At 60.9% G+C, this 57671-nt stretch carries 54 protein-coding genes (2 of these 54 only partly in view); 37 read left to right on the forward strand and 17 right to left on the reverse strand.

The genetic code is table 11. The features are described from left to right. On the reverse strand, positions 1–1235 hold the 5' portion of the coding sequence (locus LQ788_RS07800; RefSeq protein WP_231446433.1) for a sensor histidine kinase. Its footprint begins 208 nt before the window's first position; the window shows 1235 of its 1443 coding nt (coding positions 1–1235); its start codon is at positions 1233–1235; the stop codon falls past the left edge of the window. 160 nt (positions 1236–1395) lie between these two features. Here LQ788_RS07800 and LQ788_RS07805 point away from each other — a divergent pair, with 160 nt between their 5' ends. The 10 genes from LQ788_RS07805 (at position 1396) to LQ788_RS07850 (ending at position 11693) form a co-directional block, all read left to right on the forward strand. Continuing rightward, complete coding sequence (locus LQ788_RS07805) at positions 1396–2286, forward strand: DUF4352 domain-containing protein (protein WP_231446435.1); 891 nt, start codon at positions 1396–1398, stop codon at positions 2284–2286. A 261-nt stretch (positions 2287–2547) separates the two neighbouring features. Then, positions 2548–3327 carry a CoA transferase subunit A gene (locus LQ788_RS07810; protein WP_231446436.1) on the forward strand — a complete coding sequence of 260 codons (780 nt, stop codon included), beginning with the start codon at positions 2548–2550 and terminating at the stop codon, positions 3325–3327. Positions 3328–3363: 36 nt separating this feature from the next. After that, entirely contained in the window at positions 3364–4077 is a 714-nt protein-coding gene (locus LQ788_RS07815; RefSeq protein ID WP_231446438.1) for a 3-oxoacid CoA-transferase subunit B, read from the forward strand. Beyond that, positions 4074–5228, forward strand: a complete 1155-nt coding sequence (locus LQ788_RS07820; protein WP_231446440.1) for a thiolase family protein — start codon at positions 4074–4076, stop codon at positions 5226–5228. Before LQ788_RS07815 ends, LQ788_RS07820 begins: the two co-directional genes overlap by 4 nt. A 23-nt stretch (positions 5229–5251) precedes the next feature. Beyond that, positions 5252–5722 (forward strand): Zn-ribbon domain-containing OB-fold protein, encoded by a 471-nt coding sequence (locus LQ788_RS07825; RefSeq protein ID WP_231446442.1) that lies wholly within the window; start codon positions 5252–5254, stop codon positions 5720–5722. Positions 5723–5773: 51 nt separating this feature from the next. Then, positions 5774–7267 (forward strand): MFS transporter, encoded by a 1494-nt coding sequence (locus LQ788_RS07830; RefSeq protein ID WP_231446445.1) that lies wholly within the window; start codon positions 5774–5776, stop codon positions 7265–7267. After that, on the forward strand, positions 7264–8514 hold the full coding sequence (locus LQ788_RS07835) for an MFS transporter (protein WP_231446447.1): 1251 nt from the start codon (positions 7264–7266) through the stop codon (positions 8512–8514). The genes LQ788_RS07830 and LQ788_RS07835 overlap by 4 nt, the downstream gene beginning before the upstream one ends. 111 nt (positions 8515–8625) lie before the next feature. Further along, the gene (locus tag LQ788_RS07840) at positions 8626–9048 is read left to right on the forward strand and encodes a MaoC family dehydratase (RefSeq protein WP_231446454.1); all 423 of its coding nucleotides are present in this window, start codon (positions 8626–8628) and stop codon (positions 9046–9048) included. Between the two features lie 122 nt (positions 9049–9170). Next, the gene (locus LQ788_RS07845; RefSeq protein ID WP_231446456.1) at positions 9171–10328 is read left to right on the forward strand and encodes an acetyl-CoA C-acyltransferase; all 1158 of its coding nucleotides are present in this window, start codon (positions 9171–9173) and stop codon (positions 10326–10328) included. Between the two features lie 81 nt (positions 10329–10409). After that, positions 10410–11693: a PucR family transcriptional regulator gene (locus tag LQ788_RS07850; RefSeq protein ID WP_231446458.1), complete on the forward strand. Its 1284-nt coding sequence runs from the start codon at positions 10410–10412 to the stop codon at positions 11691–11693. A gap of 69 nt (positions 11694–11762) precedes the next feature. Here the strand turns inward: LQ788_RS07850 and LQ788_RS07855 are convergent, their stop codons facing one another. Beyond that, a complete protein-coding gene (locus LQ788_RS07855) occupies positions 11763–12551 on the reverse strand; it encodes a fructosamine kinase family protein (RefSeq protein WP_231446460.1) in 789 nt (262 codons plus the stop codon). Between the two features lie 54 nt (positions 12552–12605). Beyond that, on the reverse strand, positions 12606–14048 hold the full coding sequence (locus tag LQ788_RS07860; protein ID WP_231446462.1) for a YfcC family protein: 1443 nt from the start codon (positions 14046–14048) through the stop codon (positions 12606–12608). Between the two features lie 165 nt (positions 14049–14213). Between LQ788_RS07860 and LQ788_RS07865 the strand changes: the two genes are divergently transcribed. The 7 genes from LQ788_RS07865 to LQ788_RS07895 all read left to right on the forward strand — a co-directional run bounded on the left by LQ788_RS07865 (position 14214) and on the right by LQ788_RS07895 (position 20415). After that, positions 14214–15215, forward strand: a complete 1002-nt coding sequence (locus LQ788_RS07865) for a LysR family transcriptional regulator (RefSeq protein WP_231446464.1) — start codon at positions 14214–14216, stop codon at positions 15213–15215. Between the two features lie 117 nt (positions 15216–15332). Then, positions 15333–15596: a (2Fe-2S)-binding protein gene (locus LQ788_RS07870; RefSeq protein WP_231446466.1), complete on the forward strand. Its 264-nt coding sequence runs from the start codon at positions 15333–15335 to the stop codon at positions 15594–15596. Continuing rightward, the gene (locus LQ788_RS07875) at positions 15593–15898 is read left to right on the forward strand and encodes a (2Fe-2S)-binding protein (protein WP_231446467.1); all 306 of its coding nucleotides are present in this window, start codon (positions 15593–15595) and stop codon (positions 15896–15898) included. Before LQ788_RS07870 ends, LQ788_RS07875 begins: the two co-directional genes overlap by 4 nt. Further along, the gene (locus LQ788_RS07880) at positions 15895–17106 is read left to right on the forward strand and encodes an NAD(P)/FAD-dependent oxidoreductase (RefSeq protein ID WP_231446469.1); all 1212 of its coding nucleotides are present in this window, start codon (positions 15895–15897) and stop codon (positions 17104–17106) included. The genes LQ788_RS07875 and LQ788_RS07880 overlap by 4 nt, the downstream gene beginning before the upstream one ends. Further along, positions 17103–18293 carry an NAD(P)/FAD-dependent oxidoreductase gene (locus tag LQ788_RS07885; protein WP_231446471.1) on the forward strand — a complete coding sequence of 397 codons (1191 nt, stop codon included), beginning with the start codon at positions 17103–17105 and terminating at the stop codon, positions 18291–18293. Before LQ788_RS07880 ends, LQ788_RS07885 begins: the two co-directional genes overlap by 4 nt. Beyond that, positions 18290–19711 (forward strand): TRAP transporter large permease subunit, encoded by a 1422-nt coding sequence (locus tag LQ788_RS07890; protein ID WP_231446478.1) that lies wholly within the window; start codon positions 18290–18292, stop codon positions 19709–19711. Before LQ788_RS07885 ends, LQ788_RS07890 begins: the two co-directional genes overlap by 4 nt. An 8-nt stretch (positions 19712–19719) precedes the next feature. Further along, entirely contained in the window at positions 19720–20415 is a 696-nt protein-coding gene (locus LQ788_RS07895) for an aspartate/glutamate racemase family protein (protein ID WP_231446480.1), read from the forward strand. 59 nt (positions 20416–20474) lie between these two features. Here the strand turns inward: LQ788_RS07895 and LQ788_RS07900 are convergent, their stop codons facing one another. The 5 genes from LQ788_RS07900 to LQ788_RS07920 form a co-directional block, all read right to left on the reverse strand. Further along, complete coding sequence (locus LQ788_RS07900) at positions 20475–21923, reverse strand: dihydrolipoyl dehydrogenase family protein (protein ID WP_231446489.1); 1449 nt, start codon at positions 21921–21923, stop codon at positions 20475–20477. 17 nt (positions 21924–21940) lie between these two features. Then, complete coding sequence (locus LQ788_RS07905) at positions 21941–22840, reverse strand: macrolide 2'-phosphotransferase (protein WP_231446491.1); 900 nt, start codon at positions 22838–22840, stop codon at positions 21941–21943. A gap of 46 nt (positions 22841–22886) precedes the next feature. After that, positions 22887–23618 carry a 3-keto-5-aminohexanoate cleavage protein gene (locus tag LQ788_RS07910; protein WP_231446500.1) on the reverse strand — a complete coding sequence of 244 codons (732 nt, stop codon included), beginning with the start codon at positions 23616–23618 and terminating at the stop codon, positions 22887–22889. A gap of 35 nt (positions 23619–23653) precedes the next feature. Continuing rightward, on the reverse strand, positions 23654–24424 hold the full coding sequence (locus tag LQ788_RS07915) for a DUF998 domain-containing protein (RefSeq protein WP_231446502.1): 771 nt from the start codon (positions 24422–24424) through the stop codon (positions 23654–23656). Between the two features lie 151 nt (positions 24425–24575). After that, on the reverse strand, positions 24576–26066 hold the full coding sequence (locus LQ788_RS07920; RefSeq protein ID WP_231446504.1) for a hypothetical protein: 1491 nt from the start codon (positions 26064–26066) through the stop codon (positions 24576–24578). 86 nt (positions 26067–26152) lie between these two features. Between LQ788_RS07920 and LQ788_RS07925 the strand changes: the two genes are divergently transcribed. Then, positions 26153–26296 (forward strand): GPGG-motif small membrane protein, encoded by a 144-nt coding sequence (locus LQ788_RS07925; RefSeq protein ID WP_164743327.1) that lies wholly within the window; start codon positions 26153–26155, stop codon positions 26294–26296. Positions 26297–26389: 93 nt separating this feature from the next. Here the strand turns inward: LQ788_RS07925 and LQ788_RS07930 are convergent, their stop codons facing one another. Continuing rightward, entirely contained in the window at positions 26390–27304 is a 915-nt protein-coding gene (locus tag LQ788_RS07930) for an Ltp family lipoprotein (RefSeq protein WP_231446506.1), read from the reverse strand. Between the two features lie 205 nt (positions 27305–27509). Between LQ788_RS07930 and LQ788_RS07935 the strand changes: the two genes are divergently transcribed. Both LQ788_RS07935 and LQ788_RS07940 read left to right on the forward strand, forming a co-directional pair. Continuing rightward, positions 27510–27971, forward strand: a complete 462-nt coding sequence (locus LQ788_RS07935; protein WP_231446508.1) for a nuclear transport factor 2 family protein — start codon at positions 27510–27512, stop codon at positions 27969–27971. A gap of 82 nt (positions 27972–28053) precedes the next feature. Continuing rightward, the gene (locus LQ788_RS07940; RefSeq protein ID WP_231446510.1) at positions 28054–29313 is read left to right on the forward strand and encodes a phospholipase D-like domain-containing protein; all 1260 of its coding nucleotides are present in this window, start codon (positions 28054–28056) and stop codon (positions 29311–29313) included. 28 nt (positions 29314–29341) lie between these two features. On the opposite strand, the gene LQ788_RS07945 is transcribed toward LQ788_RS07940, so the two are convergent. Continuing rightward, positions 29342–29563 carry a hypothetical protein gene (locus LQ788_RS07945; RefSeq protein ID WP_096160876.1) on the reverse strand — a complete coding sequence of 74 codons (222 nt, stop codon included), beginning with the start codon at positions 29561–29563 and terminating at the stop codon, positions 29342–29344. Continuing rightward, positions 29560–30261: an RNA polymerase sigma factor gene (locus LQ788_RS07950; protein ID WP_231446512.1), complete on the reverse strand. Its 702-nt coding sequence runs from the start codon at positions 30259–30261 to the stop codon at positions 29560–29562. Before LQ788_RS07950 ends, LQ788_RS07945 begins: the two co-directional genes overlap by 4 nt. Positions 30262–30458: 197 nt before the next feature. Here LQ788_RS07950 and LQ788_RS07955 point away from each other — a divergent pair, with 197 nt between their 5' ends. Both LQ788_RS07955 and LQ788_RS07960 read left to right on the forward strand, forming a co-directional pair. Continuing rightward, entirely contained in the window at positions 30459–30932 is a 474-nt protein-coding gene (locus tag LQ788_RS07955; RefSeq protein WP_231446514.1) for a hypothetical protein, read from the forward strand. A 23-nt stretch (positions 30933–30955) separates the two neighbouring features. Beyond that, positions 30956–32317 (forward strand): amidohydrolase, encoded by a 1362-nt coding sequence (locus tag LQ788_RS07960; protein ID WP_231446516.1) that lies wholly within the window; start codon positions 30956–30958, stop codon positions 32315–32317. Positions 32318–32376: 59 nt separating this feature from the next. Here LQ788_RS07960 and LQ788_RS07965 read toward each other — a convergent pair whose 3' ends face one another. Further along, positions 32377–33483 carry an alcohol dehydrogenase catalytic domain-containing protein gene (locus tag LQ788_RS07965; RefSeq protein WP_231446518.1) on the reverse strand — a complete coding sequence of 369 codons (1107 nt, stop codon included), beginning with the start codon at positions 33481–33483 and terminating at the stop codon, positions 32377–32379. A 338-nt stretch (positions 33484–33821) separates the two neighbouring features. Here LQ788_RS07965 and LQ788_RS07970 point away from each other — a divergent pair, with 338 nt between their 5' ends. From LQ788_RS07970 to LQ788_RS07995, 6 genes are all read left to right on the forward strand, one after another. Then, positions 33822–34628 (forward strand): N-acyl homoserine lactonase family protein, encoded by an 807-nt coding sequence (locus tag LQ788_RS07970; RefSeq protein WP_231446520.1) that lies wholly within the window; start codon positions 33822–33824, stop codon positions 34626–34628. Between the two features lie 230 nt (positions 34629–34858). Then, positions 34859–35095, forward strand: coding sequence for a hypothetical protein (locus LQ788_RS07975; RefSeq protein ID WP_231446522.1), 237 nt, complete (start codon positions 34859–34861; stop codon positions 35093–35095). A gap of 1 nt (position 35096) precedes the next feature. Continuing rightward, the gene (locus tag LQ788_RS07980) at positions 35097–36185 is read left to right on the forward strand and encodes a zinc-binding dehydrogenase (protein ID WP_231446524.1); all 1089 of its coding nucleotides are present in this window, start codon (positions 35097–35099) and stop codon (positions 36183–36185) included. 125 nt (positions 36186–36310) lie between these two features. Then, the gene (locus LQ788_RS07985; protein WP_231446525.1) at positions 36311–37726 is read left to right on the forward strand and encodes an aldehyde dehydrogenase family protein; all 1416 of its coding nucleotides are present in this window, start codon (positions 36311–36313) and stop codon (positions 37724–37726) included. Between the two features lie 109 nt (positions 37727–37835). Further along, positions 37836–38600 (forward strand): GntR family transcriptional regulator, encoded by a 765-nt coding sequence (locus LQ788_RS07990; RefSeq protein WP_231446527.1) that lies wholly within the window; start codon positions 37836–37838, stop codon positions 38598–38600. Positions 38601–38610: 10 nt separating this feature from the next. After that, on the forward strand, positions 38611–40116 hold the full coding sequence (locus LQ788_RS07995) for an acetyl-CoA hydrolase/transferase family protein (RefSeq protein WP_231446529.1): 1506 nt from the start codon (positions 38611–38613) through the stop codon (positions 40114–40116). A gap of 59 nt (positions 40117–40175) precedes the next feature. Here the strand turns inward: LQ788_RS07995 and LQ788_RS08000 are convergent, their stop codons facing one another. The 3 genes from LQ788_RS08000 to LQ788_RS08010 all read right to left on the reverse strand — a co-directional run bounded on the left by LQ788_RS08000 (position 40176) and on the right by LQ788_RS08010 (position 44112). Next, entirely contained in the window at positions 40176–41447 is a 1272-nt protein-coding gene (locus tag LQ788_RS08000; RefSeq protein ID WP_231446531.1) for an ArgE/DapE family deacylase, read from the reverse strand. Between the two features lie 150 nt (positions 41448–41597). Further along, entirely contained in the window at positions 41598–42716 is a 1119-nt protein-coding gene (locus LQ788_RS08005; protein ID WP_231446532.1) for a helix-turn-helix domain-containing protein, read from the reverse strand. 112 nt (positions 42717–42828) lie between these two features. Next, a complete protein-coding gene (locus LQ788_RS08010) occupies positions 42829–44112 on the reverse strand; it encodes an SLC13 family permease (RefSeq protein WP_231446534.1) in 1284 nt (427 codons plus the stop codon). 471 nt (positions 44113–44583) lie between these two features. Here LQ788_RS08010 and LQ788_RS08015 point away from each other — a divergent pair, with 471 nt between their 5' ends. The 6 genes from LQ788_RS08015 (at position 44584) to LQ788_RS08040 (ending at position 52841) form a co-directional block, all read left to right on the forward strand. Then, positions 44584–45066: a YybH family protein gene (locus tag LQ788_RS08015; RefSeq protein WP_231446536.1), complete on the forward strand. Its 483-nt coding sequence runs from the start codon at positions 44584–44586 to the stop codon at positions 45064–45066. Continuing rightward, entirely contained in the window at positions 45063–46433 is a 1371-nt protein-coding gene (locus LQ788_RS08020) for a purine-cytosine permease family protein (protein WP_231446538.1), read from the forward strand. The genes LQ788_RS08015 and LQ788_RS08020 overlap by 4 nt, the downstream gene beginning before the upstream one ends. A gap of 242 nt (positions 46434–46675) precedes the next feature. Further along, positions 46676–49051: an HNH endonuclease signature motif containing protein gene (locus LQ788_RS08025; protein WP_231446540.1), complete on the forward strand. Its 2376-nt coding sequence runs from the start codon at positions 46676–46678 to the stop codon at positions 49049–49051. A 274-nt stretch (positions 49052–49325) separates the two neighbouring features. Then, positions 49326–50807 carry a sensor histidine kinase gene (locus tag LQ788_RS08030; protein ID WP_231446542.1) on the forward strand — a complete coding sequence of 494 codons (1482 nt, stop codon included), beginning with the start codon at positions 49326–49328 and terminating at the stop codon, positions 50805–50807. Further along, positions 50804–51604: a response regulator transcription factor gene (locus tag LQ788_RS08035; protein ID WP_231446544.1), complete on the forward strand. Its 801-nt coding sequence runs from the start codon at positions 50804–50806 to the stop codon at positions 51602–51604. Before LQ788_RS08030 ends, LQ788_RS08035 begins: the two co-directional genes overlap by 4 nt. An 85-nt stretch (positions 51605–51689) precedes the next feature. Beyond that, positions 51690–52841 (forward strand): fatty acid desaturase family protein, encoded by a 1152-nt coding sequence (locus LQ788_RS08040; protein ID WP_231446546.1) that lies wholly within the window; start codon positions 51690–51692, stop codon positions 52839–52841. Between the two features lie 155 nt (positions 52842–52996). Here the strand turns inward: LQ788_RS08040 and LQ788_RS08045 are convergent, their stop codons facing one another. Together LQ788_RS08045 and LQ788_RS08050 are read right to left on the reverse strand one after the other, a co-directional pair. After that, positions 52997–53824: a hydrolase gene (locus LQ788_RS08045; RefSeq protein WP_231446548.1), complete on the reverse strand. Its 828-nt coding sequence runs from the start codon at positions 53822–53824 to the stop codon at positions 52997–52999. Between the two features lie 157 nt (positions 53825–53981). Further along, entirely contained in the window at positions 53982–55175 is a 1194-nt protein-coding gene (locus LQ788_RS08050; RefSeq protein ID WP_231446550.1) for an ABC transporter permease, read from the reverse strand. 122 nt (positions 55176–55297) lie between these two features. On the opposite strand from LQ788_RS08050, the gene LQ788_RS08055 reads away from it, so the two are divergent. From LQ788_RS08055 to LQ788_RS08065, 3 genes are all read left to right on the forward strand, one after another. Beyond that, a complete protein-coding gene (locus tag LQ788_RS08055) occupies positions 55298–55867 on the forward strand; it encodes a TetR/AcrR family transcriptional regulator (protein WP_231446552.1) in 570 nt (189 codons plus the stop codon). A gap of 173 nt (positions 55868–56040) precedes the next feature. Further along, entirely contained in the window at positions 56041–57363 is a 1323-nt protein-coding gene (locus tag LQ788_RS08060) for a metal-dependent hydrolase family protein (RefSeq protein WP_231446554.1), read from the forward strand. Positions 57364–57432: 69 nt separating this feature from the next. Next, positions 57433–57671, forward strand: partial view of a M20 metallopeptidase family protein gene (locus LQ788_RS08065; RefSeq protein ID WP_231446560.1) — the 5' end (the start) only. The gene runs 952 nt beyond the window's last position; only the first 239 of its 1191 coding nucleotides appear in the window; the start codon lies at positions 57433–57435; its stop codon lies off the right edge, out of view.

Genomic DNA, 57671 nt, shown 5'->3' on the forward strand with positions numbered 1-57671 from the left:
GGAGCCGCCTCGGCGACGGAATTGGCTGGTGGTTGGAAGCGATTGGTCGACGGCGGCATGGGATTCGCGACGACGACATGTGCGCCCAAGTCTGCCGAGACCGTGACCTCGAGGGTGACCGGGGTACCCGGCGCGTGCTTCATCGCATTCGTCAGCGACTCCTGGACGATGCGATACACCGCACGATCGAGGACCGTGGAGGCAGACTCGACATCCTGGATGACGATCGAGGGGCGAATGATCGTGCCGGTGGACTGCACCGAGGCGACCAGCTGGGGGATCGAACGCATGGACGCTTGGCTCGGGGGAGTCGAGGCCTCCTTCTGCGGGCCGGGATTGGCCAACGTTCCCTCGCGGACTCCGCCGACCAGATGGCGCAGATCTTCCATGGACGCGTGCGCCTCATGACGCAGCGCAGATGCGGTTGAGGCGACATCGGCATCATCCTTGCTCCCGACCTCGAGGGCACCGCTGTGCAGGGAGATGACCGAGAGCCGGTGGGAGAGCGTGTCATGGAGCTCGCGGGCGAGGAGTTCACGTTCGGACTGGCGGGCAAGCTCGGCGGAGAGGGAATCATTGCGTTGGGTCTCACGCGCAGCGATCGTCTCGACGGCTTTCATCCGTTTGGTCCGGCGCAGCAGGGCACCGACGCCGAGGCTGATGCCGAGTCCGATGACCGCCGAGGCGATGGTCACGAGGGTGATGGCCAGTAGCGCATCGGCCGGGGGAGCGGGAGCGTCGAGGTTCGTCATCTGCTCGGCGTCGGGCAGGAACAGGATGGCGAAGGGATTGAGCTGGACCGGTGACAGGCACATGCGCACTGTAGATGCGATGACCAGGACCGATGCCACCGCCGAGGCGACGATTGCCTGCCGCTTGGATGCGCGGATGACGAGGTGGAAGAGCCCGATAAGCAGCAGGAGCGCATCACCCCACCCGGCCGTGAGCAGTGCGCCGGCGATGAAGGGAACCCACGGCCACTTGTGCCGGAGGAAGACTGTTCCCCACACGGGCACGAGGAGGAGTACGGCCAGCATCCCCGTGTTGCTGATGATGCCGTCGGCGAAGGCCCAGGTGTTCGACGTCAGCGCCATCACCGAGGTGAAGAGTCCGAAGAGGAAGAGGACCACACCGATGGCGATGCTCACGGCGATGCGCACCCACTGGGGAACCCGGCGCCGCCGTGGGCGGGGGAGGTTCTCAGGGCGCTGCTGAGGAAATGGTTGACCTGACACACATGAATAGTAGCCGCGGGCTCTGACATGCGTAGTCCACCGATCGGGTGGACCGACTCAACCGATCGGCTAGACAGTTAGAGCCTATGGGTGGACGTGGAAATCGTGGCTACCCGCGAGGCTTGATGAGTCAGCACGTCACAGCCTTTCAAGGAGCATCATGTCCAACCCACACGCACCCCAGAACCCCGGTCAGCCCCAGCAGCCCGGTCCTCAGCAATCCGGCCCCCAGCCGACGGGCCCACAGCAGTGGGCACCGCAGTACGCACAGTCCGGCCCCAACCAGCCCGGGGCGTACGGTGCGGGCACCGGCTCCCTCACTTCGGGGTCATTCCCGCAGGACGGCTCGGCACAGGGGTACCCCGGGGCACAGCCCGGTTACCCGGGTGAGCACCCACGGCAGCAGGGCTACGTCGGCGGTCCCTATGGGCAGAAGCCGGCGAAGCAGAAGAAGCCCCTGCTCAAGCGCTGGTGGTTCTGGCTCCTCGTCATCGTCGTCATTGCGATGATCAGCGCGTTGAGTGGCGGCGGAGAGGACACAGCCGATGAAGCCGGTGCCTCTTCTGCACAGGAAGAGAAGGCCGCGGGCAGCGAGCAGAAGGATGAGAAGGCACCTGCCGACGAAGGCGGGGACGATCCGGCGGCTGCGGCCGAGCACGGCATTGGTGATGCGGTGGCGGCTGACGGCTGGGAGATCACCGTCGGCAAGGTCGAAGACGGTGTAGCATCGGTCGGCGACGAGTACATGGGCGTCGAGGCTCAGGGACAGTTCGTCACGGTGGCGCTGTCGGTGAAGAACACCGAGTCTGCACCGGACTACTTCTTCGAAGACAACATCAAGCTCGGCGATGACGCGGGCAACACCTACTCAGCCGATTCCGAAGCCGGGATCTACGTCGATGAGAGCTCGATCCTCTTCCTCGAAGAGATCAATCCCGGCAACACCGCCGAGGGTGTGCTGTTCTTCGATGTGCCAGAGGACATCAACCCCGATCGGCTCACCTTCGAAGGCGGCATCTTCTCCGACCCGATCGAGATCTCGCTGAAGTAGAGACGTAGGTAGCCATTGTTCTGAGATGGTGTTGTGGAGGGGAAGCGGTTCGGTCCAATACCGAATCGCTTCTCTCGTTTTGTGTTCCTCACCCGGCTGAACTATTAACAATGGGTACCTTCTCGGCGCTGTCACCAGTGAGTTTGCGTTTCGTGCAATGAAAGCATGCGAAGTCCGCGTTTCTGTTCAGTGACCCAGATCACTGGAGTTCCTAGTGTCGTCAGTAGCTAGATCAATGACGATTCAAGGAGCGCATGTCACATGGATAAAGTGTATTCATCCCCGGTCGACGTCGTGAAGGACATTCCTTCCGGCGCATCCCTCGCTGTCGGAGGCTTTGGCCTCGTCGGAGTCCCCATCACCCTCATTCGCGCACTACGCGACCTCGGTGTTGGCGACCTTGAAGTGATCTCCAACAATTGCGGCGTCGACGACTGGGGCCTGGGCGAGATTCTAAGTACCGGGCAGATCACCCGTATGGTCGCCTCCTACGTCGGTGAGAATAAGGAATTCGCTCGCCGGTACTTGGGCGGAGAGCTTGAACTCGAATTCTCGCCACAGGGAACCCTTGCCGAACGGATGCGCTGCGGCGGAGCCGGAATCCCTGGCTTCTACACCGCTTCCGGCGTCGGTACTGTGGTTGCCGACGGCGGCCTGCCCTGGCGTTATGACGACAGTGGCAACGTTCTCGTCGAATCTCCTGCCAAGGAGACCAAGCAGTTCGACCACTTCGGTTCCGGACTCACCTACGTCCTCGAAGAAGCGATCGTCCCTGACTTCTCCCTCGTCAAAGCCGCTAGAGGTGACCGCCACGGCAACCTCGTTTTCGAGAAAGCCGAACGCGCCTTCAGTCCTGTCGTCGCCACATGTGGACGCATCACCATCGCAGAAGTCGAAGAGCTCGTCGAACCCGGAGAGATTGATCCGGACGATGTCGATATCCCCGGAATCTACGTTCACCGCGTAATTGCACAGACCGCCGAGGTGGCCCGCGAGCTTCCCATCGAGAAGCTCAAGACCCGCCCCCGCGCAGCAGCCTGATTTTCACAGTTCACCAGAAAGGACATCAAGAACATCATGAGTTGGACTCGCAACGACATGGCCGCCCGCGCGGCAAAGGAACTTCCAGCTGGCGGATACGTCAACCTGGGGATCGGTCTTCCCACGCTCATCCCGAACTATCTGCCCGACGGCATCGAGATCGTCATGCACTCAGAGAATGGGATCGTCGGCGTCGGCCCGTATCCCTTTGAGGGCGATGAAGATCCCAAACTCATCAACGCTGGCAAAGAGACCGTGACCGTACTTCCAGGTGCTTCCTACTTCGACTCCTCAATGAGTTTCGGTATGGTCCGCGGCGGCAAACTCGACGTCACCGTTCTGGGCGGAATGCAGGTCTCGACCACCGGCGACCTGGCGAACTGGACCGTACCCGGAAAGATGATCAAGGGCCCCGGTGGAGCGATGGACCTGGTCCACGGAGCCAAACGCGTCATCGTCCTTATGGAGCACCTGACCAAGGACGGTGACCACCGAATCCTCGAGGAGTGCACTCTGCCGCTGACCGGAATGGGTGTCGTCTCCATGGTCATAACGAACTTCGGAGTCATGGACGTTACTGACGACGGACTCGTCCTCCGTGAGGTCGCCGAAGGTCTGAGTGTCGACGACGTCATCGCCGGTACTAGAGCCCCACTCATCATCGATCCGGCACTGACAAGAATGGCACAAGCACCCGCCAGCGCTGCTGCTGCAGAAGCCAAGCGAATTCGTGAAGGAGAGTTCGTATGAAAGGCGCGACGATCGTCGGAGCACACGAACTTCCCCCGCAGCGAACTACCCCAGGGGTGACAAGCCTCGAGATGATCGCTCGGGCCGGCCGAGCCGCCGTGCTCGATGCCGGGCTCACTCCCAAGGACATCGACGGACTGATGATCGGCCCGCAAGTGGGCGAGACACCTCAGCATGCACCGGCAGCACTCTCCGAATACCTGGGCCTGCAGCCCCGCTTTGCCGACATTGTCGATCTGGGTGGTGCTTCGGGGCCGGGGATGGTCTGGCGTGCCGCAGCTGCCATTGCGGCAGGAATGGCCGACACTGTCCTCTGCGTCCTCGGGAATGCCCGCGATACCGAACGGGTCCCGCGCTCGCCTAATCGGAACCCGATCCGCGAATTCGACGTTCCTTACGGAGCCAGCGGAGCCAATCAGGCCTACGCAATGGTTGCTCAAGCGCACATGGCCGAATTTGGCACAACCGCCGAACAGCTGGCACAGGTTCCGGTCAAGCAGCGCCAGAATGCGATGCTCAACCCGAATGCGGTCTTCCACGGCAAGGAGATCACCGTCGACGACGTTCTGTCCTCGCCCGTGGTGATGTCCCCACTGCATCTGCTCGAAGTCGTCATGCCCTGCGGCGGTGGAGCCGCTGTAGTCGTGACCTCAGCCGATCGCGCCACGGATCTGCGCCACGATCCGGTGCACCTCCTCGGCGCCGGGGAAATGGTGACCCACCGTGCGCTGAGCCAGGCACCGCGACTGACCACGTCGCCCCTGGCCCCAGCGATCGATCAAGCGTACCGGATGGCTAACGTGCGAGCTGGGGATCTCGACTTCCTCTCAATCTATGACTGCTATTCCATCGTCGTCGCCGAAACCGTTGAGGACGCTGGATTCTGCCCCAAGGGCGAAGCGGGAGCCTGGCTCGACGAAGCTGACTTCTCAATCACATCCCAGCTGCCGATCAACCCGCATGGAGGTCAACTGTCCACAGGACAATCAGACTTGGCTGGTGGCATGGGTCACCTCGTCGAAGCCGTCCTGCAGCTGCGAGGCGATGCCGACGGCAGACAGATTGACGACCCCGAGCTTGCCCTGGTCACCGGTAACGGCGCGACACTCAGTGAGGAAGTCGCACTCGTCCTCGGGAGCTCACGCGCATGACAACAGGAACTGGAGCACGAGACATGAAAGACGAGCCACAGGCAATGACGGCGAACGCGAGCGGTGCTGGCACCACCCCGGCGATTCGTCGTCCGGGGCTGGTCACGACACCGCTGTCCCAACCATTTTGGGACCTCGCGAACGACGGAAAATTCGCCATCCAGAACTGCGTCGACTGCGGACACCGACAGCACTACCCGCGCAACATCTGCATCAATTGCTGGTCCGAGAAACTTACATGGATGGCGGCGGGCGGCACCGGCACTGTTTGGACGTTCACCGTCGTCGAGAAGCCTGGGCACCCTGCCTGGGCTCCCGAGACCCCGTACGTGATCGCCCTTGTCGAACTGGACGAGGGACCCCGGGCGATGACCCGGATCGTCGACTGCTCACCCGCCGAGGTAGCTGTCGGAATGGCGGTCACGCTACAACCGACGTGGGATGAGCAATTGGAACAGACGCTACTGAATTTCGCACCAGCCGCTTCCGAATAAGCGAACAATTAACCGGGACAAAACGGGCCCGGCTGACAAGGAGGTCAGGAAATGGAAACTGCGAATACCAACACCACGCTCCCTGAGAAAACGCCGGAGAACGCCCGACGTGCGAAATGGGCGAGCTTCGTCGGCACCGCAATCGAATGGTACGACTTCTATCTCTACGGCACGGCTGCCGCCCTAGTCTTCAACCAAGTGTTCTTCACGGACTTCGACGGACCTACGGGCACCCTGCTGTCACTCATGACATTCTCCGCTGGGTTCATCGCCCGTCCGATCGGCGGAATCGTCATGGGGCATTTCGGTGACCGGATCGGACGCAAGTCAATGCTCATCCTCTCGCTCATGACGATGGGCATAGCGACTACCCTCATCGGGTTCCTGCCGACCTTCGCCACAATCGGGGTGTGGGCTCCCATCTTGCTCGTGACGCTGCGCGTAGTCCAAGGCTTCGGCGTCGGAGGGGAATGGGGTGGTGCAGTTCTCGTCGCCGTTGAGAACGCACCTAAGACCCACAAGGGCCTCGCCGGTTCCTGGCCGCAGGTCGGAGTACCGGTCGGTTTGTTCTTGGCCAATGCCGTGTTTATGGTTACCAACCTCATAATCGGACCGGAGGCATTCGTTGCATGGGGCTGGCGCATCGGATTTCTCGGATCAGCACTTCTCATCGCAGTCGGTCTCATCATTCGCCTGAAAATGGAGGAGACTCCCGACTTCGCAGAGGTCAAGGAGACCGAGGTTATCGCGAAATTCCCTGTCGCTGACCTACTCCGGACCCAATGGCGCCGGCTCATCGTCGCCTCTGGCGTAAAGATTTCGCAAAACGCGATCTTTTACATCATCACTGTTTTCACACTGACCTACGTGGGTGAGACCTTGGGCATGTCGGATGATGTCGCGTTGGGCGGAGTGATGGTCGCCTGTGTCGTCAGCGTATTTACCCTCATGCTATTCGGGTGGGTCTCCGATCAATACGGACGTCGGCGCACATACCTCTTCGGAGCTATCGCCTCAGCACTCTTCGCCTTCCCGATGTTTGCACTTCTCGACACCCGCAACATTGTGCTCATTGCCTTGGCGATCATCATCGGATTCGTCTTTCACGATGCGATGTATGGTCCGCAAGCAGCATTCATGTCTGAGATGTTCGATACGAAGATCCGGTACACCGGCACCTCGTTGAGTTACCAACTGGCTTCGACAGTTGCAGGGGCCGTATCTCCGGTGCTCGCCGTGTACCTTCTGCAGGTGGCCAACGGACGTCCGTGGCTGGTCGCCCTCTACATGATCGGTGCGAGCATCATCAGCATTGTCGCGACACTCGCTGCGCCTGAGACGCACGTCGGCAATCGACGCATCGCGAAGCTGTCGGAGAAAGCGAAGATTTCGGCAGGTGAGAGCGCGAACGATGCATCGAATGCGAGCGGTATCACGAATACGGTCGACGCCGGAGCTGCTTCGGTAACTCCGGTTTCCCCGCCGAGCTCGGCGTCACCTGCACCTGTGGTTTCACCTTCACCTAAGGTGACTGAGCTGAAGTGACGAACAGGGCACGGAAGTGGCGGCAGATGCTGCTGTTGGCAGCCGTTGAAGTCCTGGGCCTCACGGTCTGGTTCTCAGCCACAGCAGTGTCGCCGGCGCTACAAGCCGAATGGCAGATTGGTTCGCTGTCGGCAGTCTGGCTCACAGCCTCGGTACAGGTCGGATTCGTCGCTGGCGGGATCACCTCGGCGCTGCTGACGCTTGGCGACAGGTTCAGGCCGCAGCTCGTCATGGGAATCTCGGCCTTCGGAGCTGGACTCGCGACAGCGATTCTGGCACTTGCTGCAAATGGCCTGTGGCAGGCCATCGTGCTCCGTTTCCTCACCGGGGTGTTCCTTGCCGGGCTCTATCCGATCGGCATGAAGGTGATGTCTAGCTGGGCATCACCACGGCAGCGGGGGACAGCATTCGGAATTCTGCTCGGAGCGCTGACTTTGGGCTCGGGAATGCCACACCTGATATCCGGGCTCGCGGAAGGTCTGCCATGGAGGCTGATCCTGCTGATCGCGGCCTGCATCACCCTGGTCGCCGGATTCATCGCCCTCGCATGGGTTCGGCCTGGACCGCTGGCAGCCGCAAAGACTGCGAGGCCCAAGATCAGCCATGCTTGGGCGGGATTCAGCTCGCGCAGTCCGCTGCTGGCCAATCTCGGCTATTTCGGACACATGTGGGAACTCTACGCACTCTGGACCTGGTTGCCGACCTTCCTGCTCATGAGCCACCGCGCTCACGGAGGCGGCACGAGCGCGATCCAAATCGGAACAGAGTCCTTCATCGCCATCGGCGTGGCTGGGCTTGCCGGATGCCTGCTTGGCGGATGGCTTTCCGACAAGGTCGGTCGCAGCGCGGCTGCGGTCGCCGCACTGGTAGTCAGCGGACTGTGCTGTCTGTTTTCTCCGCTTATGTACACGGTCACCGGTCCAATCATGCTCGTCTTCCTCATCATCTGGGGCAGCTCGGCCATCGCAGACTCCGGTGTCTTCTCGACCTCGCTGAGTGAAAGCGTTGACGCGAGGTACGTCGGCACCGCGCTGACAGCGCAAACGACCGTCGGCTATCTCATCACTGTCACCACCATCCAAATCGTTCCGTTGGCGGCGAACCTCACGGGATGGCAGTTTGCCTTCCTGATTCTGGCGCCCGGACCGGTTGTAGGAGCGATCGCCATGTACTTACGCCGAGGCATAAATAGTTCGCACGATGTTTCTGTTACGCCAGATTCGCCTGAACAGTCACTGAATCGATGAGGAGCGAACTGAAAAGCTTGAGGAATACGGAACTCGACGACTCATTAACATTCCAATCCGCAAACCTGATGTGCACCACTCCGGCTCGCACCAATCGAAGGAGATATAAACATGGCCACTGAGACCCGCACCCCGCTGACCGTTGGACAGGTCGCTGAGCTCTCGCGCGAAGTCACCAGCGACGACATTGTCAAGTTCACAGACATCAGCGGCGACCGAAACCCAGTCCACTACGACGAGGCCGCAGCTAAGTCCACGAAGTTCGGTGAGATCGTTGTCCAAGGCGGAATCACGAGCGCAATCCTTAATGCTGTTGTTGCCGAGGAGCTGCCCGGACCGGGCACTGTATTCCTCAACGTCAATTGGGACTTCAAAGCCCCAGTACGTCCAGGTGACACGATCACCGGACGTGTTGAGGTACTCGAAGCCAGAGAAGACAAGCCCGTCACTAAGATCAAAACGCAGGTGCTACGCGACGACGGCACTGTCGTCCTCGACGGAACCGCTGTCTGTTTCACGATGTCCTTCGACTGACATCGACGCGCTGTCCCAACTTCAATCATCATTTCATTCGCTGCTTCATAGAATCCTACTTCGACTGAATGCAATTCGGCAGTCTGTTATCCGTCTGACCCAAATCTTTCTGAGGAGAGCAAATGTCCAATGATCCGCGTACTCCCGTGCTCGTCAGTGCCGCTCGAACCCCGGTCGGCAAGTTCAACGGTGCACTCAAAAATATCGATCCCCTTGATCTCGGCGGAGTGGCCGTCGCCGCAGCGATGGACAGAGCAGGGGATGTCATCCCTGACCATGTGATTATGGCCAACATCATCCAGGCCGGGAACGGCCAGAACCCTGCGCGGTCGGCTGGGCTGCGAGGTGGGGTGCCGACAACCGTCCCGGCGATCACACTGAACAATGTGTGCCTAGCCAGTATGTTTGCCGCCGGTATGGCTGCCACGATGATCCGTGCCGGAGAAATGGACTCCGCTATCGTCGGTGGGTTTGACTCTATGAGTCGAGCACCCCACGCACTGCAGATCCGCCAGGCGTCTCCGGTCGGCACTGAACCCGCCGTCGACCTGCTCACGAAAGACGGACTGTGGTGCGCCGTCGCGGACTCAGGTATGGGACCGATATCTGACCAGGCCAATGCCGACCTCAGAATTTCCCGTGCGGACCAAGACGAATTCTCGGTCGAGACCCATCGTCGAGCACACGCCGCCACCGAAGCTGGTCGCCTCGCCGAGGAGATTGCGCCGATGCCGGAACTGTCCGCTGACGAGGGGATTCGTCCCGACTCTTCGATGGAGCGGCTCCAACGGCTCAAACCGGCCTTCACCACCAACGGGACGGTCACCGCGGGCAACGCTTCACAAATGTCCGACGCAGGTTCCGCAGGGCTGATGATGACCGAGGAGCTTGCAAATTCCCACGGTCTGGTACCCATGGTGGAGATCGTAGCGACAAGCACTGTGGCCGGCCCAGACGCCTCTCTGCATCTGAAACCGGCTGCAGCCGCGAGCAAGCTGCTGGAGAAAGTGGGGATGAGCACTAGCGATATCGGATTGTGGGAGATCAATGAGGCATTCGCGGGTGTTGCGCTCGCCGCCGCGCGTGACCTAAACCTTGACCTCGACATTGTCAACGTTAATGGCGGAGCAATCGCAATCGGACACCCCCTCGGCGCTTCGGGGTTCCGAATCACGATGAGTCTGGCTCGCGAGATGCGACGACGAGGAATCGATCATGGCATCGCCACTATGTGCGGCGGTGGCGGTCAGGGCCAGGCGATTCTTCTACGCCTGCGCTGAGGTAAGGGAGGAGCAAGCATCCTGGCAGAAGGGGTGTGAGATTATACGACCTGCACGGACGCAACGTGCGAAGATTGCCGGATGAGCGACGAAGTTGAGTCACAGATGCGGGGGATAAGCGACAGTCTGATGGCAGAACTGGCCGAACGTCTCTCCTCGCAGTCTGCGGAGATCAGCGAACGATTGGTTGCGGCGTACAGATCCGAGATCGTCGACTACCGCTCGCTGCCTGAAGGGTTCATCGACAAAGACGTGGCAGAGATGGCGAGAAAGAACCTGCTCACCCTCATTGCTTGGCTGTCCAGAAGCGTCGACGAGAAGCGCAGTCTGGAAGAGTTCCGCAATAGTGCGGTCCGTAGATTTCGGCAGGGTGTCTCTGTCCAGGCTCTGTTGCACGCGTATCGCGTGTGGGGGCAAGTTGTCTGGAATGAGATCTCCCAGCAGCCGGAATGCCAGGCATCCCCGTCGACTGGGTTCGCGGTCGCGGGAGAAGTTATGCGCTACGTCAACAATGTGTCACTGGCCGTAGCGAACTCGTACCTCGAAGAGTCGCAGGATGTCATCCAAGACCGTCAACTGGCTGAACGCGATGCCTTGGAAGAGCTCATTTCCGGGCTTCCGATCTCTGCACGGGTGACCAGCTACCTCTCAAGGTTGGGATTAAGTCTGAGCCAGAAGCACTGTGTTGTGCTCGTGCGCAGGCGACATCCGACCCTCGTCGAGCCTTACTCGACGAGGGACAGCCTTGCTACCGTCCGCAGGCTGTTGCCCGGTTCTTCGCAGAACAGGCCGCTTGTGGGCCTGCGAGAAGAGGAGATTGTCGTCATTTTGCCAGTCGATGGTGTCATCGGCCCTGCGATCCGCGAGGTGGCCAATGATCTGGCAGTCGAGCTTGACAGGTTTGTCGTCGGGGTCAGCCGTGTTCACCAAGGAGAAGAAGGTGTATCCATCGCTTACCGCGAGGCAGCGGACGCCACGCGGGTTGCTGATTCTGACAGTGGAAACCGTGCCTACTTCTACACCGATGTTCTCTTGCGTACGGTCATCGAGAAGTCCGGGCTCAGCGAGACCGTGCTCAGCGAGACGATCACGCCGCTAATCGATTATGACGAGAAGCATCGTTCCGATTTGGCACAGACCTTGAAGACCTACATTGCTCATAGATTCAACCTCACACGTACAGCCGAAGAGCTCAACGTCCGTCCGAATACCGTCAAATACCGTCTCGAACGTATACGTGAGGTCTCCGGCCGGGACCCAAACCAGCCAGACGATCTCATTCTTCTGGCATTGGGGGCGACCATCGAAGGTGCTTCGTTTGAGGCGTTTGACAGCAAAATCAATGCGGCGACGATTGCGACTTAGACGCGCTGAAACTACGAGAAAGGCATTGCCGATCTGTCGATGTCGGACCCCGGCCCAGGTTTGTGGTGGTCAGAACTCCAGCGCCGCGGCCCGGTCAGCTATCGCCCGCGCCGCATCAAGAGTCTGTCCCAGGAACCCCACCCCGAACAGCTTCACGTGTGCGAGCAGCGCGAAGAAGTTGTGCACGGGAAGGTCGCCGCGCCAGCCTTCGGGCATCGGGTGGACCGCCTCGTAGCCAGCAAAGATCTCCTCGAGATGGGGTGTGCCGAAGAGCGCCAGCATCGCGAGGTCCTCGAGCCGATGCCCACCGTGGGCGGCTGGATCGATGAGGGTGCAACCATCGGGTGTCCACATGAGGTTCCCGGACCACAGGTCGCCATGGACTCGGGCTGGCTTTTCACGCCCGGTCCCGGAGATCCCGTCGAAGATGCCAGTGGAGATCGCATCGATCGCCGAGGTGATTGTTGCCTGGTGATCCTTCGACAGACTCCCGCTGATGTCTGCGGCGATTGAGTTCAGGCGGCACTCCACCCAGAACTCGGTGAACGTGGCGCACGATGCGACTTCCACTTCGAATGGGGAGTCGAGCGGGCCGAACCACGCAGGCTCTGCCGGTGCCCACCCGAAGGAGGGTGCACCGGAGTCGTGCAGCAGCGCGAGCTGGCGACCGAAGCTGAACGCTGAGCGGGCATCGGGTGTGGTCGTTTCGAGACGTTCCAGGCGCAGACCGTTCTTATCCTGATCGACAACACCCACCACGGGAACGACGTCAGGTTCGGCTAGCCACGTCAGGCCGGCAGCCTCGGCGGCGAAGTAACCCCGCGGGGCACCGGCACGTTCCTTGACGAAAGTATCCATGGCACCAGGCTAGTAGTGCATCCGGTCAGCTGCCGAAGTCGGGACCTCCGTCGATCAGCTGTACCCAATGAGATGAGCGAACACGACGGCGGCGATCGCGATGGTGATCTGAACAGCGATCAGCGGAAGCATCCAGCGAACCCACTTGATCCAGGGAACCTTGGCCAGCGCCAACGCCGCCATGAAGAAGCCGCTGGTGGGGAAGCAGAGATTGCCGATACCGTCGGCGAGCTGGAATGCCAGGACTGCGGTCTGCTGAGTCACACCGACCATCTCTGCCAGCGGCGAGAGAATAGGCATTGTCAGCGCCGCTTGGCCGCTGCCGGAGGGCACGATGAAGCTGACCAAGCCTTGGAAGAAGAACATTCCCACGGCCGAGAGCCACGGCGGCAGATGGCTGATGCCTGCGGCGAGGTTGACCAGAATGGTGTCGAGGATCTGACCGTCCTGGAAGATCACGAGGATTCCGTAGGCGACGCCGATGACGAGTGCGCCGGTGACGAGGTCTCTGGCACCGTCGATGAAGGCCTCGGCGGTTCCGTTCATCCCGAGCCCGCCGACGACGCCCATGACGATCCCCATGAGCAGGAAGAGTCCCGCGATCTCTGTGAGGTACCAGCCTAGGGTGGACACACAGATGGCGAGTGTCACCAGCGTGGCGATGAGGACGACGAAGACCAGCTTGTGGCGCAGAGTGAACGTCAGGGTCTCCGTGTCACCCTTCCGCCGGATCTCGTCGGCGAGTGAGTCCTGACCGTAGAGCATGCCCTTCGTCGGATCCTTCTTCATCCGCTGCGCGTAACGCATCACGAAGACGATGGCGGCACCGAGGAGGAGCACCCAGAGGATGAGTCGCAGCCACATGCCGGAGAACAGTGGGAGCCCTGCGATTCCCTGGGCCACACCGACGGTGAAGGGGTTCATGAACGCGGCCATGAAACCTGACCCAGTTCCAAGGAGGACGACCGCTGCGCCGACCATCGAGTCGTAGCCGAGGGCGACTGCGATGGGCACGAGGATCGTGATGTAGGGGATCGTCTCCTCGGCCAGTCCGAGCATGGCGCCTGTCAGCGAGAAGAACGTCATGAGGACAGGGATGAAGAGGATTTCCTTGCCCCGCAGCTTGCTCGTCATCGCAGCCACTGCAGAGTCAATGGCGCCTGTTGCTCGCAGCACCCCGAAGGATGCGCCGACGATGAAGACGTAGAAGATGATGTCAGCGGCGCCGATCATCCCGTTGAACACCGCTGTCAGGACATCCCAGAACGATGCCGGCGTCGGATCGACCGCATGGAACGTGCCATCGATGATGACGTCGCGACCGTCGACCGTTTTGCGATCGAAGACACCGGCCGGCACGAAATGAGTGAGAATCGCGGCGATCGCAGTGACAGCCATGAGGATGACGAACACATGCGGCATCTCGCGTTTTCGCCGAGGTGGCGCGGCGGCTTCACGAACAGAGGTGTCCTGTGATGACATTTCGGAATCAGCCATGATTCTCCAGCTTCATTGCATAGGCACGACAAGAATATTTCCGTTGAATCACCCTACCCTGAGCCCATCACGGCAAGACGGCTTTCAGTATCTGACCGGTACATCTGGTGCGGACTAGACCAGATGTACTCTGATGGGGTATCTCGTACGGCAAAGGAGCAATGAGTGGACACACGGTTCCAGTCCGCGCTTTCAACCGTGAGCTTCACACATGTGCGCGCACTCAGAGCAGTCGTCGAACACGGGTCACTGAGCTCAGCGGCGAAAGAGCTCGGATACACCACCTCGGCGATCTCACAGCAGATTTCTGCGCTTGAGCGCAGCCTTGGTGTCCCTCTCTTCGAACGTGGACCCCGAAGCGTCCGAGTCACAGCCGCCGGAAAACGGATGTACGAGCTGAGCGCGGATCTTCTGGAGAGCATCGCGGGGATTGCAGACATCATGCGCGGATATGCAAGCGCAGAGAAGGGCACGCTCCGTCTCACTGCGGCGGGAAGCGGTGCCGCGCAGCTGCTTCCCCGCGCAGTCGCCGGTATTACCTCGAACCACCCGGCAGCTGAGATCTCCTTGGTTACCCCGGGAACCCCCGACAGCGTTGTCGAGTCGGTCAAGGCAGGATTTGCCGATATCGGTGTCATCTATGAGTACTCGCCGACGCCTCAACCGATCCTTGAAGGATTGACCAGTACTCCTCTTCTCCATGAAGAGATGGTGGTCATCGGTCGCGATCAAGGTCCCTCAGGCGAACGCGACTCAATCAGAGACTTTGCGGACGAGGACTGGGCATGTGGAAGCAAAGGGAGCACACAGAATCAGATCCTGGAACACCTCGGCGAACGTGAAGGTTTTGTCCCGCGGGTCGCTCACCGCAGCGACGACCCGGACGTCATTCGAGGACTGGTCAACCAAGGGTTGGGAATCGCTTTGGTTCCTGTCCTGTCGCTGGGCATTGACCGCAGCATCCATCTCTATCGGCTCATGGACGGCCCGGTCTACCGACGCGTCCAGCTCATTCATCGCACAACGGACCACAACCCGCTCATTGCTTCGGCCATCGACGCTTTTGCCAAGGCAGCCGACGACTATCTCACCTGGACCCTGACCGCATTCGGAGTGACTTTCGACGCTCCCATGCTCACTCTGGACGCTGAGCTACAGAGATTCTGAACCTGCCCTTCAGCAAGCGTCAACCTGAAGATCTACCCGATGTGCGGCAGCATGCGCTTGAATGAGTATCCGTACACACTTGCGACACAGCAGTCGCGAACGGGGAGAGGGCCGAGTATGGACGACTACATTGTCTGCCGGTGCGAAGATGTCTCTCTCGACGACATCCGGAAATGTGCCGATGAGACGGGAACTATCGATATCCACGAGGCGAAGCTCCGGATGCGAGTCGGAATGGGAACCTGCCAGGGACGTGTGTGCGGGCCACTGCTCGAAAGGTGTTTCAGCGATCACACGATCGGCACACTCGAACGCAACTCAGTTCTCAGACCCGTGCTCCTCTCCGACATTGCCTCCGAGACGGTTGCAGGCAAACCATGAGGCGTATCGAGAACCACCCTGTCCTCGGTCCTGACAGTTCCGCAGAGGTCGGCATCACCGTCGACGGTCGAGAGGTGATAGCCAGAGAGGGAGACTCCGTCGCCGTCGCGCTGTGGGCCGATGGACAGAAGTTGCTGCGACGCAGCAAGACGGGCCAGCCGCGCGGAATGTACTGCGGGATCGGCCACTGCTTCGAATGCCGCCTCCTCGTGACCGGCGACGATGGTTCGAATGTCAGCGTTCGTTCGTGCCTGACACCCGTGCGGCAAGATATGTGCATCACCACCGAGGCCGGAGAATGAGAAACGTCGACGTGGTCGTGATCGGTGGGGGACCCGCTGGCCTGTCGGCAGCCTCCCGCATCGCCGAAGCTGGTCCCACCCAGGTTCTCGTCGTCGATGAAGGGTCGACCCCGGGCGGACGATTGCGGTCCCAGCTCTACCGTCGCGGAAGCGACTGGTACATCGGTGCCGAACGAGCCGCATCCTTGACAGAGCGAGCCCGACGAGCCGGCGTCATCATAGAATCTGGAAGGTACGCCTGGTCACTCGACCCGGGGTTCGTCCTCGGACTCAGCGGTGGTGAGTCGATCAGCGCCGACTACATCGTCATCGCCACGGGCGCAGCGGAGAAGGCACTCGGGCTGCCGGGGTGGACGACTCCGGGAGTCCTTGCCGTCGGTGCAGTTCAGACGATGCTCAATGTCAATCGTGTTCTGCCTGGGGAGCGCCTCGCCATCATCGGAATCGACCCGCTCTCCCTGTCAATCGTCGATGAGCTGGCCGCCGCTGACATAGAGGTCGCAGGCGTCTACCTCCCGCCCCCACCAGTCAATTTCAGTGCGCCGGAGCCGCCGAGTGCCTTGTTCACACTGCTCGGCGGTCTGCATCGTCTGGCTCCAAACCGGGCTCTCGGCCTGGCTATGAAGGCATTGACGTTCCCCGGTATGGCCGAGGTGGTTGCACGAATGTGGCCCAGCACTGGTGTCCGCATGGCCGGAATGCCTCTGCATCTGCGTGAATGTGTCGTGGGCATCGACGGTGACGACGAAGTGCAGTCCATTCGTACTAGGCGAGTGAACACGAAAGGCGAGCCTATCGGTAGGGAACGCCTGATTCCCGTGGACGCTGTCTGCCTCAGCGGCGGTCTGTATCCTCTGCAGGACCTCACACGTGATTGTCTGCTCGTCAACGTTGCGGAGCTGGGTGGGCGAGTTCCCCTGCACGGGCCCGACCTGGAAACAACGACCGCGGGCATGTACGTGGCCGGCAACATCACGGGAATCGAATCCGCCGAGGTAGCCCGCGCCCAGGGTGAACTCGTCGGGACCGTCATCGCCGAGAAGATCGCGGGCAACGACGACCAGTCGGAAGCTGTTATGACTGCACGTGCTGACGTCGAAGAGGCCCGTGCATCGGCACCCCTGACATTCATGCCCGAGATCTCCGCAGGGCGGCGTCGAATGCACGAACTATGGTGTGACCACCTCGGCCAGGATATGCGCGCATGAACGATCCCACTGCCGACATCGTCGTCATCGGCGCAGGAGTCATCGGCACATCGGCGGCCTGGCGCCTAGCCCAGTCGGGTCTGCGGGTTGTCGTCATCGATTCCATGGCACCGGGAGCAGGCGCCTCCGGGTCCTGCGACAAGGCAATCTACCTCCAGTCGAAACGGCCCGGGCTTCCCATGCGCATGGCTGTGGAATCCCGCGCGATGTATTCGACCCTGTCCGATGAACTCGACGCGGACATCGAGTTCGCCCCTGATGGGGGAATGGTGGCGATCGAAACCGAGTCCCAACTTGACTTCATGAAACGGTTCATCGTCGAACAGAAGAAGGCAGGGATACGGGTCGAACTTCTCGACCGTGACCAAGCCAGAGACCATCAGCCAGCGCTGGCAGAGCATGTTCTGGGAGCCAGTTACAGTCCCGACGACGCCGAGGTGAATCCGCTGGCTCTCAACGCTGCGCTCGCCGACGCAGCTGTTCGCGCTGGTGCGCGCATCCATCGGCATCGAGAGTTCCTCGAGGTCATAGCCAAGCGCGGACGAATCGAAGGTGTGAGTACTTCGACCGGTGTGATTCCGACTCGGATGGTCATCAACGCTGCGGGGCCGTTCGCCGGCCAGGTCGGGGAGCGTGCGGGCATCAGCACGCCGATCACACCTCGGCGAGGGACCATCCTCATCTCCGACGTACAGCCGCGGATAGTCCGAGGCAATCTCCTGTGCGCGCAGTACGTAGCGGCCAAGCACTTAGCGGATATGCCCGGTGCCGATGAGCCCCCGCCATACGGCATCGGGCTCTCTCTGGGCCAGACCGCATCGGGGACCCTCCTGGTGGGCGGAAGCCGCGAATTCGCCGGCTTCGACAAGCGTCCGCCTCGCGATGTGATGACCGCGATAGCCACCCATGCAGGGCGGATCGTTCCGGCGCTTAAGAATGTGCGCATTATCCGCGCGATGACAGGTTTCCGCCCCTACACCGGTGACGGGCTTCCGATCATCGAACGCCATGACGAACTCGACGGGTGGATCACCGCCGCTGGCCATGAAGGCGACGGAATCGCATTGACACCGATCACCGGTGTCCTCGTGAGAGATCTTGTGACTGGAGAACGCACAGCAGGGGACTACCTTCCACACTTGAGCAGAGCACGGTCGACACTGAATCCACGAAAGCAGGCATCATGATCGTTGTTATCGGATCCTTGGTGGTGCTCTTCGCCATCGCGCTGATCAAGAAGATTCCCTATATCGGCGGCAATATTCAGGTCGCGCTGCTTGGTGGCGGCCTCGCTGCTGCACTGCTGTCCGGAATGGCGCCGCTGAGCTACATTCAAGCGACGATCGACGGGATCGATACACTCGCCTGGGTCATCGCGTTGAGCATCTTCGGCAGCATCTACGCCGAGACACAGGTGCGAATCGGTGCGATGGACACGACGATGTCGTTTCTGCGCATCCTCTTCGGCAAATCACCCCGAGGACTCATCGCTGCGACGTTCGTGACACTCACGCTTGCCGGCTCCCTCCTTGGCGATGCGATTGCCGCAGCCACAGTCATCGGCTTCCTTGTGATCCATTCTCTGGCGGAGATGAAGATCAAACCGGTGCAGATCGGCATGATCATCCTTCTTGGCGCCTCTCTCGGCTCGATCATGCCTCCGATCAGCCAGGCCGTGTATCTGGCGGCTTCGCTGGTCGATACCGACCCTGACCCGGTAACCCTCTGGTCGTATCTCACAGTCACGATCGGAGTGATCCTAGCGATTCTCGAATCCTTCCGATTCGTGCGTCGGCCCCGGATCCCCCGAACTGATTCTTCCGCCGATTTCACCTCGGGCGGAGGCTTCACAGCGACTGCTGCAGTCGACGAAGCTCAAGAGACTCGACTCAGTCAACTGCGCACGTTGGTACGGGAACGATGGGCCAGCATGATCCCGCTAGCCGTCCTAGTCGTCATCGTTCTGCTCAAGACCGGATTCGGATACGACATCTTCGCGGAGATCCCCGGGATCAAACAGATGACCGCGTGGATGAACACCGTCCCGATTCTCGCCGGTCTGGCATTCCCAGTCGTCATGGCTATCATCGTGGCCACAGTCGTCGCCTTCTTCTTCAAGAAGGTGCGACGGGAACCCGTGGCAACGATAGGTAAAGGGCTGAAGAATGTCAGACAGACTGTGGCTATTCAGCTGTGCGCGGCCTTTCTCATCGGATGCTTCTACGAAAGCGGAGCGGTCGACACGGTCTCTGCCATGGCCGAGCACGTCGCCGGCTCCGGAGTCGCCGTCATCAGCACCATTGCCCTGATGATCCTGGGTATGCTTATCGGTTCGCAGACCGCTGCGCAGACGGTCGTCGTGCCGTTCGCCTCACCGATACTGGAGACCGCCGGCGTCGACCCGACGAACATCGCCGTGGGAATGAGCCACATTGCCGCTTCAGCTCAGAACCTGCCGCCAGTCGGCCTCACCGCATTCGTCGTGTGCGGTCTGGTGGGCGCGACTTTGAAGACCAAAGTCGATCCAGTGAAGGTCATGGTCCTCGCCCTTCCGAACTCGATGTACTTCATCATCCTCGGTCTGTTGTTCCTCCTCCTCGGATGATGACACGAATGACACAGAAAAACCGACCACTTGGCGTGCTCATGCTGGAGACCGGATTCGACCGTATCCCCGGCGATATTGGCAACCCCGATACCTTCGACTTTCCTGTCATCTACCGAACCGTGACAGGGGCGACGTCGAAGCGAGTTGTTCACCAACAGGATTCCGGCCTCATCGATCTTTTCGCCGAAGCGGCAGCCGACCTTGTCCGAGAAGGTGCTGTTGCAATCACGACAAGTTGCGGGTTCCTCGCGAGGTTCCAATTCGAACTGTCTGCACGGATCTCTGTTCCGTTTACTGCCTCGGCCATCGACTATCTCAACCGGCTCTCGGACACCCATTCTTCAGTCGCGGTGATCACGGCTGATGCCGGAGCGCTCAATGCGAACGTCCTGGGTCCGACCGCCCTGGCCCCAACAGCGATCGTCGGGATGGAAAATAGCAGGGCCTTCCGATCGGCAATTATCGAAGAGACGATGAAGCTCGACCCGGCGGCAGTCGAACGAGAAGTCGTCGAGGTTGCACGCCAGCTTGCTCGACAGCATCCGGAGCTGGACGCCGTCGTACTCGAATGCACCAACCTTCCACCGTACCGGGCTGCGATCACGGAAGTGCTCCAGATTCCGATCTACGACTCGGTGGCTCTCGCCCGTGGGCTGATGGCGGACACCGTCAAGGACCACGGAAATGCGGCAGATACGTGAGTACCGCCTCCATGCGGCGGATCTGCCCCGGTCGGTTGTGGCCCCATACGCATATGCACTCAACTTCTGAGGCGCATTCGCCGAGGCAGTCCCTCCAACAATGGCAGCCACAGTTCCGAAGCCGCCGGGAAACTCGGAACCGCGTGGCGCAGGACATGGATCGGCACGTCGCCGACTATCGCCACCGTCGCCGGGTGGATCAGTTCGGCGGCCTCAGGGCCGACGAAGGTGGCACCGAGGAGCAGGCCGGTACGGACGTCGACGACAATCTGGGCTGTGCCCTCGGCATCATCACGCAGCAGTGCGGTGCCGGCACTGCTGGTGAAGGGTAGCTGGGAGACTTCGATCTCGTGCCCATCCTTGCGGGCCTGTTCCTCGGTCTTTCCCACCGAGGCGACCTGCGGATCGGAATAGACGACCTGGGGAACTGGCACGTTCTCCGGAATCTCCTCAGCCGCTTCGCCGAGAGCTCGGGCCCGGATCTGTGCGCCGATGACCCGGGCACGATACTTGCCCCAATGAGTCAGCGGTGCCGCTCCGCTGGCGTCGCCGACGGCGTAGAGCCACTCGGGCATCGTTCCAGCTGTGATGTCCTTGCCAGTCAGACCGAGACTCCCCAGACCCAGATCATCGAGGCGGGGTTTGCGTCCGGTCGCCACGAGGATCTCGTCAGCCTCGAAAGTGGATGCCCCGGCTGGACTGTTGGTCTGGATGGTGACTTCTCCGCCATGGATACGACCGAGGCCTGTGTCGTCAGCCCGTTGCCGACTGCAGTCGGTGACCTCGGTTCTCAGATCGACCCTGACCCCGGCTCCTTCAAGCGCCTCAATGACATGCTGGCCCACGAAGGGTTCGTGGCTGGCCAGAAGGCTGTCCCCGCGAACAAGCATTCGCACTTGTGCACCGAGAGCGGCCATCCAGGTCGCGGCCTCAACCGCGACGACACCGCCACCGACGATCACCAACGAGTCCGGGACCTCCTGAACCCCGGTGGCATCGCGTGATGACCACGGCGCCACATCGGCAAACATCGACGGCACGGTCGGCTGGGAACCGGTGGCAATGACTACGGCATGTCGCGCCTGCACGAGCACCGGTGTTGGTCCGTTGATGAGGACCTGTCGTTCGCCGACCAGTTGCGCGTGACCACGTTCGACGCGCAACCCGGCGCCCTGCGCCCATTCGACCTGACCGGTGTCGTCATAGTGCGAGACCCACTCGTCACGTCGTTTCAGAAGCGCTCGCCGGTCAACGGCGGCACCCTTGAGACCGTCCATGTGCTGACTCGCGTGGGCAAGTTCGATGGGGCGCAACATCGTCTTCGATGGGATGCACGCATAGTAGGAGCACTCGCCGCCCAGCAGCTCCTCTTCGACGATGAACGCCTCAAGACCAGAATCCTCGATCGCGTACTGGGCCGCGTTCTCACCGACCGGTCCAGCACCGATGACGATGACATCGGTGCTCAGGGTCTCCGCATCATCAGGGACGAGTTTGTACGTACTCATTTCAACCTGCGCTTCCATTATTCGCCAGGATTCAGCTGCGCTCGGGCAGCCTCCATATGATCAGCATCGCCGGTCTGCAGAGCGTAGAGTCCCAACTCGACCGGAGAGGTGGAGAACAGTTCGCCGCAGTGCTCGGCGAACTTCGGCCACACCCGTCCGCCCTTCTCCACATAGCGCTTGATCGTGGCATCAAACGCCCCGGCCGAGACGCTGGCATGGTGGAACATGAAATCCCTGGCCGGATCGCCGACAGCGGCCGTCGTCCAGTCGAGGATGCTGAGGTTCTTCTCCCCGTCCATGAGCTGATGGGCCGGATACACCTCACCGTGGGTGACGGTCGTGAAGTTGGGCCAATAGGCGTCATCGTCAAGCCACGCGGCCCACCGTTCACGCAGGCTTGGGGCCACATCAAACTCGGCCACGACGCGAGTGATGTCATCACGCTTACGCTGCCTCACCTCGGCGGGGGAGAACTCATCAATACCCGAGGAACGCACGATCGCGGGATCAATGGAGTGGAGATCGGCGAGGAAATCAGCGAGGGACCGGGCGTACTCGGCCGACTCGACGTCGAAATGCCATTGCGGCTGACCCTGCTCATCGATCGTCAGCCCAGGCTTGCCCGGCAGCAGCGGATAGGCGATGAGTTCGGTGGTGTGGATCTGCCAGTCGGGGACCGCAACGCTCAGGTGGGGTGCAACAGCACAGAGGAATCGGCCCTCGACGGCGGCACGGTCGGTGACATCCGTGCGACGCGGAATCCTCAGCACCCACGACCCGCCATCAACCGCCTCGGCGATGGCGACTTGGAAGTCGAGGCCCAACTCATTGACAACGATGTTCTCGGGGTCGATGTCGAGACCATGTGCCTGCGCCAGATCGCGAATGCCAGTGGTCTCCGAACGGTCGGTCTGCATTGCTCCACCTTTCTTCGTACGCTTCGGTGACTGTGAGTCGATCAGTTCAGTTCTCGGTCAAGAACCTGGCTGCTTCGACAAGTTCACCATTGTCCTTCGCGACGCGGCCATCGGGGAGCACCGGAGTGTCCTCGAGTCCGGTGCGGATGCCGTGCCCACGGTCGAGGGCTCTTCTATTCACGGCCCAGGACGCGATTCCGTCACCGTGATGGACCTGCTCAAGTGTGATGCCGGCGGTGGCGAGAGCGCTTTCGATCGCCTCGGTGTGGGAGACTGCTGCCGCAGGATCGGCATCAAGGGGTTCGACCATGACCCGGTGGCACAGCGGCGCAATGCCTGCGGCGATGAACTGGTGGGCGTCATCGAGACTGAGCAGCCCGGCTTCGATGCCGACTCCGCGTTCGGCCAGCAGTTCGGTGATCTCGACGATGCCCGGTTCGCCCTGGTTCGCGGTCACAAGGTCCGGCACTTCGATCCAGCTTGTGATGAGTTCCAAACGTCGCTGGGGATCGGGTTCGACCTCCGCCGAGGTGGTCAATGAGATCGGAATTCCGGGACAGGCAGTGCGCACCTCCTGCAGAGTCGCGGCACAATCGTGTGCATCAAGTGACTGTCGACCGGAAGCGTCGTAGGGATGCAGGTGCACGGACTGTGCTCCAGCGGCGACGGCGATTGCGGCTTGGGTGGCGATGCTGCGGGGAGTGGTGGGATTGGCCGGGTGGTCGCGGGCGTTGAGTGCTGCCTGTAAGAAGATGCGGTTGTTCTCATTGTCGGCCACGGGCTCAACTCCGAATCGTCATTGCCGGACGTGCATCAGTGTAGTGCCGAGATAGGGCTTTCCGACAGGGGAGTCAGCCTGCCCCGGACGAGCAGGACTATGCCGAATGTGAGTTCCCAGGCGATGATCGCGTACATGCCGATGCGCTCCCACGCACCATCGGGAAGCCACGTGCCCGGTACAGCCCGAACGTCGACCTGGAGCATCACGATCCCGAGAATCCCGATCAGACCACACACAATGCTGATGACTCCAAGAATGCGGCCGCGCATGAGGTGACTGCCTCGGTCCTTCAGCAGGGAGATGCCGAAGCAGAACGCGGTCAGGTGCCCACCGAAGAAGGCAAGGAACGCGCCGAGGAGGTGGATCCAACCGAGGCCGAGCTCGTTGTTGTGCTGACCGCCGTTGACGACGGCAATGAGCACCATTCCGAGGGCATGGGCGAGAGCGCAGACGACGATCGTTCCTTGCAGGGGCGGGCGCGATCTGGTCGCCTTTGACGATTCGCGTGCCCTTGATCTGGCGCGTGCTACTAGTACTGCCGCGGACGCGAAGAGAAGACCATGGGCGAGGAACGCGAGGTTCATGAGCGCATGCAACGGTGAATCGATGCTGCGATCACCCAGCGTCTCGACGTCGGGCACGCCGAGATCGCTGATGTAATTCATCCCATAGGAATAGTTCGGAAATGCGGATGCGGAGGCAGCCTCGGCGAGGAGATAGACAATGCCGGCGAAAATCCAACAGATCGCCGCCATAGCGCTTAAGTCGGGCGTCGCGGAAGCTGCATATCGGTTCCCTCGCATGCCGCTAACAATAGGTTGGAGAAAGATGCAATAAAAGGGTCCAATCGGGCGAACATATGTTCGACACGCCGAAGTCGTTACTGTTCAAGCGCTTGTCAGGGGAGTATTGCCGTGCAAATATGAAAACATCCTGTTGATCGGATCCAAATGATCAATGAGAACCGAATAGGCAGCAAGGAGAGAGCGCATGAATGCAACTACCATTATCTGGATAGTCGTAGCGATCGTCGTTATTTTGATTGTCGTCGGCATCATCATTGCGGTCAGTCGTAAGGCCGCAGCTAAGAAGCGCGAACACCAGCGCAAGGAAGCAGCACGGATCCGTCAAGAGACAGCCGAATCCGAGCATGAAGTCCATGCCCGCGAAGCCGACGCCGAGCATCGCAAGGCAGAGGCGAAGAAGGCTGACGCCGACGCCGAAGTGCAGGCAGCTGAAGCCAAACGCAAGGCCGCCGAGGCTGAGAAGCTGGACGCTGACGCCGCTGAACGCGATCGTCTCGCCCAGGAGAAGCGTCTGGAGCAGGAACGCCAGCTCCAGCGCGCCGATGAACTTGATCCCGACGTGGACACTCACGGCAACCACAAGGCCGCACCCGGTGCAGCCGCAGGTGCCGGAGCTGCCGGTGCGGGAGCTGCCGCAGGTGCAGGCGCCGGAGCAGCGGCTGGTCACGACGGTGACCACCACGACCGTCACCATGACGGTCAGCCCGTTGCCGATGACCGTCATCACGACGGTCGACCAGTTGCGGACGAGCGTCACGCAGGCCACGACCCGCGTGCAGCCGAGCAGCGTCCCGTCGATGACGGCCGCCCAGTTGGCGATGGTCGTCCTGTTGCCGATGGTCGTCCAGTTGCTGCTGAGCGTCAGGCTCCGCACGGTCAGCAGCCTGCGGGCCACGATCCTCGGATCGCTGAACAGCCACGGCCAGTCGACGACGGCCGTCCCGTCGGCGATCAGCGCCACGCAGGACACGATCCCCGTGCAGCCGAGCAGCGCCCCGTCGATGACGGTCGCCCAGTTGGTGACGGTCGTCCTGTTGCCGATGGTCGCCCAGTTGGGGACGGTCGTCCTGTTGCCGACGAGCGTCAGGCACCGCAGGGTCAGGCACCGCAGGGGCAGCAGCCTCCGGTCGCCAACGATCCTCGCGTCGCTGATCAGCGTCAGGCGCCAGCAAGTCAGCAGCCACCGGTTGCCGATCAGCCACCAGTGTCCAACGATCCTCGATTCTCCGATCAGGGTCAGCCACCACAGGGCCAGCCGCAGCAGGGCCAGCCACCACAGGGCCAGCAGCCTCCCGTTGCCAACGACCCTCGGGTCGCTGACCAGCGTCAGGCACCAGCCGGACAGGATCCGCGCTTCGCTGACAACGGTGCAGGCCGTGAACCCGGTGAGCGCCTCGGCGATCGACCAGTCGACGATGGCCGTCCCGTAGCGGACGGCAACAGGCCGGTCGAGGACGATTACCGAATGGGCAGCAACCGCCCAGTCGCGGATGATCGTGGCACTCCTCGGGCTCCCGAAGGCGACCCGCGTGCCGCTGAGAACGATCCTCGTCTCAACGATCCTCGTTTCAGCGAACGCGGCTACGATCCACGTGCCACCGAACAGCGGACCTTCGAGGATCCGGACACTCCTCGGCACTGAAACAAATATCCCCTCACTCCGATCGGCTCATTACCCGATCGGTGAAACACCCACTATGCAACACCTAAGGAAAGGTCAGGACAATGGCAACAATCCTGTGGATCATTGCAGCACTGCTCGTCATCTCGGGCATCTTCGCAATCTTCCGTAAACAGATCCTCTGGGGAGTCATCCTCATCGTTGTCGGCTGCCTCGTTGGACCAGGCGGTGTGAGCATATTCGGCTAGCAGGCTGAAACTAAGACTGCGGCGCCCCAACCCTGCGAAGGGTGGGGCGCCGCAGTGCGTTGTGAGCATGTGTGCTCGACAACTTGTCAGCGATCAGCCGTTGAGGTTCTCGATCGCGTAGTCGGCCTGAGCCGTGGTGAACTGACCGCCGTATTCACTTGTCAGCTGGTCGTGGATGGCAGCCGGAGACATCGCCATCTCATTCTGATATGTCTTTGCTGACTCGAGCGCGTTGTTGTTCCAGTCGGCGTCGATATTGTCGACGGCGTACTGGGCGGCATCTTCGGTGAACTGGCCGCCGTACTCGCTGGTCAGCTGATCGAAGATTCCCTGCTTGCTCATGTGCATCATGTCGGAGTACGTCTCTGCCGAGGTCAGGGCCGAGGTGTACTCAGCCGGAACGTCTGCCTCTGCTGCCTCTTCTTCTGCGGCGGGCTCCTCTTCGACGGATTCCTCAACTGCAGTGTCTTCTGCTGGCACCGCAGCGGGCTCCTCGGCGGGTTCTTCTGCTGGTTCCTCGGCGACGGGGGCTTCCTCTGCTGCGGCATTCTCCTGTGGAGCTTCGTCGACGAGGGCCTCTTCTGCAGGCTCTTCGACGGCGGCGGGTTCAGCCTCGGCGCTGGGTGCTGGGTCAGCGATCTGCGTTGACGCTGTCGGCTTCGGTGACAGTATGCCGATGATGATCCCCAGGGCGAAGAGAGCGCCGGTGACAATCCAGGCGAGTTTCCTGTGCTGCTGGTAGCCGTTGAGCTGCAGGCCCCGCTTGTCCTTCTGCGCCCCGCTGAGGGTGAGGATCAGGTCGACCAGCGCCCAGATGCCGAAACCACCCAATGTGATGAGTTTGAGAATTCCGGTGCCGATCTTTCCCAGATAGAAACGATCGACTCCGAGTCCGCCTAAGAAGAGAGAGAAAAGCCATGTTGCAATGAAGGATTTCTGCCCGACCTGCTGCTGAGGTGGAACCCAGGCGTGCGCGTAGGTGGTTGGGGGCATCTGCTGCTGTGTCATTATCACTTCCAGTGTTTTCGGTCTGAATCAAGTACAGAAATAGTCTATCGTGTAGTTGAACAATAAACTACAAATTTGAAGTGAGTCTGCTCACTAGGCAGGCAACGCCGGGCAACCTCGGCGGTGCGACACTGTTCTGTCAACGCTCATGCGGGGCTACAGTGGCTGGTGACTCCCGTTGTCATCGGCTCAGAGAGGAACCGTCATGTCAGAGGCACGTCCACCCTTCCCACCGTTCACTGCAGCGACTGCTGCGAAGAAGGTCCAGGGTGCCGAGGACGCCTGGAATACCCGCGACCCGCACAAGGTCTCTCTTGCCTACACACCGGATTCGGTGTGGCGCAATCGCGATGAGTTCCTCTCCGGACGAGAGGAGATCGTCGATTTCCTGACCCGGAAGTGGGAGCGTGAACTCGACTACGCCCTGCGCAAGAGCCTGTGGTCCTACAATGACAACCACATCGCGGCGCGCTTCCAATACGAATTCCACGATGCCGCTGGGCAGTGGTGGCGCAGCTACGGCAATGAGCTGTGGGAGTTCACCGAGGATGGCCTCATGGCACGTCGAGAGGCGAGCATCAACGATGTCACCATCACCGAGGCTGAACGCCGCGTATTCGGCCCCCGCCCTGCCGAGGAACACGGAGAGGACATCGATCTGCGCTGACGGAGGGCAACCTCGGCGGCGGTGAAGTTCTTGGGTAAGAGGTGAACGCCGCCCAGAATCGGCACCGTTAGACTGAAGCGCTATGGGATCCACTTCGCGCAATCTTCGTCAGGGCATTGGTCGTCTCCGTGCCATCGCACCATGGGCCGCTGCGGGTGCGGCGTGTGCCGTGCCGCTGACCATCGGCGCATCGATGGCAATCGATCTGCTGCAGAAACGGGATCGTGAGCAGCGGGAGGCACCGCGTCCGGGCACCTTCCACGCGGACGTCGAGGACTCCCAGCTGAGCATCTTCACCGACGGCGAGACGCTGTACGAGGACATGCTCGCGGAGATCGCTTCCGCCACGGAATCAATTCAGATGGAGACGTTCATCTGGAAGAACGACGAGATGGGTCAGAAGTTCGTCGACGCGTTCAACGCCGCAGCCAGACGCGGTGTCACCGTCCACCTCATCTACGACGGCTTCGCCAACCTCTCCATTCCTCGTTCCTTCTACGAGCAGTTGTCCATGCGCATCAAGGTGCTGCGACTGCCCACTGTGGCGAGGAAGTTCTGGAAGGGGCCGATGCGCTTCTCCGGCCTCAACCACTCGAAGATCCTCGTCATCGACAACAAGATCGCCTACGTCGGTGGTTTCAACATCGGTTCGCTCTACGCTCGGCACTGGCGAGACACTCACCTCAAGGCTGCTGGGCCCGGCACCTGGGGGCTGCGCCAGGCCATCGCTGAGGTGTGGAACCAATATCATGATGACACCGACAAGCAGATTCCCTGGGTCGCGCCGACGGCCTGGGAGTCCAAACTGCGTGTCTCGGCGAACCAGCCGGTCCAGCTGATCTATCCGATCCGCTCGATGTACATCAACGCCTTCGAACGGGCACAGGAGCGCATCTGGCTCACGACCCCGTACTTCATCCCGGACCAGCAGCTGCTGCGCTCACTGATCGAGGCCGCTGAACGCGGAGTCGATGTCAGGGTCATGGTTCCCCAGGAGTCCAACCACATCCTCGGCGACTCCCTGTCACGGGGATTCTTCGAACAGATGGTGCGCTCCAAGGTCACCGTTCTCCTCTACACCGCGTCGATGATCCACGCGAAGATCGCGACAGTCGATGGGATCTGGTCGACGGTGGGCACGGCGAACATCGACCGGCTCTCACTGACCTTCAATTACGAGACCAACGTTGAGATCATCGACGACCAGTTCGCCTCCGAGATGGAGAAGGTGTTCCTCAAGGACGCCGAGCATTCCAAGGTCCTCGGCCGTGACTGGCTCGACCGTCACCCACTGACCCAGGTCATCGAGGTCGCGCTGCGGCCCATGCGCCCGTTCCTGTGAGGGGCTGAGCTAGGTTTGCGGGCCTGGCTCAGGACAGGAGTTCGGTCAGCGTCTCTGCTTCCTCAGCGCACACGGCGCACCCTGCCAGATGCACATCCATGGGCACATCGCGGTAGCTCGGGTCGGCCAGTCTCTGCTCGACGAATTCGTCGATGCGCGCGAAGCACTCGTCACATGACAGGTACGGGTCCGTGTCCGTGAGCAGCCGGGCGATCACATCTGGGCTCAGCGGCTGGTGCGGGTCGGTCATGACGTCCTCCTGTCGGGGAGTGCCTCGAGGTGACCGGAGACGATGAGCGCCTCGCGCAGTCGTCTTCTGGCATCGTGGACATTCTTATACAGCGCATTGCGAGTGGTGCCCAGCCTTTGGGCCAGGACATCGATGGGCACATCGTCGACGAGCAAGGCGATCATGATCTGGCGCTGTCGCGGCGTCAGAGCTGTGGTCAATGCGTCGTGCACTGCCCGTCTCAGATCGCTGCCCTCGGCGCGGCTGGCTGGTCCATGATCGGCATCGACAAGCGGCAGAGTCTCCGAAAGTGTCACCTCGCGGTGGCGCCACGCCTGACGACGGACGGCAACTCCTGCCTGCAAAATGCCGAATTTGAACACCCAGGTGCTGAATCTGCTGCGCCCCTCGAACTCGCCGAGTCTGCGCAGCACCGCCAGATGAGCATCGTCGGCGGCCTGCTGAGCCAGATCCTCCAGGTCGCCTGATCCCGCACCAGCGAGTTGGTGCCGCAAGCGCCATACCTGCAGCCGGCTGGCCTTGACCAGCAGCTCGTGAAGTCTGCGCTGAGCCGCGAGCCGCTGCGATGTCTCTGGTCCTTCGACCTCGCCGAGGTGGAGGTGCCAGTTGTCATCGTGGGAAAAGTCAGCGACGGCGTCAGGTTCAGCATCGGATCCGGCGTCAGGGACAGAGATCGGTACATCACTCACTATCGTCATTGTGCCACCACCAGGCGAAGCAAAGAAGGGTCATAGTTCGTTGGTGTCAGGTGGGGGAGGAAGTCTTACCGCAATCGGCGAAGAATCTTCTGGGAAATAGTTTCCCTCGTTCGGGTAAGACGGGCATGAACCGAGGACACCAACTGAGTACAGGGGGCCAACAGGCATCCTCCGCTCATTCGTGAAGGGATACGCTCATGTCACACAAACTCGCCAACCCCGCAGGCACCGGATCAGGAGTCGGAGAAGGTGCTGGGAGACGTTTCGGGGCAGCTGGCCTCGGGTCCGGAGCCGGAACTGATCGTGCCTTCTTCCTGCTGCGCACCGTCTTCACCGTCGCCCCGATCCTGTTCGGCCTCGACAAATTCTTCGGCCTGCTCACGAACTGGGACAGCTACCTGGCACCGTGGATCGATGCGATCCTGCCGGGAACCGCGCATCAGGCCATGTTCGCCGTGGGCATCATCGAGATCGTCGCCGGCATCGTCGTCGCCGTGGCCCCGAAATTCGGGTCACTCTTGGTCGTGGCCTGGCTGGCCGGGATCATCGTCAACCTGCTCTCCATGGGGCAGTTCTTCGACATCGCGCTGCGTGACTTCGGACTGCTCGTCGCAGCACTGGCCCTAGCCGCACTCGCCTTCGACCGGCCCCAGAAGGTGAAGGCAGCCTGAGCGCGGGCGGACTAGGATCGGCAGTGGCCGTAACCACAAGCGAACCTGAGGACAGCGAGATGACACTGAGCCCGGAACTGACCACCCAACTCACCGCCTGGCGACGGGACTTCCACAGGTTCGCCGAGCCGGGATGGACGGAGTTCCGGACCACCTCGGCGATCATCACCGTCCTACGTGACCTGGGATGGGACACGGTGTTCGGTCCCGAACTCCACGACGCCGATGCCCGGCTCGGTGTTCCCGACGCCGAGGTGCTCGCAGGTGAACGCGATCGCGCGGTAGCGCAGGGGGCGGATCCGGAGCTGGTGACGGCGATGGGCGACGGGTTCACCGGGGTCCTCGGCGTGCTCGAGACCGGCCGGCCGGGTCCCGTCCTGTGCTTCCGCTTCGACATCGACTCGAACGACCTGGTCGAACTGGCCGACGACACCCATCGCCCCTTCGCCGAGGGATTCGCCTCCGTCAACGAGGGTGCCATGCACGGCTGCGGTCACGACGGCCACGCCGCCATCGGATTGGGCCTGGCCACGAGATTGACCCAGCTTCACGCTGAGTTGAGCGGGACCGTGAAGATCATCTTCCAACCCGCCGAGGAGGGTGTGCGCGGCGCTCATTCGATCGCGGCCGCCGGCTGGTTCGACGACGTGGACCTGTTCGTAGCGACGCATCTGAAGTCCGATGACGACAAGGGCAACGTGCTCACCGGGTCCGATGGGTACCTCGCCAGCACGAAGCTCGACGTCACCTTCACCGGCATCGGATCGCATGCCGGGGGAGACCCGGAGAAGGGGAAGAACGCGCTGCTCGCGGCCGCCTCGGCGACATTGAACCTGCATGCGATACCCCGGCACTCCGAGGGCGCCAGCCGGATCAACGTCGGCACCTTCCACGCTGGCGAGGGACGTAACGTGGTGCCCAGGACGGCGACGCTGCGGGTAGAGACTCGAGGCGAATCGAGCGAAATCAACTCGTATATGGATGACCGGGCGCGGGACGTCATCGCCGGTGCCGCGCGGATGTACGACGTCGACGTCGAGGTGACAGTCGTCGGTAAAGCCGACCAAGAATCGCCGAGCCCGGAGCTGCTGCCCTATATCCGTACCTGCTTCGAAGGCGTCGACGGCGTCGCCGAGATCAGCGACACCGGCGGACTGGGCGGATCCGAAGACGCGACGGCGATGATGAAGCGAGTCAAGGAACGCGGCGGCCTGGCTACCTACGTCCAGATCGGCATGGACACTTCGTGGGGCCACCACACCGAGCGCTTCGACGTCGACGAGGACATGCTCGCCGTCGGTGTTGAGGCCGAGACGAAGATTGCGCTGGGGGCGGGGGAGTTCCTGGAAGGACAGCATCCAGCCTCTTGCCGTACCCAGAACTGATCATTGTGGATACGACAAGAGACCGAGGAGAACCCAGAGCGCTGGAAACGCCGAGCCTGTCAGTCGAACATGATGATCTGACGCACTGCCTCTCCATCCGCGAGTCTGTCCAGAGCCGTATTGATCTCTGAGAGCTCGATCTTTCCTGAGATGAGTTCGTCAACTGGCAGAGTGCCCTCTCTCCACAGTTTTTCGTAGACCGGAATGTCCCGCGATGGAACAGCAGAACCGAGATATGAGCCGACGACGGTGCGAGCTTCGGCCGTGAAAGTGAGGGGAGGAAGGCTGGACCTGGCGTCCGGTGACGGGAGCCCGACAGTGACGGTTCGTCCACCGGCCGCAGTTGCCGCGAACGCGGTCTCGAATGCCTTCGGGTGTCCTGCTGCTTCAATCACGACGGGTGCTCTGACACCGTTTTCTGCCAGATCGGCTGGCGAGTAGACCTCGTCTGCGCCCAGTTCTGTCGCCCGGCTGAGCTTGTCGGGGTTGGCATCGACTCCGATGACTTTGCCCTTCTTCAATGACAGAGCCGTGATCAGAGCAGCCATTCCGACTCCTCCGAGTCCGACGACCATGATGGCCTCACCATCTCTCGGCTGGCCCGCGTTGAGAACGGCCCCGCCGCCTGTGAGAACTGCACAGCCGAGGACGGCGGCAATCTCAGGTGGCACATCATTGCCCACCGGTACGACCGATGTGCGATTGAGGACTGCGTACGTGGCGAAGCCTGAGACTCCGACGTGGTGGAAGATGGCGCCGCTGTCATCATGCAGACGCAGATGTTCACCGACCAAGTGACCCGAGTTATTCACCGCAGTCCCGGGAATGCACGGCAGTTTTCCGTCGGTCAGACAGTTGTCACATTCTCCGCAGCGAGGAAGGAAGACCGTGCTCACATGTTGGCCGACCTCAATGTCGGTGACGTTCTCTCCGAGCTTTTCGACGACTCCGGCGGATTCATGTCCGAGCAGCATCGGCGTGGGGCGAGGCCGGTTTCCGTCGACAACCGACAGATCGGAATGGCAGAGGCCAGCCGCAGTGATCTTGATGAGGACTTCGTCCGGACCCGGATCATCAAGCTCGATATCGCGTATCTCCAGCGGCTTTGTCCGAGCATATGGTCGTTCAGCGCCCATCTGGTTGAGCACCGCTCCCTGAATCTTCATGTTGACTCCTTCGTCCATGTCAGCAGTCTTGCCTGTTTCCACTTTTTCATGTCGACCGTCTTCCGTCGACGACTCGCAACCGATGCTTCGCACACTTGCGAGACACTGTCCTCAGCGTGAACTGAACTCAGAAAATATTTCACTAAACTTCGACGGTCACGATCTAAGGATAGATAAACACTGGGTAGAAGCGCAATAGATTGTGCAGGCAGTTTCGGTATTGACAATCATGGAAAGTGAAATATATTTGAAATCACCTGCAGTTCATCACAGTTCGACAGGTTGCAAGAACAAGAACGCCCGTCCGTGGATCGAAGGAGATTCGAATGACATCGGAAATGAAAGTTCATGTACTGGAGAGCGGAACCATGGAGGCCGATCTGACTTGGCTCCTCCTGGCACCCGGAAGAGTCATCAAACCCAGAGCGGAGAAAGATGCTCCGAGGGCATGGGGCAAGGTCCCGACTCACGCGATTCTCATCGACCATCCCGAAGGGAGGATTCTCTGGGACACAGGAGTTCCCCGTGATTGGCAGACGCGATGGGAGCCGACCACATTCGATCAGTTCTTCCCCGTTCTCGACGACCCAGAGGGCGATACCGGGTATCTGGACTCGAGCCTGAAGCAGTTGGAACTGACACCGGACGACATCGACATTCTGGTGCTGTCGCACCTGCACTTCGACCATGCGGCCAATGCGAAGATATTCGACAACGGCAAGACGAAGATCATGACCAGTCAGGCCGAGCTCGACGGGGTCGCATCAATCACCGGCTACAACAAGGGCGCTCACATCCCCGACGACTTCAAAGGCCTCGACATGGCCGGAATCAAGGGTGATGACGAGATCGTCCCCGGGGTCAGCGTGATCCAAACCCCCGGACACACGTGGGGCACCATGTCGCTCAAAGTCGACCTGCCCAATGATGGACCCAAGATCTTCACCTCCGATGCCGTGTACCTGGAAGACTCGTACGGTCCACCTGCGATCGGCGCCGCCATCGTCTGGAACAACCTTGCCTGGCTCGATTCCGTGGAGAAGCTGCGCAAGATCCAGCAGGAGACCGGTGCCGAGATGATCTTCGGACATGATGAGGAGCAGGCCAAGTCAATGAAGTTCGCGCCGAACGGGTACTACTCATGATCATCTATGACTTCAAATGCAGGGAAGGTCATCGGTTTGAAGCTGTGGTTGAGTCCATGGCATCTGAGAATCCGGACTGCGGCGCCTGTGGCGGTCGGAGCCAGCGAGTACCCTCACGGGTGAGAATCGGAAACTCCGCATCCGCTGGCTCCAGCCGGGACGATATGCCCAGGAGCTGGACAGGAATTGCCGGTGGTCATCCGGAAGCAGTTTCTCATTGGCGAAACAAGATGGAGAAGAGAGAGAAGCTGGAGGAGAAGTACCCCGAGCTCGGTGGTGACCGTCGTCCGATCCTGGCTCATGAGGGCATCTTCAACGGTCGCCCGCTTCGAGCAGGCGACGACATCGGCGCTGCCGTGAAAGACGCAACTCAGGCCGCGAAGTCGGTTGCCGGTGAATCGTCGTCTTCCGTTCGCTCCCCAGCTCCCGCCTCGGCGGTTGCCTCCTCCTCAGCGAAAGGCCAGTGATATGGAATCCACCAGGGGAAAACTGACAGTTCTCCAAACGATCGACAATCTGGAATTTCGAGAATACGAGGTGCCTGAGCCGGTCGAAGGCGGAATGGTCCTCAAGATGATCCGCGCCAATGTCTGCGGATCTGACGTCCACATTCGACACGGCAGCCATCCACTGGTCAGGGAAGGCTGCGCAATGGGGCACGAAGGAGTGGGACAGATAGATAAGCTCTCTCCCAGCGTCACGAGCGACTGGGCCGGAGAGCCGTTGACGGCCGGCGACCGAGTTGTGGCAACGTATTTCCAGGCGTGTCATCGCTGTCCCGAATGCAACAACGGGCACCCCAACATCTGTCGCAACGCCTACACCGGGTGGTCGACGCAGGCAGATGATGCCCAGCACTTCTACGGGACATTCGCGACCCACTATTCGATCGGTTCCCACCAGGCGGTGTACAAAGTACCGGATTCGGTGAGCAGCAAAGCGGTCTCCTCGGCCAACTGCGCACTGTCGCAGGTCTACTACGGCTGCCTTCTGGGCGAAGTGTCGTATGGGGACAAAGTCGTCATTCTTGGCGCTGGTGGCCTGGGCGTGTGCGCATCAGCAGTCGCGTCGAGCAAGGGTGCAGAGGTGTTCGTCGCCGAAATGGTGCCGGGACGGCTTGCCAAGGCGAAGGAGTTCGGTGCCCACCACACCATCGATCTCAGCGTCGCCGACGACGGCAACGGGCGAGTCGATCTCGTGCGTGAGGCAACCGGTGGGGGAGCCGACGTCGTCATCGACCTCACAGGCGTTCCCGATGCCTTCTCCGAATCTGCGCGGATCGCCAGAAGCGGTGGAATCGTCGTCGAGATCGGCAACATCTCACCGAATAAGTACACCCAGTTCGACCCGGGGCTGTTCACTCGCACGGGCGTGCAGATTCGTGCGGCGATACGGTACCCAGTCGAAGTGCTGGGCCGAGCAGTCAAATTCATCGAATCGACTCCTCAGTTCCCCTGGGAGTCGTTGGTCGATAAGGACTTCACCTTCGACCAGGTGAACGAAGCAGTAGCGGCGGCTGAAGCCAAACAGGTAACGCGTGCCGGAATAGTCATCTGAGCGACCTCCACAACTGAAGCGCGTTTTTGCTGCTGATCGACTTCCGCAGCCGCGAATCAATCCCGCCGGCCCCGAAGACGGTAACCGTTCCCGGGGCCGGCGGCACTCACACAGAAAGTGTAGAAATGAACCTCACCACAGCATTCATCGATGGAACCTCCGCGACACCAGCGGGAACCTACGACAACATCGATCCGGCAACCGGAGAATGCATCGGCACAGTTGTCAGAAGCGGCAAGGACACGATTGACTCTGCTGTCGGAGCGGCTCGTCGCGCGCAACCATCGTGGGCACGGACGAAGACTGAAGACCGCGCCGACCTCATGCATGCATTCGCCGATCTGATCCTCAGCCATGCCGATGAGCTGGCGAAGCTGGAGACGGAAGACACCGGAAAGCCACTGACCCAGTCGCGGACCGATGCCGTAGTCACCGCTCGTTACTTCAAGTTCTACGGTCGAACGATCGAAGCCTATTACGGTGACTACCTTCCCGTTGACGAGGGCTTCCACGCCTTCAGCAGGCGCCAACCTCTGGGAGTCTGCGGCAGCATTGTGGCGTGGAACTATCCCATGCAGCTGTTCGGGCGCGCAGTCGCACCAGCCGTCGTGACCGGCAATACCATCGTGCTCAAGCCCGCAGATGAAACGCCTCGGACAGCCGTCCGATTGGCCGAATTAGCATCAGAGGCAGGTTTCCCGCCCGGTGTGATCAACATCGTTCCCGGTATCGGCACCGAGGCGGGGCAAGCGTTGGCAGAGCACCCTGACCTTGACCACATCGGATTCGTCGGGTCCAACCCGGTGGGCAAGATCATCGCAGCCAGTGCCGCGGAGAACCTCATACCTGCCACCCTCGAGCTGGGCGGAAAGTCTCCCCACATCGTATTCCCGGATGCGGACCTGGACACTGTCGCCAGCTTCATCACCAAAGGCATCCTTCAGAACGCGGGGCAGACGTGCTCTGCCGGTTCGCGCCTGATCGTCCATAAGTCGATCGCTGAGGAACTCTATGCCAAGTTGGCGAAGAAGTTCGAGGCCACGAGCATCGGATCCGGCATGGACGACATGGACCTCGGACCGCTGGTGTCGACGAAGCAGCAGAACCGTGTCAAGACTTTCGTTGAGGAGGCAGAGGGCGAGTTGATCGTCGGCGGGGGTATCCCTCAGGACCGACCAGTCGGTGCGTATTACTCGCCGACGATCATCGCTCGAGTCGATCCATCGTCAAAGATTGCCAACGAAGAGGTCTTCGGACCGGTGCTCGTCACCATGGAGTTCGACAGTGAGGACGAAGCTGTCGGAATCGCCAATGGGACCGACTATGCGCTCATGGCCGCAGTTTGGACAAACGACGTATCACGAGCGCACCGCATGGCATTGGCTGTCGAAGCAGGACAGGTCTACGTCAATGCATTCGGAGCGGGCGGGGGAGTGGAATATCCCTTCGGCGGGTTCAAGAAATCCGGGCACGGACGAGAGAAGGGCTATGAGGCGCTTGACGGGTACACAGCCACGAAGACCGTGATCATGAAGCTGTAGACTGACGTGGCACAGCGGCAGGACACTCTTAGAAAATAGAGTTCGTCCGTCGCTCATTTTCCATCAGTCAACGCCGACTCACTGTCCGTACCGGTTTACAGGGATCAGAATGCCGCTTATTTTCAATGACGATGACAAACTTGGGACTCTGGCCTACGGCTCGCGATCAAACTACGTTGCCGCCGAGATCCGAGAACTCATCGTCTCCGGCATTCTGATCCCGCGTGAACATCTGCGCATTGATGAAGTCGCGGAGTTCTTCAAGGTCTCAGCGACCCCGGTCCGCGAAGCACTGCATCTGCTTCATGCCGAAGGCCTCATCGATCGGTCAGCCGGGAGCGGATTCCGGGTCCACCCTCTGACCGGGCAAGACATTGAAGACATCTTCTTGGCGCATTCGTTCGTCGCCGGAGAGTTGGCGGCGCGAGCGGTGCCGAACATTACAGCGGACGACATGAGGGAGCTGCGAGCGATCAATCATGACACTCTTGCCCTCATCGAGCGCGATCAATTGAACAGGCTCAATGAGGTCAACATGGGGTTTCACCAGCTGATCAATCGCGCGGCGAATTCGCCACGACTGAAATGGCTGACGTCGTTCTACCTGAAGTACATGCCGCAGAGACGATACGGACTGATCAGCAGGTGGCCTGAGATCACCGCGAACAGCCAAAAGAATCTGATTGCAGCGTTACATGATTCCGACGTTGACGCAGCCAGAACAGCTGCGGAAAACAACGTGTTGAACGCTGGACGAGCTCTCGCAATGCACTTCTCGGAGAAGGTGCGTGATTCGCAGCAGAATTCCGAGGACGACGCCGAAGACCCAACGTCGAGCGCGGGCGGCGGCGGTGACGAAAACACCATCCGATAAACTCATGTGAATGTCGAGAATTACGTGCCCTGACCTGAGTTCGAAAGTCGTCACCGCGGACAAAGCGGCTGTTCACATCGGTCACGGCGACCGCGTCGCCATGAGCGGGTTCACCGGTTCGGGGTACCCGAAATCTGTGCCCGGGGCGATTGCCGAGCAGGCTCGTCGCGAACACGACGAAGGTCGCGATTTCGGCATCGAACTGTGGACCGGTGCCTCGACCGCACCAGAACTCGACGGAGTGCTCGCCGAGGCGGGAGCCGTGAGCAAGCGACTGCCATTCCAGTCGGACCCGGCAATGCGAAAATCGATCAACGCCGGCGACACCGAATACGTCGACACACACCTCAGCCATTCGGCCCAGCAGGCCTGGTTCGGCTTCTACGGCAACCTCGACGTCGCCGTCGTCGAAGTCGCAGCGATCCTGCCCAACGGTCTGCTGGTTCCCGGCAGCTCGGTGGGCAACTCGAAGACCTGGCTCGACCTGGCCGACAAGGTCATTCTCGAGGTCAACGACTGGCACCCGCGCTCCTACGAAGGCTTCCACGACGTCTACTACGGCACCCGCCGCCCACCCGAGCGTCTGCCCATCCAACTGCTGGAACCGATGCAGCGCATCGGCGACCCCTACCTGCGCGTGGATCCATCCAAGGTCGTTGCCGTCGTTGAGACGAACGCCCCTGACCGGAACCTGCCGTTCAAAGCAGCCGACGAGGATTCGAAGGCGATTGCCGCCCACCTCGTGGACTTCCTGCGCCACGAGATCACAGCCGACAGACTGCCACCCGAACTGCTGCCGCTGCAGTCGGGCGTCGGCAATGTCGCCAACGCCGTGATGGGCAACCTGGCCGACAGCGAATTCGAAGGCCTGACCGCCTACACGGAGGTCATCCAGGACGGGATGCTCGACCTTATCGACAACGGGAAACTCGCCTCCGTCTCGGCGACAGCCTTCTCACTCTCGGCCGAGCGGGCCGCGGACTTCAACGAGAACATCGAGTCCTACAAGGGGCGCATCCTCCTGCGCACGCAGGAGATGTCGAACCATCCGGAGGCCATCCGCCGCCTCGGCGTCATTGCGATCAACGGAATGGTCGAGGCCGATATCTACGGCAATGTGAACTCCACCCACGTCATGGGCTCGTCGATCATCAACGGCATCGGCGGATCCGGCGACTTCGCCCGCAACGCCTACCTCAACTTCTTCGTGTCGAACTCGGTGGCCAAGGATGGTGCGATCTCGTCGATCGTGCCCTTCGCCAGCCACATCGACCACACCGAACACGACACTCAGATCCTCGTCACCGAGCAGGGACTGGCCGATCTGCGCGGACTTTCCCCGGTGGCCCGAGCCCGCAAGATCATCGCCAACTGTGCGCACCCGGACTACAGGGACCGCCTCGGCGATTATCTGGATCGGGCGATCGCAGAGAATCCGAACGGACGGCACACCCCGCATCTGCTGGGCGAGGCTCTGTCTTGGCATGGGAATTTCCAGGCCAACGGGAGTATGTGACGTCTGCCTGTGCGGTTGCCCGATTCAGGGTGCCGAACTATTCGTCGATCCCGCACCACCTATTCGTCGATCCCGCACCATTCGGCGATGAAGAGAGCCATGGACTTCGTGCACCTGCGCACTGATTCGATGCTCACGCGCTCGTCGAATCCGTGGATGCTCTCCGAGACGGGGCCGTAGACCAGCGTCGGCATCTGGCCGTAGTTGATGAAGACCCGACCGTCGAGATAGCCGGGAGTGGTGAAACTGGTGAGCTCGGCGCCGAAGGCTTGCTGGTGAGTGCGTTCGAGCAGCTCTTCGGCATCGCTGCCGGGCTCGAGGACGTAGCCGTCGGCGTAGAACCCGTTGGGAGTCAGGACAGTTTCAAAGGTCGGGTGTGAACGCGCTCCGGCATCACTCACGCACTTTTCGACCTCGGCCCAGGCATCATCGGCGTTCGTTCCGGGATAGGTGGCCACGCGGACCTGGAGTTCGCACCAGGCAGGCACGCTCGAGGGCCAGTCGCCGCCGCGGATCTCCCCGAAGTTGAAATTGATGGGATGGTCGAGATCCTCGAAATACGGATGCTCGGCCTTGCGGTCATTCCAGGTCTGTTCAAGCACGCGCAGAGCCTGCATCACATTGAACGCGGCATCGATGGCGTTGAAGCCGTTGGCCATCTCGCGCGGGTGAGTGGGGTTGCCGGTGACCCGGACCGTGAACCAGAGGACCCCCACATTGGCTCTGACCAGGGCATCTTCCTCAGGCTCAGAGATGATGACCGCGTCCGCGGTGTATCCGCGCAACAGAGCGGCCAAGGATCCGTTTCCGGTGCATTCCTCTTCGACGACTGACTGGAGGTGAACACGACCGGTGAGGTCGAAGCCGGCTTTACGGATGGCATCGAAGGCGAACAGGTTCGCGACGAGCCCTGCCTTCATATCTCCGGCACCGCGGCCATACATCCAACCATCGGCCACCTCGGCGTCCCACGGAGAACGAGACCATTTCTCCTCCGGTCCCTGCGGCACGACATCGATGTGGCCGTTGAGGATCAGGGACTTCCCGACGTCCTGGGTGGGCTGGTACGTGCCGACGACATTGGTCATCCCTGTGTAGTCGACGGTGGAGGGGCCGAAGCCCGGGTGTGCCTTCAGCTCGGGGGAGTCGATGGCCCACCGGTCGGTGTCAAGGCCGAGCCTGTGCAGGTGGGACTCGATCAGATCCTGTGCCGGTTCCTCATGTTCACGTTTGGACGGCGAGTTCACCAGCTCGGCGGTCGCCGCCAGCTGTTCGTCGAATTGGGCGTCGACTGCCGCGAGGATTCGTTGTTGTGCGTCCTTGGTGATCATCGGTTCTCCTTCGAGCGCTGCTCGTTCAGGTTTCGGGTGCTGATTCGAGACTAGGGGAGCGCGGGTAGATGGTCATTGGACGAATGTCTCGGCTTTGAGCATCGAGATGTGCATTTGAACCTCCGAGCCGGACAGCGTCGATCAGCACCACTAGGTGTCTTGGGTCAAGATCAGCGCGATCGCGGCATCACGGGGAATGGTCACGTCCAGACCAGTGATGTCGTGGAAGGACTGCAGACGTTTGAACACGGTGTTCCTATGGACATAGAGCGAGTCAGCTGCCTCCTGAACCGAACCGTTTTCCAGGTAGGCGGCGATGGTTGCGGCCAGACGCTTCAACCTCCCGTTGAGCCCTTCGCCCACCGAGGTGGCAAAATCGCCGAGCAGTTCATGCTCGAAGCCGCTGATGCGAGTCTCCACCGCAGTGCGGACGATGGCGGCGAATCCTTCCTTCAACGTGACCGCAGAGCGACCCGGATGAAGCTCGCCGAGGTGTTTGGCCAGTGCCGCTGCCCGTGACACCTGCCCCAATCCGTCGATCTTCGAGATGTATCCGCCTGCGAGTTCGGGCAGTTCGTCGACCAGGGTGATCAGCTTGCGCCGATGTCGGAACAGATAGGTCATCTGTTCGTCTTCGTAGGAATGCGCCTCGAGGGCCGGGAAGCTCTCCTCCAGATCGTCGGTTACGACATCGGTGGGAAGTGCAATGAGTTCGAATTCACCGTCGCCTCTCATGCCAAGCACATTGGCGATGGCACTGATGTCGTCATCGTCGGCGTGACCGGAGAACAGTTTTGTCAGAGCACGTTCGCGGGCGGTTCTGCGCGAACGCGCCATTTCCCCCGTCTCGTTGAGAAAGGACTGCTGCACTTCTGTCGCATATCTTTCCACCACGTCGAGGACGCGTTCCCCGTAGTCCATGAGCACCCCGGTGAGATCTGGTTGCGCGGCCCGATGGAGTGCTCGCCATAGCACCCGAAAGTTGATGCGCACAGCCTCAGTGAATTGATCGACTCGCAGGCCCTGCCTGGCACGTCGTCGTCCCAGAGCATCTGGAAGGGACGATTCGTCGGCCGTATGTTCAGCGGTTGAGAGTCGACGGAGGAAAAGGTCGAAGACCTGCTCAGCGGTGCCGGTGAGATCGGAGACGGGAACACGACCGTGGTTGTAGCCTTCATGCTGAGTAAGTTCGGCAATGAAGTCGTTGAGAAGCTGCGGGGTGTCCTGTCGCACTCGCTCGAGGAGTTCATGCCAAAGCGGATCGTTCATACTGCATTGTTGCATCGAGGGACTCAAGCCTGGTGAGTTGAGGGACCTGGCCGAGACGAACGGACGCCTGGTCAGGGAGTTCACGGTGTCAGCACCCTCGACAGGTCAGGACTCACCTCGTGAGAATCGTCGGCACCGCTGCGACCACCCAAGCCAATCCGGGACCGATGAGGCACATGAGGCCGGCATATCCGATCATCTGCTTGTAGTAGCGGTCACGGATCGTTGAGTGCACATTGGCCAGCAGCATGGCACCGTTGGTCGAGAACGGGCTGATGTCGACGATGGTTGCCGCGATCGCCAGCGCGGCAACGAAGCCTCCCACGTGGACGTCGCCTGATTCGAGAAACGGCACGGCCAGGGCGATGACGACGCCGATGATCGCCAAGGATGACGCCAGTGCAGAGATGAGGCCTGACATGTAGAAGAGCAGCAGGGCAGCCAGCAGAGGGATGCCGATCGCCGAGATCCCGGCGGAAACCCACTCGACAGTGCCCGCGGCTTGGAGAACCGAAATGTAGGTGAGCACCCCGGTGATGAGGATGACGACCGACCAGGACACCTTGGTCATCGCGGCCTTGCCCGCTGCCGGGTTGATGAAGGTGAGCACGATGGCGATCGTGATCGTCACGATCCCGACATCCCAGCTGAAGATCAGCACGGACAGTGCCATGGCGATCAGCCCGATCAGGGTCGGAACCTGGCTTCGCGTCAAGCGGATGGTGTCGGTTTCGACTGCGGAGGTCCCGGTTTCGGGACTCTTGGTTTCGGCGGACAAGGCGTCGTCCGCCTCGGCGCGCAATCCGGGTCGACGATGCAGGACGAAGTAGACGACGAGAGCGAAGACCAGGTTGAAGATCAGCGGCGCCAAGAACAACGACAACGGGGTCGGAGTCAGGCCATTCTTGGCGAGGTAGTCGTTGATGAAGATGCCATAGACGCTGATGGGGGAGAAGGCGCCGGCCAATGTGCCGTGGACGACGAGGAGGCCGACCATGAACTGATTGATCCGATGCTTACGCGCGAACGACAATGCCAGCGGGGCGATGATGGCCACGGCGAAGAGTGCGCCCAGTGCGATCAGAATCGCGGTGAGGGCGAAGAAGATCCACGGCATGAGCGAGGTCCGGCCGCCGACGAGCCTGACGCACCAATGGACGATGACCTCGATGACGCCGTTGTTCTGAGCAAACCCGAACAGATAAGTCAGGCCCACGAGCGTGAGGAACAAGTCGACAGGGAATCCGGCGAGGAATTCCTCCGGCGCTTGGTGGAGGACGAGTCCGCCGACCCCTGCCGCAGCAACAAAGCCCAGCAGGCCCATGTTGATGTCGCGCCAGGTGCCGATAACAAACATCAGTCCGAGGACGATCACGCAGATCAGTTCAGCACTCATGGGAGCAGCGTCTCCTTCATCTTCACAATTGCGATTGCCGGCGTCACGTTATTGCGCGACACGGTTGTGCCGGGTGTCTTTTGCGGCGGGCGCAGTTGCAGCGTGGCTGGCTGCGACCGGGTGCGGTTGCAGCGTGGCTGCAGATGAAACCGCACGTCACACGCTCCTCAACCTAAACGAAATCTCACTTACTGACCGCGCTATCTCGCAATGTAGGCGGTGGTGGGGTGACTTCGGTTCGGCTCTCGAGGCGGCATACGTAGTGGATAGCTGTTGCAGAAATCTATCCAATCCGGACAGTGCGCTGGATCACCAGATCATTAGAGTTTCACTCAGCCGCATCATCGCCCGCCACCAGCTGTAACGCTGCAGGGCACCGACATCGCCCGATACCGCCCGCGACCTACTGACATTGCCGACGCTTCCGACAATTCCTGACTCTGCTGACACCCATGAAAGTTGAGGATCTCCATGCACATCGATGTGATTGCACCCAGCCACGCCGAGGTACTCCGCGCGGCTGACAGCATCGTCGCCGCATTTGCCGCCACCGATACACATGCATACTTCGCGGCTTTTGCACCCGACGCCACATTCATCTTCCATCCCGAGAACCACCGTTTGGACTCGCGTGCAGAGTACGAGGAGACCTGGAACTCATGGATAGCCGAGGGCTGGTCAGTCGCCGACTGCGTCTCCTCAGCCAGGCTTTCGCAGACTTTCCCGGGTGGAGCGGTCTTCTCTCACACCGTCGATACGACGGTGACGACGTCGGACGGCACGGAATCGTACCGGGAACGTGAGAGCATCATCTTCCGCCACCTCGGCGACGGAAATCTCCTAGCAATCCACGAGCACCTGTCGACTGTCCCCGACTCTGCACCCGCGGATACGTTGGCTGACACAGGGTCCAATGTTGCTGAACCCATCGTCGCGGAGGCGGTGGCGCAGTGAACTGGTACCGCAGGCTCGAATCGCGACTGGAATCCGGAAGCGACGACTCCGGAGTCATCCGCGGCCACTTGGGCACCAGACGAATGTTCATGATCTGGTTGGCAGCCAACCTCGTCGTGACCACGATGCTCACAGGAACGCTTTTCGTTCCAGGCATCGACTACGGCACTTCAGTCATCGTCATCATCGCAGGCACGATCATCGGCACAATCGTGCTCACTCTGATCGGGAACATCGGCACCCGGACTGGCCTGGCCACCATGGCGATCACCAGAGGGGCGTTCGGGCCGAAGGGCAGCTATCTGCCTGTCGCCGCCAACGTCATCATCCTCATGGGCTGGAGCTGGGTTCAGGCCATGCTCGCCGGCATCAGCGTCAATTTCGTCGTCGCGCAGACAACTGGATTCTCTAACCCCATCCTGTTCTCAGTTCTGTGCCAGGCATTGGTCGTCGGGCTGGCCATTCTCGGGCATGAGGGCATCGAGAAGGCTGAACCCTGGTTCGCGCTCCTCATTCTGCTGGTGATGGCCTATGTCTTCGTCGTTGCTTTCACCGGGCACTCGCCGAGCGAATACACTGCGATTCAGGCCGATCCGAGCTTGGAATTCACCCCAGTCCTCGCGCTCGACATCGTCATCTCGACGGCGATCTCGTGGACCGTGCTCTCTGGTGATCTCAACCGCTTGGCCAAGAGCCAGAAGTCAGGAATCATCGGTTCCGGTCTCGGCTACATCGCCTCCACGGTGCTCGCCATGGTTCTCGGCCTCACAGCTTTCAGCTACATCCTCCTCGACGGCAAGGACGCGGCTCCCTTCGATCCGACCGTGCTGGCCGAAGAATTCGGCTGGGCGTTGGCGATCGTCATCTTCTTGTCCGTGATGGCGACAAACACGATGGTCGTCTACGGAATGGTCAACTCGGTCGTGGGCGCACAGAGCCGGACGAAGCTGAAGTTCCTGCCAGTGGCGTTGATCCTCGGGCTCGTATCAATCCTCGGCTCGACCTGGCTGGCGTTGCTCGACCAGTACACGGACTTCCTCACAATGATCGGTGCCTTCTTCGTTCCGGTGTTCGCGATTCTCATCGTCGACTACTACATCATCAAGCGGAGGACCTATACGAGGGATATCTTGCGTGATGCGGGTGGAATCTACGCCTACACGCGCGGAGTGAACTGGGCAGCTGTTCTCGTGTGGGTATTTGGAGCCCTGGTGTCGTACCTGCTTACCTATGCCTTCCCGAGCCCGGTGGGTGCGACCATACCGTCGTTCCTCGCTTCCTTCCTGTTGTATCTGGGGCTGTCGTGGCGTTCACGGAACAGATTCGCCGAGGTTGCCGGCGGTCATCTGTCCGATTCCAAAGGGTGAAGCGAGGGCAGATCAATTGGGATCGTGGTTTCGCGTGAATGATCTCGTGTCAGTGCCGTTTGAGAGTATTGAACAACGAACAGATCATGCGAATGGCAAGACACCTCTACCGAGTCAGAAGATTTCTTTAGAATAGGTCTATACAAATAAGATTCGAATACGATAGAATATAAACATCATTTAATTCAGTCAGTGTTCTACTCACTCTTCCCGACGATGACGTACGAGGCAGGTGACACACGATGAAAAGCGCATCCTCAACCAACAGCGAGCAGCACCGCGAAAAAGGTAAAAAGGCCGGCTCCGCTGGCAATGACGCCGGCGAGAATGCTGGCAATGACGCCGGCGAGAATGCTGATAAGAACGAGACGCCCCGTTACAGCGTTCGCTACGAGTCCAGTGTCACCAATCTCGGCAGTGCATCTGCAGAGTATGACCAAGCGCAGCTGAAGGTCTACGAGCTCAGCGCCGGAGTCATACTCGAGCAGGTCATCCAGCACTGCGGCACAGACGTTCCCGAAGGGGATGACCCTTATACGTTCGCCACGATTGCCAGCTCAGTTGAGCGATGCAAAGAATCTTCAGGCACAGACAAGGGAAAAGGCACCGAATATCTGGTGACGGCGAGCGATCTTGCCTGGAATATTTCACCGTTGGGTGATCGTGACTTCGACCAAAGCTGCACGGACCTCGTGGTCGTTTCCGATACATCGTCTGCGGTCATGGCCTATGACGCCGAGTTCGCGAAGAAGGTGCGTACGCCCGAGGCCGAACCTGAGCCCGAGACCATTGAGCCTCCTGACTTTCCTGGCTTCGAAGCAGACACCGACTTCTCGCGTTGGATCCACGACCAGGTGTTCACCGAGGACATCGCCGAGATCTCCGCGATCTTCGGAACATCCACTCCGCGCACCTATCGCCGCCTGACTGCGGCGATGACCGTCATTCACGGACTCCCACGGTTCGCCGACCGTGTTCGCGAGGGAGAATTCACGCAGGCTCACGTCGATGCCGCCGCCGACCTGTGCCAGACGGTTGCCATGCGGTTCCTGCCTCAACTTGACGAGTATCTTTCCGTCAGGCGGGCAGACGTGACGAGCGAGTACTTCCGAACTGCTCTGCGTAAGAAGATTCAGCTTCTCGAGCCTGCAACAGACCGGGCCGAAACAGCTGCACGTCGGCGCCGAGTTGATGTCGATACCTTCAAAGACGGAACCGCATGCATGTCGTTGACAGGGCCGGCCGCCGAGGTGAATGCGAGCTTCCAGCGCATCCAGGCCATGGCGAGGGCAATTCATGCGGGGAATACCAATACGTTCAATCTGGCGCCCGGTGTGGAAATCATCGACGAGCGCACCATCAGCAATCTCATGTTCGACATCGCCACCCGCCCTCAGCCGAAGCTCGGTATCAAGGTGAATAGGATCGACCCGGTGACTGGAATCCAGGCCACCTCCGAATCCTCACTTCTCGATGACAATGGGATTCCGCTGTTCGACTTCGACGACCAGGGTGTCAGCGGGCTGACGAAGTGTGCGAAAGGCACTGAGCCATCACCTGAGCGTGGAACAGCCTTTGCTCCTGGTAAACCACAGCAAGACGAAGTCGCGGAATATGACATAACGGTCGGCATGCCCACCGACCAGTGGTGGTTGGCGAACCAAGCGGCCGTCGTGGTTACGGTTCCGTATCTGACGTTGAGCGGCGAATCGGAGCTTCCGGGCACACTGACAGACGGTTCTCCGGTGCCAGCAGAAACCGCACGGCGCATCGGCGCTCGTTCGAAGACGATGACGAGAGTGCTGACGGATCCGGCGACTGGTACTCCCGTCGACGCGAAAGCAACGACTTACCGGATTCCCAACGATGTGCGGAAGACGCTCATTGCAAAATGGGCCATCTGCACAGTACCGGGGTGCAGCCGAAGAGCAGAGAAGTCAGAGATCGACCACATCATTCCCTTCGACCATGATCACCCTGACCGGGGCGGCCTCACTCGATTCACCAATCTGCATCCGCTGTGCAAGAAGCATCATGCGGTGAAGACTGCGCGAAACTACTCGGTGCGAATGCCGAAATCTGGCCTTGTCGAATACGAATTCTCCCATGGTGTGACCGCCGGTGTTACGGCTCCAGACCAACCTGTCGATGCTGCTCAAGCACTTGAGCTCTATGCACTATCGGGAATCAGTCCAAAAAGGTGGCGGCTCCCCGCAGAAATGGTTCCTCCGCCACCGAACATTCTTGAGCTCACGCCCGGCGAGACGACGATTCGAAAACGTGACGAGGAAAAGCAGCGCGAACGAGAACGGGCAGACCATCAGCGACGTCTGCAGGAGAACTATGACCTCGCAAAGGCCAAGCGCCGACAATTGATGGTCGATCGGATGCAGGATTGGGACAATGCAGTATTCCAGCTCTGCCTGCCGCCCGGGGCGGATCCTGTGACCATGAAGCGCCTACCTCGGGGTCGTCGCAGAGGCTATCCGCGCTCCAGGGCGAAGAAGGGGCCCGATGGTTGGTCTTCGAAGAGCGAGTACATGCGAATGAGCAGAGCATGGCAAGCCGCACGTGTGCAGTGGGAACATGACAACGCGAATGACCCGCCACCATTCTGATCCTCGCGGCACTGATCTGAGCCCCCAACTGTTTTGTTTGAACTTCGCTTCACTGATCTGAATTTCACCGGATCGGACTGAACGGCTGGCAGAAGCCAGGGACCACCTCGGCGGTTCCTGGCTTCTGCTGTCTGGTCTGTGCGGCCCGGCGACGGTCAGTTATGGGACTCTCACGGGACGCATAGCTGTGTTTGCTACTGTCACACTGACGAAGTGTGCCAGGCGATTCGACCCCTCGGATCGGTTCAGAGCCGCAGAAGGAGAACCGGAATTCGTGCTGCTCAGCAAGCTGTTCGACAGATTCCTGCCAGCCGACCGCAGATTCAACCCTGAGGCTCTGGCCTGGATAGCGGTGATCTTCACCGCCATTGTGATGCTCGCAGTCGAATCCTCGATTGCGGTGGGAGTTCACGAAGCACCCGTCGCACTGGCATTCATCATCACCGTCATCCACGCAGGATCGATGCCGCTGTCGATGCTGCGCCCACTCTTCGGCGTGATCGTCTCAGCCATCGCCTGTGGTGTCTTACCGCTGCTCGGCCCGTATCTCGCCGGCAACCCATGGCCGTGGATGGTGCCGATGATGATCACTCAGATCCTCATCATCCTCATCGTCGGACTCCGCGCCCACTGGGGCGTCGCATTGGCTGCGCTGCTGGCGAGCATCGCCGTCTCTGCGGCCGCAGCCGTCATCGGACATTTCCAGTACCCCGAGAGCCGGTCAGAATCATCGATCGTCAACATCGTCATCTTCTCCTGCATCGCCGGCGGCTTCTACGTGGCTGCCATCATCGTTCAGCAGTGGCACCTGATCCGTTCGCAGCTGCTGCAGGAGCAGGAGAACACAGCCGAAGAGCATTCGAAGCGCGTAGTGGTCGAGGAGAAGACGCGGATTGCTCGCGAACTCCACGACATCGTCGCGCACAGCATGTCGATCATCAACATTCAGGCCTCGAGCGCACCATTTCGCCACCCCAATATCGATCCGGATGTGGAAAGGGAGTTCGAAGACATCTCCGTGTCCGCTCGCAATGCCCTCACCGAGATGCGAGGACTCTTAGGCGTGCTGCGCAATGAGGAATCGAATCAGCAGCTGGCACCTCAGCCCAAATTCTCCGAAGTGGAGGGGTTGGTGAAGAAGGCGCAGCAGGCTGGAGTCAACGTCACCATGGAACGGGGCGGGGGACCGCTAGATCGCAGCCTGCGCGACAGCACCGGGCTGGCCGGGTATCGCATCGTCCAAGAGGCACTGAGCAACGCCATCCGTCACGCCACCGAATCGCAGATCCATATCAAGATCGACAGCGGCGGCACCGCTTTGTGGATCAATGTCTTCAACACTGCGGGCAAAGGCCCTTCTGAGGCCGCGAAGAATGAGGTCCATCGTCATCAGGGGCTTATCGGAATGAGAGAACGCGCGTCCTCGGTCGGTGGCGAACTCCGGACCGGATGGACCGGAAGCGGAGGCTTCGAAGTGGCAGCGGTGCTGCCGTTGTCCGTGGCCGATGCGCGTAAGTCAGGCACAGATAAGCCCGGCTCACACGAGACTGATGATCGCGAAGTCAGCGCCGACCAGGACATAGGTCCGGGCCCAGCCCCGGCCGACCCGGACCTAGCGCACTCGGATGCGAGCACAAGCACGAACACGACCACAGACACAGGCGCAGCCACAGACTCGAGCGCAGAAGACGTCACGGTCGCAGAGGCAGACAACACAGCAGGTCAATCGCAGGGTGATGAGAGGAGCAACGCGTGATTCGCATCGTGATTGCCGATGATCAGGCAATGGTTCGAGCAGGCTTCGCTGCGTTGTTGGACGCGCACCCCGACATCGAGGTGGTGGGCCAGGCACAGGACGGCGTCGAATGCGTCAGCCTCGTCGCCGAGCTGAGGCCCGATATCGTCCTCATGGACGTGCGCATGCCCGAACTCGACGGCATCGAGGCCACCCGCGAGATCCTCTCGGCCAGGGAGCGGCAACCTGCGAACTCTGTTCAGCCGGCGAACGCTGGCCAGCCCGGGATCGCAGGTCAGCCCGGGATCGCTGGCCGGCCCGCGAACGCAGAAATAGCGAAATCAACTGTGTCCACCTCGGAGACAAGCGGCATCGGCGATGATGTTCCGCGCATCATCATGCTCACGACTTTCGACATCGATGACTATGTCTTCGACGCGATCCGTGCCGGTGCCAGCGGTTTCCTCCTCAAAGATGCCCCACCCAATGAGCTCGCCGAGGCGGTGCGGGTGGTGGCCTCGGGCGATGGGCTGCTGGCCCCAAGCGTTACCCGTCGTGTCATTGAGCATTTCGCCGCGGGTCCGCAGACATCGAACGCGGCGGCACTGCCTGATCTCACCGACCGCGAACGTGAAATCCTGGTGTTGGTGGCAAGTGGGCAGACGAACACCGAGATCGCTGCCACGCTCTTCATCGCTGTTCAGACCGTGAAGACCCACGTCTCACGAATCCTCTACAAGCTCGACATCAGAGACCGTGCTCAGGCAGTTATCGCCGCCTATGAATCCGGGCTCGTGGTGCCTGGAACGCGGGCCTGATCGTTCACCCCCTACCGGAGTAGGGGGTGGAATACGGTGCCGTGGGGTGATGCCAAGGCGCGGTCCCTCTCGTACCGTAAGTAATATGGAATCAGTAGATGTCGCGAATAGGACGCTGTCGACACCCCCTCTTGGGAAAGAATCAAGGGCGGAGGTCCTCGAGAAGAGGCGAGCCAATCGCGGTACCGAGAAGCAGGAGTTCACCAGCGATTTCAGTGCGCTGATGGCCCAGGTCAAAGAGGCCGGTCTGCTGGCACGACGACCCGGCTGGAATACGCTGCGCTTCGTCCTCCTCGGACTCTCCTACGTCGTCGCCTTCGCGATGCTCTTCCTCATCGGCGAAAGCTGGTGGCAGATGGCCACGGCAGTCGTCTTCGGAATCCTCTTCACCCAGACGGCATACGTCGCCCACGATGCGGCACACCGTCAGATCTTCACCAACGGCAAGGTCGGGGAGTGGGTGTCGACCATCATCGGCAACCTGTTCATCGGCCTCAGCTTCGGCTGGTGGCTGAAGAAGCACAACGCTCTCCACCACGCCAACCCGAACAAGGCAGGCGTCGACGGTGACATCGCCCCGGGCGCACTGATCTTCGACCCTGAGGATGCGCAGGGGCTCACCGGGTTGCGGAAGTGGCTTGCCGCTCATCAGGGCTGGTTCTTCTTCCCGCTGCTGACTTTGGCCGGAGTGCAGCTGCACGTGAACTCGGTCAGGGCGATTCTCGTCGGCCAGTCCTCGATCAAGCGCCGCTGGATCGAAGGTATCTTCATCGGCATCCGCATCATCGGATTCCCCCTCATCGCCATCTGGGCCGCCGGACCACTCATCGGCATCGTCTTCACGATCGTCCAGGTCATGGTCTTCGGTGTCCACATGGGTGGCTCGTTCGCTCCCAACCACAAGGGACAGCCGATCGTTCCCAAGGACGTGAAGATCGACTTCCTGCGTCGCCAGACCCTGATGTCGCGCAACATCTCCGGCGGGCGTCCGATGGGCTTCCTGATGGGCGGACTGAACTACCAGATCGAGCATCACCTGTTCCCGAGCATGCCCAGCGTCAACCTGCACAAGGTTCAGCCGATGGTCCGCGAGTACTGCGCTCAGAAGGACATCAAATACACGGAGACGACGCTCTTCGAATCGTTCGGCATCATCGTCCGCTACCTCAACCGGGCCGGACTCGGCCAGGCCGATCCCTTCGACTGCCCGGTCACCGCACAGTTCCGTTCACGCTGAGCCAGCCGCACGGCACTCTGGGCGAACAAGCCGACCAGGACGATTCCACGCAAACCCCCCACTGCTACCTCGGCGGTGGGGGTTTTATGCTTCGTGCAAGACACTCAGGTCGTCGAGAATCAGGCCAGGTGCTCGGATCAGGCCAGGTACACGAATCAGGTCAGGTGGTCGTGAGTGCCAGAGACCCACTCGGCATAGCGTTCGGCCGAGCTCGCCACCGCCTCTTTGGCTCCGCTCGAGATCATCTGCCCGAAGTTGCCGTACATGCGATCGAAGTCGATGTCAGCCACCGAGGCGGCGATGCCTCTGACGACTCGCGCCGACAGCGGCAGATAGTTGGGGAAGCTGCGCATGAATGTCACCCACCCCGACCGGGCCACCGGAGCGATCGAGTCTCCGCTGAGCATGACTCCTCGGCCGTCCTGGCCCGTCCACACAGCCACCGCGCTTCCCGGGAAATGGCCGCCCGTGCGCTGCAGCCGGACGCCGGGAACAGGTTCCGCGACGTGATAGTAACGCCAGATGTTCGGGCCCTCGCGCTGAACCCAGTCGGCATCGGCACGGCAGACGAAGATCGGGGCATCGTCAAAGGCCGCGCTCCACTCGAGCTGCAGGCCGAACATGTGGGGATGGCTGGCGGCGATGGCCTGAACGCCGCCGAGGTCTGAGACTGCGGCGATGACGTCCTCGTCGAGGTAGGGCGGGACGTCGAAGAGTAGATTGCCGCGCTCGGTCTGTGCCAGATAGCACGTCTGCCCGATGCCCAGCTTCGGTTCCACTCGTAGAGCGTAGAGACCTGGTTCGCGTTCGACGATGGAGACGCTGTGGTGTTCCGATTCGAGCTCTTCACGCGTCGTCCAGTGCTGGCCTGACGCCGGCAGCCACTGGCGCTCATCCGAACAGATCGGGCACACGTCCGGTGGAGGCGTAGTCGTTTCGACACCGCACGTGCGGCAGATCGTCACGTTCGTCAGTGCTGTCATCGGGGTAAACCTCCTGCCCCCGAGGATAGTCGCCGAGTGCAGGTGGGGCCAGGTAACCGGTGTCAGGTGTGGCGCGAAGTGCACCGATCGGCTGCTCCGCATGGAGCGCAGAAACCAAGCAGTTGCAGGGGGACCCGGTCGTGGGAGACCCGGCGGCTCAACCCACGGCGACGCGTTTCTTCGAATGGGCCATGAGATGTCCGACGAGGATGAGGGCGATGCCCAGGACGAACCACCCGATCAGCACCCACCACTGCATCGCCATGGGTGCATCCGGGAAGTAGGAGATGTCGCGCAGCAAGGTTCCAGAAGCACCAGGGACCAAGAACTGACCGATGTCTCCCCAGGCTCCTGCGAGGAATTCCTTCGGTGCTTGGAGCGAGGCGATCGGATTGCCGATGAACATCGTCAGCACTGCGCCGATGGCAATACCGCCTGGCCCTATCAGTGACACGAAGCCGTTGATGAGTGCCGCGGTTGCCGCCACAGCAAGGCCGGCAGCCAGCACGTTGAGTCCGAAGTTGCCCTGCAGAATGCCGAACCAGGACTGCAGAACGAGAGTGAGTGCGAGTCCGCCGATGGCCCCGTAGGCCAGTACCGCGACGGCACGCATGCGGCGCGAGTGGACGATCATGCTGGTGAGCACACCGCCGACGATTCCGCCGATGGTCAGAGGCAGGCCAGCGATCGCGAGGCCGGCACCGGTGGAGTCGTTGTCGTTGAGTGGAACGACGTCGGCCACCGTGACCTGGGGGATCTCCATCGCCGAGGTGGTCGGGGCCTGTGCTTGCTCACCTGGGTTTCCCTGAGGCCCGGCAGGACTCTGAGATGCAGAGCCTTGAGATGCTGGGCTTTGAGATGCTTTCGCCAGTGCGTCTTGCATCTCCTTCATTCCATCCTGCATGCCCGAGATCGCCTGCTTGTCGATTTTCTGCTGCATCTGTGAGGCGATCCCGGTCAACTGTTGGGCAACGGCGGGGGAAGCCGCAGTTGAGGTGAGGATCTCGGGTTCGTCACCAACGATGAACGCCCCGTAGACCTCACGTTGACGGATGAGCTGCTGCGCCTCGGCGCGGGAGTCGACCTTCCTGAGATCGAGCATTCCGTCGGGAGCGTTCGCTGTGATCTGATCGATCTGCTCCTGATCGCCGACGGCTGCCACCGGAAGGTCTTTGGGCTCTGATGTCACGGTCGGCCAGCTGAACGCCAGCAGGATGACGGTGACGATAGCCGCGGCGAAGACAGCTGCGAGCAGAGCCTGCTTGATGCTGGGTTTGAGCGCACCTTTGGCGGCCTCGGCGTCGGGACCGGTCGCGGTGTCGTCCGAGATAGCGAGGATTCTCGTCTGCATGCCTATCCAATCATTGAAAACGAATACTCGTTCTGTTTACTCTTGCGGGTACGATATATCAAGAATGGTCATTCGTTTTTGGGGGATTGGTGCCGAAGGTCACGGACGAACACAAGGAAGCCATGCGCACGCGGATTCAGGATGCCGCGCTCGCATGTTTCACTCGCAAGGGCTTTGCCGGGGCGTCGATGGCCGACATCATCAAGGAGGCGGATCTCTCCGCCGGTGCCGTCTATGTCTACTACTCGTCCAAGGCCGAGCTCACACTCGATGCTGGCAGGCGAATCATGGAACAGCGGGCAGCCGAACTGCAGGACTTCGGGTCAGCGGACGAGGTCCCGCCTCCTCAACAGGTCTTCCCGAACTTGCTGAACACGATCCTCTACGACACGCCATTCTCCCCGCTGCTGCTGCAGGTGTGGGCAGAAGCATCGCACTCGCCCGACTTCGCGAAGGTCGCAGCGAAGATCTACGCTGACCTGACTGTCCGGTTCGCGGCCTATCTGAGCGCGTATTTCCACCGCGGCGCGGGGCTGAGTGAAGATGCGGCGCAGGCCAAGGCTGAGCAGCTTGCTCCCGCGGTGCTCGCGCTCATGCAGGGCGCTATCGTCCAGAACGCGGTGTTCGGCCAGGATTCGCGTGCGCGCATTACGAGCGCCATCGAGGCACTGCTGACAGAGATCACGGACTGAGGCGCTGACCGCAGACATCCCGGACTGAGGCTCCGACCGCGCGCCTGGGTTCGATGTTCTCTGGCCGATGCCCTTCCTGGCCAAAATGCGATCGCTGCGCACCGCAGGACGAAGAATGGTCAACAATGGCACCAGAAGCGCACGCTCGTCTGTTGAAAGGACCACGACCACCCATGTCGATCGCCTACCTGCCTGCCACGAACCGCGAATCCGAGCACATCATCCTGCGCGGGGCCACCCTCATCGACGGAAACGGCGGTGACCCGATCGCCGACTCCGAGATCGAGGTCAGGAACGGACGTATCGTCTACGTCGGGCCCCAGCGCGACGAAGGACCCACCTCGGCGGGGGAGGGCAATGACACAGGTGACAAGGCCCCTCGTGTCATCCAGCTGCAGGGTAAGACGATCATGCCCGGCTTCATCGACTCACACGTGCACTTCGGACTCACGGTCGAGAACCCGGCGGCAAACCTCGCCCGCTTCACCTCGGAGCGAATCGTGCGCAGCGCAGTCAACGCCCGGGACACACTCATGGCCGGAGTCACCACAGCACGCGACCTCGGCGGAACTGACCGCGGCGTTCGCGACAGCATCGAGCAGGGACTGGTCTTGGGACCGCGGACCCACCTGGCCATCAGCCCGCTGTCTCCGACCGGTGGACACACCGACTTCACCATGCCTAACGGCATGCCCACGATGCCACCGATGCCCGTCGATCCGATCATCGACACCGACGACGATGTGCGCCGGACCATTCGCACCCTCGTGCGCTCCGGGGCCGACGTGATCAAGGTCTGCACCACCGGTGGCGTCTCGAGCCCAACCGATACTCCCGATGACATCGGCGTCCCAGAAGTACACGTGCGGCTCATCGTCGAAGAGACCGCCAAACGAGCAGGTCAGCCCGTCGCCGCCCACGCCCAGGGAGCCGAAGGCATCAAGGCCGCCATCCGCGGCGGAGTGCGTTCCGTCGAACACGGCTACGGTATCGACGATGAGGGCATCGAGCTCATGCTCGAACACGGCACCTTTCTCGTCCCCACCCTCAGCAGCGCACTGCGGATCCCGGATCCGAAGAACGTGCCCGGCTACCTATACGAGAAGAAGGTCAAATGGTCGGCGATCGCACGTGAACGCATCGCCGTTGCCATGGCCGCCGGGGTCAAGGTCGCGCTGGGAACCGACGCTGGGGTGTGCCCGCACGGGCTGAACCTGCGCGAGGAGATGCACGCCGTCGAACTCGGTCTGACACCGATGCAGGCGATCGTGGCGGGCACGAAGAACGCGGCCGAACTGTTGCGACTCTCAGCAGACGTGGGCACCCTTGAAGAAGGCAAACTCGCCGATCTGGTTGTTGTCGACTTCGACCCACTGGTCGATATCACCGCACTGGCTGAACCCGACAACGTCAAAGCCGTCGTCCAGGGCGGATCCCTGGTCAAGGATTCTGCCGGTTGGTTCGGCTCCGCCCCGGTCACCTCGGCGCTCGGGTAATGCTGACATCTCCGCACATCACCACTCACCACCTCCGTACACCATCTCCACCACAGAAGAGGAACCTCAATGACGACTGACTTCCGGACAGAGGCCCTGTCCCTGACCACCGAACTGCGTGACCTGCGCCGCGAGCTCCACCGCAACCCGGAGCTGGGCCTGGAGCTGCCCTTCACTCAGCAGAAGATCCTCGACGCGCTCGAGGGTCTGCCGCTCGAGATCACCACAGGTCAGGGCCTCAGCTCGGTCATCGCCGTGCTCCGCGGCGGCAAGCCCGGTCCCACGGTTCTGCTGCGCGGAGACATGGA

This window comes from Brevibacterium zhoupengii (assembly GCF_021117425.1).
GTDB lineage: Bacteria > Actinomycetota > Actinomycetes > Actinomycetales > Brevibacteriaceae > Brevibacterium > Brevibacterium zhoupengii.

What these genes read in the sequence shown, in the direction of transcription:
- LQ788_RS07805 (WP_231446435.1), top strand. Translation starts at nt 1,396, where the DNA reads ATGTCCAACCCACACGCACCCCAGAACCCCGGTCAGCCCCAGCAGCCC.
- LQ788_RS07810 (WP_231446436.1), top strand. Translation starts at nt 2,548, where the DNA reads ATGGATAAAGTGTATTCATCCCCGGTCGACGTCGTGAAGGACATTCCT.
- LQ788_RS07815 (WP_231446438.1), top strand. Translation starts at nt 3,364, where the DNA reads ATGAGTTGGACTCGCAACGACATGGCCGCCCGCGCGGCAAAGGAACTT.
- LQ788_RS07820 (WP_231446440.1), top strand. Translation starts at nt 4,074, where the DNA reads ATGAAAGGCGCGACGATCGTCGGAGCACACGAACTTCCCCCGCAGCGA.
- LQ788_RS07825 (WP_231446442.1), top strand. Translation starts at nt 5,252, where the DNA reads ATGAAAGACGAGCCACAGGCAATGACGGCGAACGCGAGCGGTGCTGGC.
- LQ788_RS07830 (WP_231446445.1), top strand. Translation starts at nt 5,774, where the DNA reads ATGGAAACTGCGAATACCAACACCACGCTCCCTGAGAAAACGCCGGAG.
- LQ788_RS07840 (WP_231446454.1), top strand. Translation starts at nt 8,626, where the DNA reads ATGGCCACTGAGACCCGCACCCCGCTGACCGTTGGACAGGTCGCTGAG.
- LQ788_RS07845 (WP_231446456.1), top strand. Translation starts at nt 9,171, where the DNA reads ATGTCCAATGATCCGCGTACTCCCGTGCTCGTCAGTGCCGCTCGAACC.
- LQ788_RS07850 (WP_231446458.1), top strand. Translation starts at nt 10,410, where the DNA reads ATGAGCGACGAAGTTGAGTCACAGATGCGGGGGATAAGCGACAGTCTG.
- LQ788_RS07855 (WP_231446460.1), bottom strand. Translation starts at nt 12,551, where the DNA reads ATGGATACTTTCGTCAAGGAACGTGCCGGTGCCCCGCGGGGTTACTTC.
- LQ788_RS07860 (WP_231446462.1), bottom strand. Translation starts at nt 14,048, where the DNA reads ATGGCTGATTCCGAAATGTCATCACAGGACACCTCTGTTCGTGAAGCC.
- LQ788_RS07870 (WP_231446466.1), top strand. Translation starts at nt 15,333, where the DNA reads ATGGACGACTACATTGTCTGCCGGTGCGAAGATGTCTCTCTCGACGAC.
- LQ788_RS07875 (WP_231446467.1), top strand. Translation starts at nt 15,593, where the DNA reads ATGAGGCGTATCGAGAACCACCCTGTCCTCGGTCCTGACAGTTCCGCA.
- LQ788_RS07880 (WP_231446469.1), top strand. Translation starts at nt 15,895, where the DNA reads ATGAGAAACGTCGACGTGGTCGTGATCGGTGGGGGACCCGCTGGCCTG.
- LQ788_RS07885 (WP_231446471.1), top strand. Translation starts at nt 17,103, where the DNA reads ATGAACGATCCCACTGCCGACATCGTCGTCATCGGCGCAGGAGTCATC.
- LQ788_RS07890 (WP_231446478.1), top strand. Translation starts at nt 18,290, where the DNA reads ATGATCGTTGTTATCGGATCCTTGGTGGTGCTCTTCGCCATCGCGCTG.
- LQ788_RS07895 (WP_231446480.1), top strand. Translation starts at nt 19,720, where the DNA reads ATGACACAGAAAAACCGACCACTTGGCGTGCTCATGCTGGAGACCGGA.
- LQ788_RS07900 (WP_231446489.1), bottom strand. Translation starts at nt 21,923, where the DNA reads ATGAGTACGTACAAACTCGTCCCTGATGATGCGGAGACCCTGAGCACC.
- LQ788_RS07905 (WP_231446491.1), bottom strand. Translation starts at nt 22,840, where the DNA reads ATGCAGACCGACCGTTCGGAGACCACTGGCATTCGCGATCTGGCGCAG.
- LQ788_RS07915 (WP_231446502.1), bottom strand. Translation starts at nt 24,424, where the DNA reads ATGCGAGGGAACCGATATGCAGCTTCCGCGACGCCCGACTTAAGCGCT.
- LQ788_RS07925 (WP_164743327.1), top strand. Translation starts at nt 26,153, where the DNA reads ATGGCAACAATCCTGTGGATCATTGCAGCACTGCTCGTCATCTCGGGC.
- LQ788_RS07930 (WP_231446506.1), bottom strand. Translation starts at nt 27,304, where the DNA reads ATGACACAGCAGCAGATGCCCCCAACCACCTACGCGCACGCCTGGGTT.
- LQ788_RS07935 (WP_231446508.1), top strand. Translation starts at nt 27,510, where the DNA reads ATGTCAGAGGCACGTCCACCCTTCCCACCGTTCACTGCAGCGACTGCT.
- LQ788_RS07940 (WP_231446510.1), top strand. Translation starts at nt 28,054, where the DNA reads ATGGGATCCACTTCGCGCAATCTTCGTCAGGGCATTGGTCGTCTCCGT.
- LQ788_RS07945 (WP_096160876.1), bottom strand. Translation starts at nt 29,563, where the DNA reads ATGACCGACCCGCACCAGCCGCTGAGCCCAGATGTGATCGCCCGGCTG.
- LQ788_RS07950 (WP_231446512.1), bottom strand. Translation starts at nt 30,261, where the DNA reads ATGACGATAGTGAGTGATGTACCGATCTCTGTCCCTGACGCCGGATCC.
- LQ788_RS07955 (WP_231446514.1), top strand. Translation starts at nt 30,459, where the DNA reads ATGTCACACAAACTCGCCAACCCCGCAGGCACCGGATCAGGAGTCGGA.
- LQ788_RS07965 (WP_231446518.1), bottom strand. Translation starts at nt 33,483, where the DNA reads ATGAAGATTCAGGGAGCGGTGCTCAACCAGATGGGCGCTGAACGACCA.
- LQ788_RS07970 (WP_231446520.1), top strand. Translation starts at nt 33,822, where the DNA reads ATGAAAGTTCATGTACTGGAGAGCGGAACCATGGAGGCCGATCTGACT.
- LQ788_RS07975 (WP_231446522.1), top strand. Translation starts at nt 34,859, where the DNA reads ATGGAGAAGAGAGAGAAGCTGGAGGAGAAGTACCCCGAGCTCGGTGGT.
- LQ788_RS07980 (WP_231446524.1), top strand. Translation starts at nt 35,097, where the DNA reads ATGGAATCCACCAGGGGAAAACTGACAGTTCTCCAAACGATCGACAAT.
- LQ788_RS07985 (WP_231446525.1), top strand. Translation starts at nt 36,311, where the DNA reads ATGAACCTCACCACAGCATTCATCGATGGAACCTCCGCGACACCAGCG.
- LQ788_RS07990 (WP_231446527.1), top strand. Translation starts at nt 37,836, where the DNA reads ATGCCGCTTATTTTCAATGACGATGACAAACTTGGGACTCTGGCCTAC.
- LQ788_RS07995 (WP_231446529.1), top strand. Translation starts at nt 38,611, where the DNA reads ATGTCGAGAATTACGTGCCCTGACCTGAGTTCGAAAGTCGTCACCGCG.
- LQ788_RS08000 (WP_231446531.1), bottom strand. Translation starts at nt 41,447, where the DNA reads ATGATCACCAAGGACGCACAACAACGAATCCTCGCGGCAGTCGACGCC.
- LQ788_RS08005 (WP_231446532.1), bottom strand. Translation starts at nt 42,716, where the DNA reads ATGAACGATCCGCTTTGGCATGAACTCCTCGAGCGAGTGCGACAGGAC.
- LQ788_RS08010 (WP_231446534.1), bottom strand. Translation starts at nt 44,112, where the DNA reads ATGAGTGCTGAACTGATCTGCGTGATCGTCCTCGGACTGATGTTTGTT.
- LQ788_RS08015 (WP_231446536.1), top strand. Translation starts at nt 44,584, where the DNA reads ATGCACATCGATGTGATTGCACCCAGCCACGCCGAGGTACTCCGCGCG.
- LQ788_RS08025 (WP_231446540.1), top strand. Translation starts at nt 46,676, where the DNA reads ATGAAAAGCGCATCCTCAACCAACAGCGAGCAGCACCGCGAAAAAGGT.
- LQ788_RS08040 (WP_231446546.1), top strand. Translation starts at nt 51,690, where the DNA reads ATGGAATCAGTAGATGTCGCGAATAGGACGCTGTCGACACCCCCTCTT.
- LQ788_RS08045 (WP_231446548.1), bottom strand. Translation starts at nt 53,824, where the DNA reads ATGACAGCACTGACGAACGTGACGATCTGCCGCACGTGCGGTGTCGAA.
- LQ788_RS08050 (WP_231446550.1), bottom strand. Translation starts at nt 55,175, where the DNA reads ATGCAGACGAGAATCCTCGCTATCTCGGACGACACCGCGACCGGTCCC.
- LQ788_RS08055 (WP_231446552.1), top strand. Translation starts at nt 55,298, where the DNA reads ATGCGCACGCGGATTCAGGATGCCGCGCTCGCATGTTTCACTCGCAAG.
- LQ788_RS08060 (WP_231446554.1), top strand. Translation starts at nt 56,041, where the DNA reads ATGTCGATCGCCTACCTGCCTGCCACGAACCGCGAATCCGAGCACATC.